Source organism: Duganella sp. CT11-25, from assembly GCF_047302815.1.
Classification (GTDB): domain Bacteria; phylum Pseudomonadota; class Gammaproteobacteria; order Burkholderiales; family Burkholderiaceae_D; genus Rugamonas.
Genome location: NZ_JBKBFD010000001.1, coordinates 7,238,591 through 7,294,983, shown reverse-complemented (window position 1 = coordinate 7,294,983; position 56,393 = coordinate 7,238,591). Strand labels below are relative to the sequence as shown.

General features: G+C 66.1%; 52 protein-coding genes and 1 tRNA gene (2 of these 53 running past the window's edge). 24 read left to right on the top strand and 29 right to left on the bottom strand.

Going from position 1 to position 56,393, the window contains the following annotated elements:
• Positions 1–356 carry the 5' portion of a M20/M25/M40 family metallo-hydrolase gene (locus ACEN9F_RS31970; protein ID WP_413426905.1) on the bottom strand. It extends 1,918 nt beyond the left edge of the window, so 356 of the gene's 2,274 nt are visible here — the first part of the coding sequence; the start codon lies at positions 354–356; the stop codon falls past the left edge of the window.
• Positions 357–1,064: 708 nt separating this feature from the next.
• Here ACEN9F_RS31970 and ACEN9F_RS31965 point away from each other — a divergent pair.
• Together ACEN9F_RS31965 and ACEN9F_RS31960 are read left to right on the top strand one after the other, a co-directional pair.
• Positions 1,065–1,871: a homoserine O-acetyltransferase/O-succinyltransferase family protein gene (locus ACEN9F_RS31965; RefSeq protein WP_413426903.1), complete on the top strand. Its 807-nt coding sequence runs from the start codon at positions 1,065–1,067 to the stop codon at positions 1,869–1,871.
• Positions 1,872–1,900: 29 nt separating this feature from the next.
• Positions 1,901–2,599: a 4'-phosphopantetheinyl transferase family protein gene (locus ACEN9F_RS31960; protein WP_413426901.1), complete on the top strand. Its 699-nt coding sequence runs from the start codon at positions 1,901–1,903 to the stop codon at positions 2,597–2,599.
• A 241-nt stretch (positions 2,600–2,840) separates the two neighbouring features.
• Here the strand turns inward: ACEN9F_RS31960 and ACEN9F_RS31955 are convergent.
• Positions 2,841–2,925 (bottom strand) — tRNA-Leu (locus tag ACEN9F_RS31955).
• Positions 2,926–3,032: 107 nt separating this feature from the next.
• Here ACEN9F_RS31955 and ACEN9F_RS31950 point away from each other — a divergent pair.
• Positions 3,033–4,670 carry a mechanosensitive ion channel family protein gene (locus ACEN9F_RS31950; RefSeq protein WP_413426899.1) on the top strand — a complete coding sequence of 546 codons (1,638 nt, stop codon included), beginning with the start codon at positions 3,033–3,035 and terminating at the stop codon, positions 4,668–4,670.
• Here ACEN9F_RS31950 and ACEN9F_RS31945 read toward each other — a convergent pair.
• Complete coding sequence (locus tag ACEN9F_RS31945) at positions 4,667–5,923, bottom strand: voltage-gated chloride channel family protein (RefSeq protein WP_413426897.1); 1,257 nt, start codon at positions 5,921–5,923, stop codon at positions 4,667–4,669. The two genes, ACEN9F_RS31950 and ACEN9F_RS31945, sit on opposite strands and share 4 nt — an antisense overlap.
• A 134-nt stretch (positions 5,924–6,057) precedes the next feature.
• Here ACEN9F_RS31945 and ACEN9F_RS31940 point away from each other — a divergent pair, with 134 nt between their 5' ends.
• Complete coding sequence (locus ACEN9F_RS31940) at positions 6,058–6,474, top strand: hypothetical protein (protein WP_413426895.1); 417 nt, start codon at positions 6,058–6,060, stop codon at positions 6,472–6,474.
• On the opposite strand, the gene ACEN9F_RS31935 is transcribed toward ACEN9F_RS31940, so the two are convergent.
• The 5 genes from ACEN9F_RS31935 to ACEN9F_RS31915 all read right to left on the bottom strand — a co-directional run bounded on the left by ACEN9F_RS31935 (position 6,471) and on the right by ACEN9F_RS31915 (position 11,441).
• Entirely contained in the window at positions 6,471–7,841 is a 1,371-nt protein-coding gene (locus ACEN9F_RS31935; protein ID WP_413426893.1) for a multicopper oxidase family protein, read from the bottom strand. The genes ACEN9F_RS31940 and ACEN9F_RS31935 overlap by 4 nt on opposite strands.
• The gene (locus ACEN9F_RS31930) at positions 7,838–9,217 is read right to left on the bottom strand and encodes a TolC family protein (RefSeq protein ID WP_413426891.1); all 1,380 of its coding nucleotides are present in this window, start codon (positions 9,215–9,217) and stop codon (positions 7,838–7,840) included. Before ACEN9F_RS31930 ends, ACEN9F_RS31935 begins: the two co-directional genes overlap by 4 nt.
• Before the next feature lie 67 nt (positions 9,218–9,284).
• On the bottom strand, positions 9,285–9,674 hold the full coding sequence (locus ACEN9F_RS31925) for a hypothetical protein (RefSeq protein ID WP_413426889.1): 390 nt from the start codon (positions 9,672–9,674) through the stop codon (positions 9,285–9,287).
• A 32-nt stretch (positions 9,675–9,706) separates the two neighbouring features.
• A complete protein-coding gene (locus tag ACEN9F_RS31920; RefSeq protein WP_413426887.1) occupies positions 9,707–9,946 on the bottom strand; it encodes a DUF6566 family protein in 240 nt (79 codons plus the stop codon).
• A gap of 64 nt (positions 9,947–10,010) precedes the next feature.
• On the bottom strand, positions 10,011–11,441 hold the full coding sequence (locus tag ACEN9F_RS31915) for a M20/M25/M40 family metallo-hydrolase (RefSeq protein WP_413426885.1): 1,431 nt from the start codon (positions 11,439–11,441) through the stop codon (positions 10,011–10,013).
• 136 nt (positions 11,442–11,577) lie between these two features.
• Here ACEN9F_RS31915 and ACEN9F_RS31910 point away from each other — a divergent pair, with 136 nt between their 5' ends.
• Together ACEN9F_RS31910 and ACEN9F_RS31905 are read left to right on the top strand one after the other, a co-directional pair.
• The gene (locus ACEN9F_RS31910) at positions 11,578–12,108 is read left to right on the top strand and encodes a GNAT family N-acetyltransferase (RefSeq protein WP_413426883.1); all 531 of its coding nucleotides are present in this window, start codon (positions 11,578–11,580) and stop codon (positions 12,106–12,108) included.
• A gap of 152 nt (positions 12,109–12,260) precedes the next feature.
• Entirely contained in the window at positions 12,261–12,689 is a 429-nt protein-coding gene (locus ACEN9F_RS31905; RefSeq protein ID WP_413426882.1) for a glycine zipper domain-containing protein, read from the top strand.
• Positions 12,690–12,737: 48 nt separating this feature from the next.
• On the opposite strand, the gene ACEN9F_RS31900 is transcribed toward ACEN9F_RS31905, so the two are convergent.
• Entirely contained in the window at positions 12,738–13,253 is a 516-nt protein-coding gene (locus ACEN9F_RS31900; RefSeq protein WP_413426880.1) for a hypothetical protein, read from the bottom strand.
• 319 nt (positions 13,254–13,572) lie between these two features.
• On the opposite strand from ACEN9F_RS31900, the gene ACEN9F_RS31895 reads away from it, so the two are divergent.
• The 7 genes from ACEN9F_RS31895 (at position 13,573) to ACEN9F_RS31865 (ending at position 23,675) form a co-directional block, all read left to right on the top strand.
• On the top strand, positions 13,573–14,610 hold the full coding sequence (locus ACEN9F_RS31895) for a serine/threonine-protein kinase (protein WP_413426878.1): 1,038 nt from the start codon (positions 13,573–13,575) through the stop codon (positions 14,608–14,610).
• An 11-nt stretch (positions 14,611–14,621) separates the two neighbouring features.
• Complete coding sequence (locus tag ACEN9F_RS31890; RefSeq protein ID WP_413426876.1) at positions 14,622–17,231, top strand: FtsW/RodA/SpoVE family cell cycle protein; 2,610 nt, start codon at positions 14,622–14,624, stop codon at positions 17,229–17,231.
• 3 nt (positions 17,232–17,234) lie between these two features.
• Positions 17,235–18,836, top strand: a complete 1,602-nt coding sequence (locus ACEN9F_RS31885; RefSeq protein WP_413426874.1) for a hypothetical protein — start codon at positions 17,235–17,237, stop codon at positions 18,834–18,836.
• 5 nt (positions 18,837–18,841) lie between these two features.
• Positions 18,842–19,309 carry an SH3 domain-containing protein gene (locus tag ACEN9F_RS31880; RefSeq protein ID WP_413426872.1) on the top strand — a complete coding sequence of 156 codons (468 nt, stop codon included), beginning with the start codon at positions 18,842–18,844 and terminating at the stop codon, positions 19,307–19,309.
• A 65-nt stretch (positions 19,310–19,374) separates the two neighbouring features.
• Positions 19,375–20,385 carry a PP2C family protein-serine/threonine phosphatase gene (locus ACEN9F_RS31875; protein WP_413426870.1) on the top strand — a complete coding sequence of 337 codons (1,011 nt, stop codon included), beginning with the start codon at positions 19,375–19,377 and terminating at the stop codon, positions 20,383–20,385.
• 153 nt (positions 20,386–20,538) lie between these two features.
• A complete protein-coding gene (locus tag ACEN9F_RS31870; protein WP_413426868.1) occupies positions 20,539–22,026 on the top strand; it encodes an FHA domain-containing protein in 1,488 nt (495 codons plus the stop codon).
• Positions 22,027–22,106: 80 nt separating this feature from the next.
• Positions 22,107–23,675 carry an adenylate/guanylate cyclase domain-containing protein gene (locus ACEN9F_RS31865; protein WP_413426866.1) on the top strand — a complete coding sequence of 523 codons (1,569 nt, stop codon included), beginning with the start codon at positions 22,107–22,109 and terminating at the stop codon, positions 23,673–23,675.
• On the opposite strand, the gene ACEN9F_RS31860 is transcribed toward ACEN9F_RS31865, so the two are convergent.
• From ACEN9F_RS31860 to ACEN9F_RS31850, 3 genes are all read right to left on the bottom strand, one after another.
• Complete coding sequence (locus ACEN9F_RS31860; RefSeq protein WP_413426864.1) at positions 23,672–24,550, bottom strand: pirin family protein; 879 nt, start codon at positions 24,548–24,550, stop codon at positions 23,672–23,674. The genes ACEN9F_RS31865 and ACEN9F_RS31860 overlap by 4 nt on opposite strands.
• A gap of 16 nt (positions 24,551–24,566) precedes the next feature.
• Complete coding sequence (locus ACEN9F_RS31855; protein WP_413426862.1) at positions 24,567–24,965, bottom strand: OsmC family protein; 399 nt, start codon at positions 24,963–24,965, stop codon at positions 24,567–24,569.
• A gap of 76 nt (positions 24,966–25,041) precedes the next feature.
• Positions 25,042–25,329 (bottom strand): DUF1330 domain-containing protein, encoded by a 288-nt coding sequence (locus ACEN9F_RS31850; RefSeq protein WP_413426860.1) that lies wholly within the window; start codon positions 25,327–25,329, stop codon positions 25,042–25,044.
• Positions 25,330–25,429: 100 nt separating this feature from the next.
• On the opposite strand from ACEN9F_RS31850, the gene ACEN9F_RS31845 reads away from it, so the two are divergent.
• Both ACEN9F_RS31845 and ACEN9F_RS31840 read left to right on the top strand, forming a co-directional pair.
• Entirely contained in the window at positions 25,430–26,308 is an 879-nt protein-coding gene (locus ACEN9F_RS31845; protein WP_413426858.1) for a LysR substrate-binding domain-containing protein, read from the top strand.
• Between the two features lie 6 nt (positions 26,309–26,314).
• On the top strand, positions 26,315–26,992 hold the full coding sequence (locus ACEN9F_RS31840; RefSeq protein WP_413426856.1) for a GNAT family N-acetyltransferase: 678 nt from the start codon (positions 26,315–26,317) through the stop codon (positions 26,990–26,992).
• Here ACEN9F_RS31840 and ACEN9F_RS31835 read toward each other — a convergent pair.
• The 8 genes from ACEN9F_RS31835 to ACEN9F_RS31800 all read right to left on the bottom strand — a co-directional run bounded on the left by ACEN9F_RS31835 (position 26,976) and on the right by ACEN9F_RS31800 (position 39,822).
• Positions 26,976–27,320 carry a zinc ribbon domain-containing protein YjdM gene (locus ACEN9F_RS31835; RefSeq protein ID WP_413426854.1) on the bottom strand — a complete coding sequence of 115 codons (345 nt, stop codon included), beginning with the start codon at positions 27,318–27,320 and terminating at the stop codon, positions 26,976–26,978. The genes ACEN9F_RS31840 and ACEN9F_RS31835 overlap by 17 nt on opposite strands.
• Positions 27,321–27,362: 42 nt before the next feature.
• Positions 27,363–29,663, bottom strand: coding sequence for an SUMF1/EgtB/PvdO family nonheme iron enzyme (locus tag ACEN9F_RS31830; RefSeq protein WP_413426852.1), 2,301 nt, complete (start codon positions 29,661–29,663; stop codon positions 27,363–27,365).
• A gap of 33 nt (positions 29,664–29,696) precedes the next feature.
• A complete protein-coding gene (locus ACEN9F_RS31825; RefSeq protein WP_413426850.1) occupies positions 29,697–31,868 on the bottom strand; it encodes a hypothetical protein in 2,172 nt (723 codons plus the stop codon).
• A 189-nt stretch (positions 31,869–32,057) separates the two neighbouring features.
• Positions 32,058–33,113, bottom strand: a complete 1,056-nt coding sequence (locus ACEN9F_RS31820; protein WP_413426848.1) for a hypothetical protein — start codon at positions 33,111–33,113, stop codon at positions 32,058–32,060.
• The gene (locus ACEN9F_RS31815; protein WP_413426846.1) at positions 33,110–34,411 is read right to left on the bottom strand and encodes a hypothetical protein; all 1,302 of its coding nucleotides are present in this window, start codon (positions 34,409–34,411) and stop codon (positions 33,110–33,112) included. Before ACEN9F_RS31815 ends, ACEN9F_RS31820 begins: the two co-directional genes overlap by 4 nt.
• Positions 34,412–34,414: 3 nt before the next feature.
• The gene (locus ACEN9F_RS31810) at positions 34,415–35,035 is read right to left on the bottom strand and encodes a hypothetical protein (protein WP_413426844.1); all 621 of its coding nucleotides are present in this window, start codon (positions 35,033–35,035) and stop codon (positions 34,415–34,417) included.
• Positions 35,036–35,046: 11 nt separating this feature from the next.
• On the bottom strand, positions 35,047–36,378 hold the full coding sequence (locus ACEN9F_RS31805; RefSeq protein ID WP_413426843.1) for a hypothetical protein: 1,332 nt from the start codon (positions 36,376–36,378) through the stop codon (positions 35,047–35,049).
• A 99-nt stretch (positions 36,379–36,477) separates the two neighbouring features.
• A complete protein-coding gene (locus ACEN9F_RS31800) occupies positions 36,478–39,822 on the bottom strand; it encodes a penicillin-binding transpeptidase domain-containing protein (protein ID WP_413426841.1) in 3,345 nt (1,114 codons plus the stop codon).
• Positions 39,823–40,024: 202 nt separating this feature from the next.
• Here ACEN9F_RS31800 and ACEN9F_RS31795 point away from each other — a divergent pair, with 202 nt between their 5' ends.
• The 3 genes from ACEN9F_RS31795 to ACEN9F_RS31785 all read left to right on the top strand — a co-directional run bounded on the left by ACEN9F_RS31795 (position 40,025) and on the right by ACEN9F_RS31785 (position 41,993).
• Positions 40,025–40,273: a hypothetical protein gene (locus ACEN9F_RS31795; protein WP_413426839.1), complete on the top strand. Its 249-nt coding sequence runs from the start codon at positions 40,025–40,027 to the stop codon at positions 40,271–40,273.
• Positions 40,274–40,527: 254 nt separating this feature from the next.
• Positions 40,528–41,289 (top strand): hypothetical protein, encoded by a 762-nt coding sequence (locus ACEN9F_RS31790; protein WP_413426837.1) that lies wholly within the window; start codon positions 40,528–40,530, stop codon positions 41,287–41,289.
• Between the two features lie 11 nt (positions 41,290–41,300).
• Positions 41,301–41,993, top strand: coding sequence for a reverse transcriptase-like protein (locus ACEN9F_RS31785; RefSeq protein ID WP_413426835.1), 693 nt, complete (start codon positions 41,301–41,303; stop codon positions 41,991–41,993).
• On the opposite strand, the gene ACEN9F_RS31780 is transcribed toward ACEN9F_RS31785, so the two are convergent.
• Positions 41,990–43,627, bottom strand: coding sequence for a methyl-accepting chemotaxis protein (locus ACEN9F_RS31780; RefSeq protein ID WP_413426833.1), 1,638 nt, complete (start codon positions 43,625–43,627; stop codon positions 41,990–41,992). The two genes, ACEN9F_RS31785 and ACEN9F_RS31780, sit on opposite strands and share 4 nt — an antisense overlap.
• Positions 43,628–43,700: 73 nt before the next feature.
• The gene (locus ACEN9F_RS31775; RefSeq protein ID WP_413426831.1) at positions 43,701–44,195 is read right to left on the bottom strand and encodes a chemotaxis protein CheW; all 495 of its coding nucleotides are present in this window, start codon (positions 44,193–44,195) and stop codon (positions 43,701–43,703) included.
• A 245-nt stretch (positions 44,196–44,440) separates the two neighbouring features.
• On the opposite strand from ACEN9F_RS31775, the gene ACEN9F_RS31770 reads away from it, so the two are divergent.
• The 6 genes from ACEN9F_RS31770 to ACEN9F_RS31745 all read left to right on the top strand — a co-directional run bounded on the left by ACEN9F_RS31770 (position 44,441) and on the right by ACEN9F_RS31745 (position 49,758).
• Complete coding sequence (locus tag ACEN9F_RS31770) at positions 44,441–45,100, top strand: HD domain-containing protein (protein ID WP_413426829.1); 660 nt, start codon at positions 44,441–44,443, stop codon at positions 45,098–45,100.
• 21 nt (positions 45,101–45,121) lie between these two features.
• Positions 45,122–46,384, top strand: coding sequence for an MFS transporter (locus tag ACEN9F_RS31765; protein ID WP_413426827.1), 1,263 nt, complete (start codon positions 45,122–45,124; stop codon positions 46,382–46,384).
• Entirely contained in the window at positions 46,381–47,190 is an 810-nt protein-coding gene (locus ACEN9F_RS31760; RefSeq protein WP_413426825.1) for a substrate-binding periplasmic protein, read from the top strand. Before ACEN9F_RS31765 ends, ACEN9F_RS31760 begins: the two co-directional genes overlap by 4 nt.
• Before the next feature lie 254 nt (positions 47,191–47,444).
• Positions 47,445–48,500 (top strand): tryptophan--tRNA ligase, encoded by a 1,056-nt coding sequence (gene trpS / locus ACEN9F_RS31755; RefSeq protein ID WP_413426823.1) that lies wholly within the window; start codon positions 47,445–47,447, stop codon positions 48,498–48,500.
• A gap of 17 nt (positions 48,501–48,517) precedes the next feature.
• Positions 48,518–48,787, top strand: coding sequence for a DUF1294 domain-containing protein (locus ACEN9F_RS31750; RefSeq protein WP_413426821.1), 270 nt, complete (start codon positions 48,518–48,520; stop codon positions 48,785–48,787).
• Positions 48,788–48,798: 11 nt separating this feature from the next.
• Positions 48,799–49,758 carry a DMT family transporter gene (locus ACEN9F_RS31745; protein ID WP_413426819.1) on the top strand — a complete coding sequence of 320 codons (960 nt, stop codon included), beginning with the start codon at positions 48,799–48,801 and terminating at the stop codon, positions 49,756–49,758.
• Here the strand turns inward: ACEN9F_RS31745 and ACEN9F_RS31740 are convergent.
• The 7 genes from ACEN9F_RS31740 to ACEN9F_RS31710 form a co-directional block, all read right to left on the bottom strand.
• Positions 49,755–50,393 carry an FMN-binding negative transcriptional regulator gene (locus ACEN9F_RS31740; RefSeq protein WP_413426817.1) on the bottom strand — a complete coding sequence of 213 codons (639 nt, stop codon included), beginning with the start codon at positions 50,391–50,393 and terminating at the stop codon, positions 49,755–49,757. The two genes, ACEN9F_RS31745 and ACEN9F_RS31740, sit on opposite strands and share 4 nt — an antisense overlap.
• Positions 50,394–50,482: 89 nt before the next feature.
• Positions 50,483–51,097, bottom strand: coding sequence for an LON peptidase substrate-binding domain-containing protein (locus ACEN9F_RS31735; RefSeq protein ID WP_413426815.1), 615 nt, complete (start codon positions 51,095–51,097; stop codon positions 50,483–50,485).
• Positions 51,098–51,137: 40 nt separating this feature from the next.
• Positions 51,138–52,235, bottom strand: a complete 1,098-nt coding sequence (locus tag ACEN9F_RS31730) for a metal-dependent hydrolase family protein (RefSeq protein ID WP_413426813.1) — start codon at positions 52,233–52,235, stop codon at positions 51,138–51,140.
• 260 nt (positions 52,236–52,495) lie between these two features.
• Positions 52,496–52,786, bottom strand: coding sequence for an H-NS family nucleoid-associated regulatory protein (locus tag ACEN9F_RS31725; RefSeq protein ID WP_413426811.1), 291 nt, complete (start codon positions 52,784–52,786; stop codon positions 52,496–52,498).
• A gap of 167 nt (positions 52,787–52,953) precedes the next feature.
• Complete coding sequence (locus ACEN9F_RS31720) at positions 52,954–54,096, bottom strand: PepSY-associated TM helix domain-containing protein (protein ID WP_413426809.1); 1,143 nt, start codon at positions 54,094–54,096, stop codon at positions 52,954–52,956.
• Positions 54,077–55,006, bottom strand: coding sequence for a LysR family transcriptional regulator (locus ACEN9F_RS31715; RefSeq protein WP_413426807.1), 930 nt, complete (start codon positions 55,004–55,006; stop codon positions 54,077–54,079). The genes ACEN9F_RS31720 and ACEN9F_RS31715 overlap by 20 nt, the downstream gene beginning before the upstream one ends.
• Positions 55,003–56,393, bottom strand: partial view of a GAF domain-containing protein gene (locus ACEN9F_RS31710; RefSeq protein ID WP_413426805.1) — the 3' portion only. 892 nt of this gene lie beyond the right edge of the window; only the last 1,391 of its 2,283 coding nucleotides appear in the window; its start codon lies beyond the right edge, outside the window — the gene reads right to left on this strand; the stop codon is at positions 55,003–55,005. The genes ACEN9F_RS31715 and ACEN9F_RS31710 overlap by 4 nt, the downstream gene beginning before the upstream one ends.

Genomic DNA, 56,393 nt, shown 5'->3' with positions numbered 1-56,393 from the left:
TGCGCCGAGTCGTAGTGGGCGACCACCATCACCGCCTTGCCGGCGTTCCGCCCCGGCAGCCGGGCGACGATGTTGGCGGCGTGGCCGGCGCTGTTCTTGTATTGCGAGACATAGACCCCCACGCCCTCTTGCACCTCGGCGTCGACACCGCGCGCCTTGAGGGCCTCCAGCAGGTAGGCGCGCACATCGGCGTTGGCCTTGGTTCCGGTTGGATGACTTTCCCGGGCGATCACGCGCAGGCTCTCCAGCGCGCGTCCAGCGGAGAATGCGCCGGGCGCGTCCTCCGCATGCTGCGACGCAGCAACAGAGGCCGACCGCAAGCCCAGCAGCGCCGCCCCCAGCAAGCCCAGCACCATACATACTTCAACCCAGAATTGTTTTTGAGCACGCAAAGTGAGCACGAAAGAAGTTCCCCGCAGAAATATACACAGACCCTTAACAAGGCCTTTTGAACCGCATGTGACGCGGTCCTGCTTTTAACAGCCAACGACACAATCTTTACCAAGCCGAGTACCCATATTTCCACTGGCGAAACCATGTTAAAGGCGCAAATATTAACTAGTCAAGAAAGATTTACTAAATACTAATAGCAAAATGCAAGTAACGCGGCATTAACTATACAAAATGAAGTTAATTACTTTTTTATTAATAGTAAGTTCAATCATTTGATTTTAAACAGTTTTTATTAAAATTTACCGAATGAAAATTGTTGATAAAAAGTCAGAGTTCAACCGCATGAAACATTGAAAAAAGTTTCATGTTGCAAATACCCAACGAGAGAATGTTTTTATTTTCACATTGCGCTAATATTAAGACAATATGGACATTGGCAACCCGCTTCCCGTGCCGCGGCGGCGCCCGCAGCAGCAGTTCGCCGCTCGGACGCCCATGACAAGCTCACGCTCCTCCACCCTTGCGACACCGGCCGGGAACAGCAATCCCACAAGGCACGTTGCATGGGGCGGAAGCGTCGGCCTCACCATTGATCCGTGGCTGCACGCCGCGCGAAGCGCATGACGCAGCGCAGCAAATAAGCTGCGCATAATATTTGCACTGGAGATGACATGCAGGACACCAAGCTACAAATCGGATTGCTGAACATCATGCCGAAGGCGCATGACTATGAGCCGCAACTGCGCGAAGCCTTGGCCGATGTCGGTGATCACTTCGTGTTCCAGCCGGTTCGCTTGGAGACCCATCAATATCTCAGCAGCGCGGGCAACATCGCCAATTACCGGACCTTTGACCAGGTCGCCGCCGCCGGGGTGGACATGCTGATCATTACCGGCGCTCCCGTTGAAAACCTGGACTTCCAGGACATCAACTACTGGCCGGAGCTATCGGCCATCATCGCCCGCTGCGTGGACGCGCAAGTGCCCCTGATGGGGATCTGTTTCGGCGGCCTGGCGCTGTTGCATAGCCTGGGGGTGGAAAAGGAGGTCTTCGCCGAAAAGCGGTTTGGCGTGGCCGAACTCACGCCGGGCGATCCGGGGCGCGCCCGCCGTTATCTGGATCGGCCGTGCCACATGGCGGTCGCCACATGGGCCCTGCCCCGCCGGAGCAGCCTGGCGCCGCTGCTCGGCGACCGCTTGCATAGCATCGCCGAACATGCGGAATATGGCCCGCTGGTGCTGGAGTCGCATGACAACGCGATGTACATCGTACTGGGCCATCCCGAATACCGGCTTCAATGCCTCTATGATGAATGGACGCGCGACAAGCTGCGCAACTTCAGCCACACCCGGCGCTTTACCGAAGCGTCGTTTGAACAGATGGCGAAATTACTGGGCGACCGCAGCACCCACCTGCTCTCGGCTTGGGTGCGGCATTGGCTCGCCAACCGCCCCGTCGTGCTGCAAACGGGGACTTGAGACAAGCGCGAGAAATCCCATGCGATCCGATGAATAACGAACGCACCCACCGCACCTGGCGACAACCGGCGGGAACGTCCCAATGCCTGATTCATGCCATCGACTTTCAAGCGTCGACGTTTTCAACCGCCCGTTTTGCGATGGAAAAAATAAACGCGCCGGTCCACATACGCCGCAGCGTGCTCAAACGACAATGCGAATACTTCCATGGCCGGCTCGCGGCCCGGCATGCCTTGCTTGCCATCGGGGTAGGCGAAACCAACATCGGCAGCGATGCGCTGCGCGCGCCCGTGTTTCCAGCGGCAGTGGTCGGCAGCATCTCTCACATCGATTCGCTCGCCATCGCGGCGGTCATGCCCTCCGGGCAGTGGAATGGACTGGGCCTGGATGTGGAACGGCGCATGGCGGCGCCGGATCTGGCCGATGCCGCGACGGTATTCCTGTGCGCCGAAGAGGAACGCGTTCTGCGTTCGGCCGCCCTGCCATATGAGATGGCGGCGACCATGGCTTTTTCAGCCAAGGAGAGTTTTTACAAAGCCGTAAGCCGCCATTGCGGGCGGGTTCTTGAATTTTCCGCATTGCGATTGCAGGCTATCGACGCATCCAATGCGAAGCTGCACTTTGTGGTGGCGGAACCGGTTTGTGCCGAGTGGCCGGAATACCGCCACTTGTCGGTTGATTATGCGCTTCTCGACGCCGCGACGGTATGCACGGTGTTTTTGTGGTGAATCGCCCCGGAAATGTAGATGGTCCCGACGCCGACGTCGCCGGCGGGCGCAAGCGCGTATGGCGAAGTATGCTGATAGTCCACAAATATTTACAAAGAAATTGTTGGAGGAGCCCCCAAATGGCAAGCATACGGGCCGTGTCCTTGCCGAGTTTAATTTAATGGCCAATGCACAAAAAACGCCATAAACCCCTGATTCACAAGGCTTTATGGCGTTTTATGATGTCGATCAAACAGGCGGGTGGTGCTCCGAGCCGGAATCGAACCGGCACGCCTTGCGGCGGGAGATTTTAAGTCTCCAGTGTCTACCAATTTCACCATCGGAGCCCACGCAGCCCGATATTATGCCACGAACGGCCCCCAACTGCCATACCGACAACTATTGAATCCGATAACATGGCATCATTGCTAACATCGATGCCTTGAGGATGCTTATGACCGCCCTGTGCCGCCTGCTGTGCGCCCTGCTGCTGACCACGCTGTGCGGCGCCGCTGCCGCAGCCGATCCGCCGGCCCTGCCCGCGCCAGCCGCGTCCACCGCCCCACCCCAGGCCAAGCTGGTCTTCGCCAACCGCACCATCTTTACCTTCCGCACCGCGATGTCGGGCTTCTCGCCGGACGACCGCGCCGAGGGCGCCCGCAAGCGCCTTGAGGCGGCCCTGTCGCGCAACGGCCCGCAGCAAGCGGGCATCCATCCGATCAACGAAGGCACACAGGTGATGCTCGACGGCGCGCTGCTGTTCCTGGTCTCGCCGGCCGACATCAACCCGCTGGCCGGCGACACCACCGACAGCGTCGCCACCGAGAGTGCGGCGCTGCTGAGCAAGGCGCTGGCGGAGCGCCGCGAACAGGCCAGCCCGCGCTACCTGCTGATCGCCGCCGCGTTGTGCATCGCCGCCACGCTGGCCTACGGCGTGATCCTGCGCTGCCTGTACCTGCTGCATCGCTGGGTCGGCACCCGTTCGGCGCAGGCGATCAGCCACCGTCTCGGCGAGGTCAAACTCAAGAACGTGCGCGTGCTCGACGCCGAACACTATGTGCGCTTCATGCGCCACTTGGTCAACCTGCTGATCTGGGGCCTGCGGCTGATCACCACCTATCTGTGGGTCGCTTTCGTGCTGGGCAAAATCCCCTACTCGCGCAGTTGGGGCGAGCGGCTGCAGGATTACCTGATCGACGTCGTCACCGGTGTCGCCCAGAGCATCGTCAACGCCCTGCCCGGCCTGGTGTTGGTGGCCGTCATCGCCGCCATCGCGCGGCTGGTGATGCTGACATTGGGCTCGGTCTTCAAGCGTGTCGAAAGCGGCGAGCTGCAAGTGGGATGGTTGGACCGCGACACCGCCGCGCCCACGCGCCGCATCGCCAATGTGGTGATCTGGCTGTTCGCGCTGGCGATGGCCTACCCTTACCTGCCCGGCGCGCAGACGGCGGCGTTCCAGGGTGTGTCGGTGCTGGTGGGCTTGATGGTGTCGATCGGCGCGTCGAGCATCGTCGGCCAGGGCGCCAGCGGCTTGATCTTGATGTACGCGCGCTCGCTGCGCAAGGGCGAGTACGTGCGCATCGGCGAATCGGAGGGCACGGTGGTGGAGCTGGGCATGTTCGAGACCCGCCTGCGCACCGGCCTCGGTGAAGAGATCACCATGCCCAACGCCTGGGTGCTGTCGAACACCACCAAGAATTATTCGCGCGCGTATCCGGGCACCGGCTATGTGCTCGACACCACCGTCACCATCGGCTACGACACGCCGTGGCGCCAGGTGCACGCGATGCTGGAGCTGGCGGCGGCGCGCACCGAGGATATCGCCAACATGCCCAAGCCGTATGTGATGCAGATCGGGCTGTCGGACTTTTATCCCGAATACCGCCTGGTGGCCTACTCCACTGTGGAGACGCCTCGCCGCCGCGCCGACGTCTTGAACCAGCTGCACCAGCAGATCATCGACGTGTTCAACGAATACGGCGTGGCGATCACCTCGCCGCACTTCACGCAGGAGCCGGCCACGTCGCATGTGATCCCGAAAGAGAATTGGCACGCGGCGCCGGCGGTCGCGCCGCACGACGAACTGGCTTAGGGCTTGCTGCGGTCGCGCCCGACGGGCGGCAGGCGGTGCTTGAGCAGGCCGACGCGCTGTGCGCGATAGATGCCGGCGTGGCCAGAGAACAGATACGCGACCACGCACGCCAGCGCGGCGTAGGGTCCGATCTGCGGGCCGAATAATTCGATCGCCATGATGGTCGATGCCAACGGTGTGTTGGCGGCGCCCGCGAACACGGCGACGAAGCCCAGTCCCGCCAGCATGGCGAACGGCAGATGCAGCAGCGGCGCCAGCGCGTTGCCCAAGGTCGCGCCGATGTAGAACAACGGTGTGACCTCGCCACCTTTGAAGCCGCTGCCCAGCGAGGCCACGGTGAAGGCGAACTTGCCGACGAAATCCCAGGGCGCCACGGGCTGCGCGAACGATTCGACGATGACCGGGATGCCGAGGCCGATGTAGCGCGTGCCCAGCCACCACACCGCCAGCGCGACCACCACGCCGCCGAGCATCGGGCGCAGCGGCGCATACGGGATATGGCGCTTCATGAGGCCCGACGCGGCATGCGTGGATTTGGCGAAGGCCATGCCCACCAGTCCGAACACGACGCCGGCGGCCAGCACGGCGGCCACGCTCCACAGGGTAATCGGCGCGATGGCGCTGATGGCGTAGTGGGTGTGATGCACGCCCCAGGCCATGCCCACCTGGTCGGCGGCGATGGCGGCGACCATGCAGGGGAAGATGGCGTCGTAGCGCAGGCGGCCGATGGCCAGCACTTCCAGGCCGAAGATGGCGCCGGCCAGCGGCGTGCCGAATACGGATGCGAAGCCGGCGCTGATGCCGGCCATCAGCAGGATGCGGCGGTCGGCGTGGCGCAGGCGGAAGATGTGGGTGAGCTGGTCGGCCAGCGTGCCGCCCATCTGCACCGCCGTGCCTTCGCGGCCGACCGAGGCACCGAACAAATGCGAGACCACGGTGCCGATCAAGACCAGCGGCGCCATGCGCAGCGGGACGACATTCTTGGGATCGTGGATTTCGTCGATCAGCAGGTTGTTGCCCGCTTCGACCGAGCTGCCCACTTTCAGATATACCCAGCCGACCGCGAAGCCGGCCAGCGGCAGCAGCCAGATGATCCAGCGGTGCGCCTCGCGCCAGCGGGTGGCGTAGTCCAGCGCGAACAGGAAGAAGGCGGACGCGGTGCCGCCCAGCGCCGCGATCAGGCAGGCGATGAAGGTCCATTTGCCGATATACGGCAGCATGGCGATGGGTTCGGGATAGCGGGCTGGTCTCATAGAGCTTTGCATCCTAGCAAATAAGCCCCCCAGCGGCAACCGATCTCCTGAGATGGATCAAATCGCCTCCAGATGGGTCTAAGACCTTATCAGCCCGGCATTGCCTCTGGCTGCGAGCAAGAGGACGATTCATCATGGAAGAACGTATATCGAAACTGGAAGCCGAGGCCGCCAGCACCACCGCCAGGCTGGCGGCAATGGAGATCAAAATGAATGATCGATTTCGACACCTGGAGGACCAACTGCCTGAACTCCGCCGTAGCAAGGTGGGTGTAGAGCTGCGAGAAGACATAAACCGCCGCTTTGATGAATTGCGGGAAGATCTGAACAGACGTTTTGATGGCGTAGGCCAGCGCTTTGATGGTGTGGGCCGACGCTTCGACGATGCACGAGAGCGCCATGAGCAGACAAACAAGCGCCTCGATCGGATCGAGATAGAAATGCGGGAGATGGTCCGCGAAACGCGTTCCTTCACCCGCTGGGGCGTCAGCGGCCAGATCGGCATCGCGCTTGCGATACTGGTCATGGCCGCCAAACCGTACTACGGCTAGTGCTGGTGGTGCATATCGCCGTCGCGCTTGACGTTCATGGCCTCATCCGGCTTGGCCGGCGGCGCGCCCGGGGCGCGCGGGGCCGGCGGCAGCGCGCCGGTCCACTCATGTGCCACCGTCCCTTTCGGATGCTGGTACCAGCCCGGGTCCTTGTAATCGTTGCGCGCCAGTCCCTCGCGCACTTTCACCGTGGTGAACATGCCGCCCATGTCGATGCCGCCGAACGGCCCGTCACCCGTCATCATCGGCAGCGTGTTTTCCGGCAGCGGCATCATCATATCGCCCATGGATCCGCCCTTGTCGCCCATGACCATATAACCCGGCACCAGGTTGTTGATCTTCTGCGCCACGCCCGCGTGATCGACGCCGATCATGGTCGGCACCTGGTGTCCCATCGCGTTCATCGTGTGATGCGACTTGTGGCAATGGAAGGCCCAGTCGCCCGGCTCGTCGGCCACGAACTCGATGGCGCGCATCTGGCCGACGGCGATATCTGTCGTGACCTCCGGCCAGCGCGCCGACGGCCGCACCCAGCCTCCATCGGTGCAGGTCACTTCGAACGTGTGGCCGTGCAGATGGATCGGATGATTGGTCATGGTCAGGTTGCCGGCGCGGATGCGCACCTTGTCGTTGCGCCGCACCACCATCGGATCGACGCCGGGGAAGGCGCGGCTGTTGAAGGTCCACAGGTTGAAGTCCGTCATCGTGTTGATCTTGGGCGTGTAGCTGCCCGGCTCGATGTCGTAGGCGTTCAGCAGGAAGACGAAGTCCCGGTCCACCGCATGCAGCGCCGGATCCTTGGGGTGCGTGATCCAGAAGCCCATCATGCCCATCGCCATCTGCGCCATCTCGTCCGCATGCGGGTGGTACATGAAGGTGCCCGCGTTCTTGGCGACGAACTCGTAGACGAAGGTCTTGCCCGGTTCGATGCCGGGCTGCGTCAGCCCGGTGACGCCGTCCATGCCGTTCGGCAGGCGCTGGCCGTGCCAGTGCACGCTGGTGTGCTCGGGCAGCTTGTTGGTGACGAAGATGCGCACGCGGTCGCCCTCCACCACTTCGATGGTGGGGCCGGGACTCTGGCCGTTGTAGCCCCACAGGTTGGCCGTCATGCCGGGCGCGATCTCGCGCACCACCGGTTCCGCCACCAGGTGGAACTCCTTGACGCCGTCCTTCATCCGCCACGGCAGCGTCCAGCCGTTGAGTGTGACGACGGGATTGTACGGCCGGCCGTTGGGCGGCGGCAGCGGCGGCTGGGTGGCGGCCGACGATTGCATCGGCGCTTCCGGCAGCGATGCCGCGCCGGCCTTGGTGACCATGCCGGCGCCGATCAGGGCCGCGCCGCTCAGGAAGGATCTGCGGGTGGTCATGGTTGTACTCCTTGGTTGGTTGGCAGGCGGCCGCCAAGCGCGACCTCCAGGTTGGCTTGCGCGGTCCAGTAGTCTTTCAGCGCGGCGATGTAGCCGCTGACGGCCGTGGCCTGTTCGCGCGCATCGGCCAGCAGTTCGAAGACGCTCATCAGCATGCCGTTGTAGCGCAGCAGGGTCTGATCCGATATCTGTTTGCGCAACGGCACGACATTGTCGCGGTAGTGGCGCGCCAGGTCGTAGGATGCGCGATAGTCGGCGTAGCTCGCGCGCGCCTCGCTGCGGGCGTTGACGGCGGCTTGCGCCAGCAGGTTCACCGACTGCATATAGGTCGCTTCGGCGCGCGCCACGCGCGTCGCGCCCCAGTCGAACAGCGGGATCTCCAGCGACAGCTCGTAGCCGCGCGCGCGGGTCCCGCCGTCGCTGTTGCGCACCGCGCCCAGGTCCAGCACATTGATGAAGCGCGTGGTCTTGCTCAGGCCCAGCGTGGACGCCGTGTGCTCGGTATCCAGCCGAGCGGCCTGGATGTCGAGCCGCTCGCTGACGGCGACCTGCTCGACATCGGCCAGCTCGCGCGGCGCGGCCGGCAGATCGGGCAGACGCTCGGGCAGGCGGTACGCGAGCTGCGCGCCGCTCAGTCCCATCAGGCGCGTCAGCTTCTCGCGTGCCGATACGGCGGCTTTCCGCGCGTGGACCGCGTCGGCGACGGTCTGCGCGTGATAGGCCTGCTCGCGCGCCATGTCCATCGCGCTCCAGTTGCCGGCCTTGCGCATGCGCTCGGCCAGCTCGGCGCTGGCTTGCGCCGACGCTTCCACCTGCTGCGCGTAGTCGGCGATCTGGGTCGAGGCCACGGCATCCACCCAGGCGCGGCGCGTGTCGGCGGCGACCTTCAAGGCGTCGTTCGACACCAGCAGCCTGGTTTGCTCGAAGCGGCGGCCTTCGATACGGCTGGCCATCGGCGCGGTGATCAGGCCAAGCAGGTTGAAGGTCAGTGTGCGCTCGATCGAGACTTCGCCGCCGCCGTGGCTGCGCTTGAAATCGAGCACGGGGTTTTGCAGGCGGCCCGCCTGCACCAGGTCCGCCTCGGCCACGCCCAGCGACCAGTAGCTGGCCTGCAGCCCCCGGTTGTTCAGCAGCGCGATATGCACCGCGTCGTCGGCAGCCAGCGGCTGCTCCAGTTTTTTGTCGATGACGGCGGCCAGCGCGCGCGCGTCGTCCTCGTTGCGCGGCAGGCGTCCGGCGACGCTGGCGCTCAAGCCGGTACGCTGTTCGCTGACGCCGGCGGCGGCGCCAAAGCCGCCATCGCCGGACAGCGACGCGCAGCCGCCAAGCAGCAGCGCCAAGCCGGCGCCCGCCGCGAGTTTATGCAGACAGATCATGTCTCACACCTCAAGTTACGTTGAATCGGAAAGGGATGCGCAGCCCGCGGACGGAGCTGTCGCGTGATCAGGCGTACTTGCCTTGAGGGGGACGTTCAGGGTGGGCCAGGTCGACCGCGGGAAGGAAATCAGAGTAGAACGGGATGGCGATGGACACCAGCGGCAGCGCCGGTTCGTTCATCGCCAGCGCCGGCACGGGCGCGGCGGCGGCGCAACAGGCCGTGCCGCCGCACTTGACGCCGTGGTGGCTGGCGTTGTGGCCGGACTTGCCGCCCTCGTGCGCCTGCGCCGCCATCATCGCCGCGTGATCGTGCGGGCCGGACGGCATGGCGGTCGGGCCTGACTGCGCCGCCGTCGCCGGAGCGAGGCACAGCAGCATCGCCGCCGAAGCGTATCCCTGGTAAGGGAGCGCCAGCAGCATCAGCCAAACGACGAGGGATCTGAGCAGGACAGTCATGCGGCTATGTTATCACAAGCCGTCCGCCGCGGTCAGGCCAGCCGCACCAGCGGATTGGCGATGATGTTGTCGATCTGGCGGATCGCCTCCTCGCAGGCGGCGGCGATCGCCTCGTCCTCGGTATCGCGCACGAACTGCATGGTCGCGCCCTCGAACACTTCCTGGCCGTCGGCGCCGGCCCGTTCGATATCGCAACTGGCGGTCCACTTGTGGTCGGTAGTCGGCAGCGCGGTCGGGACAATCTCCCAGCCCTTATAGTGAATCTTGTCCATTTCGCTCTCCTAGATTAGCAAACAGACTATCAGAAGTAGCGATCCGACCGCGCACGCCTGCCGGTCAATCCTGCTGGGGTACGCGGCCGATATGCTCTTCCATATTGGCCAGGTACCAGGTCAGCGACGTCATGACAGCGACGTGGCGTTTCAGTTCCAGCGGATTGACCTTGTCCAGCGTATCGGCCGGCGTGTGGTGATAATTGAAATAGCTGCTCGAATCGACCAGCGGCTCGAACACCGGCACGCCGGCGCGCTCCAGCGGGCCGGTGTCGGCGGCGCCGGCGATGTCGTGGCGCTCGAAGATGCCGGCGCCGATCGGCTGCAGCGCCGTTTGCAGCGGCGCGAAGTACTTGACCATCGGCTGCGTCACGCTGCCGATGAAGCCGAACGGACGGCCGCCGCCGCTGTCCGACTCGATCGCGGCGAAGTGCTTGTCCAGCTTGTCCTTGTTGGCGTCAAAGTAGGCCTTGCCGCCACGGGTACCGTTTTCCTCGTTCATCCAGGCGATCACGCGGATGGTGCGGCGCGGCTTCAGGTTCAGCTTCTTCAGCGTCTCGATCACGCCCATCGCGCCGACCACGCCGGTGCCGTCGTCGTTGGCGCCGGTGGCCAGGTCCCAGGAATCGAGGTGGCCGGAGACGATCACCACTTCATCGGCCTTGTCGCTGCCCGGCCAGTCGGCGATGACGTTGAAGCTGTCCGCCTCCGGCAGGTTCTGCGGCGTCAGGGTCAGGTGCATCTTGACCGGGCCGCGCGCCGACAGGCGGCTCATCAGCATAGCGTCTTCCGAGGTGACGGCGGCGGCGGGAATGCGCGCGCCGTCCACCACGCCGGTGGCGCCGGTGTGCGGGATGCGGAAGTTGGCGCCGCCGACCGAGCGCACCAGCGCCGCCGCCGCGCCCATGTCGGCCGCCAGCTTGGGACCGCCGAAGCGGAAGCCCGAACCGCGGCCATAGGCCGGGCCGGCATGGCCGCGATCGGCCATCTCCTGGTCGAAGGCGACGTCGAACAGCACGATGCTGCCCTTGACCTTGTCGCCCTGCGCCTTCAGTTCCTCGAAGCTGCGCACCACGATCACCGGCGCGGTCAGGCCGGCGGCGGGCGTGGCGCCCGAGCCGCCCAGCGCCGTCAGCACGATTTTCTGCGAAATGCCGGCCGGTCGGCCGCTGTAGTCGACCAGTTCCGCCGTCTCCGCGCCGCGCACCCAGTGCGGCACCTTGACCGGCTGCAGCGTGACCTTGGCGCCCAGCTTGCGCATGGCGTCGGCCACCTGCTCCACCGCCGCGGCGGCGCCGGCGGAACCGGACAGGCGCGGGCCCACCAGGTCGGTCAGGTCGGCCAGGCGCTCGTAGGCCCAGTCGTTCTTCATCGCGCTGTCTCGAATCTGGGCCAGCGTGGCGGGATCGTTGGCCGGCGCGGCGCTGGCGCCGGCGCTCAGCAAGGCGCCGGCCAGCAAGGTCAGGGACAGGGGATGTTTGAAGACGGATTTCATGCGATTCCTGTGAAAGAGAGAAGTGGGTAGCGACAGCGACTCAAACGATAACCCATCATGATGAACTTGTCATCCATGTTGATTTGTTATGGCGCTTGCTCTAACATGAAACTTCAACTGCCAGAAGAAAGCGCTTATGCTCAAGGGTCAACTCTGCACCGTGCGCCATCTGCTGACCGCGGACCTGAACACCTTCATCGCCCTGGTCAACGACCTGCCGTCGCGCGGCGATTATTTCTCGACCCATTTCAAGTCGCCGGAAACCATGCGCAAGGAGTTCATGCAGAACAGCTTCGTCACCGACGACAGCGAGCTGTTTGTGATCGAGGACAGCCTGCACCACATTATCGGCGTCATCACCCATTTCAAGTGCCGCACGCCGGTCTCGCGCGAAATCGGCTACCGCCTGTTCGACCCCAAGCTGGCCGGACGCGGATATGTAACCGAAGCTTGCAGGCTGCTGGTTGACTATTTGTTCAACGTCCACCAGTACCACCGGCTGGAGCTGCTGTCGGCGCCGGAGAACGTCGCCTCGGTGCGGGTCGCGCAAAAATGCGGCTTCCGGGCCGAAGGAACGCTGCGCCAGGCCTTCTTCATCAACGGCAAATACCAGGATGTCGAGGTGTTCAGCCTGCTGCGCCCGGAGTGGGAAGCGCAACGTCTCTAAATGTTACAAGCCATTACCGCAGCGGTCCCTTTGTAAGCATGTGTATAAGACATGGCGCTTTTCCCCCGGCGATTTATAGTGGAGTCACTGGCCAACGAATCATTCCGATCCGCGCCGCAGCAAGGGGAATTACCATGTTGAGCAAAAAATTTATGGGTGTAGCGTTACTGGCCGCAGCAGCAGTATCGTCGCCGGTCTTCGCAGGCGACCGTGATTTCAACACGGTCGCCGGTGCTGTGGTCGGCGCAGCCATCGGCAACAGCGCCGGCGGCCGTGACGGCGCCATCGTCGGCGGCCTGGTGGGCGCGGCGGTCGGCAACAGCATCGACACCGGCGACCGCTATCATCGCGGCGGCGGCCGCGGTTATGTAGAGACCCGCGTGTACTCGCAGCCTGCGCCGGTCTACTACGAGCCGGCCCCGGTGTACTACGCGCCGCCTCCACGCTACTACACCCCGCCTCCGCGCGTGGTGTACGTTGAGCCGGCCCGCCCGTACTATCGCGAATATCGCGGTGACCGCTGGGATCGTGGCCACGGCCACGGTTACGGCCATGACCGTCACGATCGCTGGGACCGTTAATTCGTAGATTCTCCAGAAAGCCCCGTTATCGGGGCTTTTTTTTGTTCCTCATGCATTCCCGGGAATGTGCTTCGTCGCACGGCGCTTGCTACCCTCTGCGTCGCCTCCGAACAAGCGCGCTATCGCAGCTTTCCGCGCTGACCGGCAAACATCGGCAAGCAGCCATTGATCACTGCCTGGAAGGCGCAGCCAGATGGCTTTCCATGCATTGCGGTTGCCGCCCCCCTGCAGGTTCGCAAAGCATGACGGCGACAAAGCGTGCTCGCCGTATTTGATTTCCGCGCCTTCCACCACGGCGAAATAGTGCTTTTGGCCGAAGCTCGCGCGCAGCCTGGTTCCTTCTGGCAGAAACAGCTCCTTCCATTGGTATCCCGCCTCGGATGGCGCCGCCGGCTGCTGCCGGGCTGCCGGAGTTGGTTTCATATACGCGCGGATCGCATCGCAGATGAACGGCTCCAGCGAGAGCGAGTCCGACCAGAAATGGCCCGTGAATTCACCGAGCGCTTCCAGCACATCGGAGGGCACGCGGATGGGAAACTGAAGGGGTGGTTGAGGAGTAGGCATGAGGGGCTCCCGAAAAACGGTTTTTTCTAAGCGCTGCTAACTCTTGCGAACACTTACTATAGCGCGCTATCGATTACTAAAATTGCCGTGCCGGACGCTAAATAACACTAAAGTTCAACGGCCTATCGTTAGAGGCAGTTAGTGGGCTTTAGTTCACGGAATAGTGACAACCCGGATGAAATAGCGACGACTATCGCGAGGTAGCATGGAATCGCATATTTTAGTAAAACCCCAAAAAAACACCTCCCTCGCGGGCAGTGAACATAGCGGCAAGAACCTTTTCCCCTCCCTCCGCTAGCACAGGCTGACGGGGGAAATCATGACGACAGCAGACGCAATCATCGCTTTGGAACTGGGCCACTACCGCCTGCGCGAGCAGATCGGCGGATCGGCCTACGGCATCATCTGGCGCGCCAGCGGACCGCACGGCACGCGCGACGTGGCCATCAAGCTCATCAACCAGGAGCAGATGGAGCGCGCGCTGCCGGCCCAGCGCGAACGCTGGACCCAAAGCGCCAATAACGAAATCGCCTTCCTGCAATCGCTGGAGCCGTGGGACGAGCGCCATATCGTGCGCCTGCTCGACAGCGGCTGGCACGAGGGCCTGCCGGTGCTGGCGCTGGAACTGATGGGCGCGGACCTGGGCAAGCACATGGCCGCGCTCAAGGGCCGCGACGAGGAAGTGCCGCTGCCGCAGGCGCTGGGCTGGATCGCCCAGATCAACCAGGCGCTGGCCAAGGTGCACCAATACGGTTGGCGTTACTTGGACCTGAAGCCGGCCAACGTGCTGCTCGACCAGCACCTGAACACCGTCAAACTGGCTGATTTCGGCACCAATCGCCATCTGGGCAGCCTTCAAGCACACTCGTATGCCGGCACCGCCAACTGGCAGGCGCCGGAACAGTTCTTCCCCGCCGACGGCGGCGGCTACGCCACCGGCGCCCGCAGCGACTACTTTTCGCTGGGCGCGATGCTCTATTTCCTCGTCACAGGCGGCCTGCCGCTGCGCTTTTGCAGCGACTGCGGCCAGGCCTACCGCGAACATCATGTGGCAGGCGCCGACCTGCTGCGCCGCACGCACGGCGGCGCCATTCCCGCCGCGCTGCATGCGGAAGAGGAAGCACGCTTCGCAGCGGCGATTCCCGCCGCCATGCGCGACGCCGCGCTGGAGCTGCTGCGCGCGCTGCTGCATATCGATCCCGCCAAGCGTCCGCGCCACGCGATCCAGATCAGCCGCATGCTCAATGCGATACAGGGCGTGAAGCCGGAGCGCGGCGTATTCAACGCCGCCGATCCAGTCCACGGCATGCGCCGCCCAACCGCCGCCAACGGCTGGCATACCATCCAGGGGGCATGATGCCGATCTCCATGACACGCACGCCATCGTCGAGCGCCCCGCAGCGCGACCTGCCCCGCACCTCGCCGGGCAGCCGGCGGCGCGCCAGCCGTCCGGCCGTCGGCGCTGCGGGCGCGCTGCTCGCCGGCGCCACGCTGTCGCTGGTCCGCGCCGCCGCGCGCAACATCGGCCTTGCCGTCACCCTCGCCTTGCTGGCCGCACTGTGCGGCTTGCAGGCGCTGGCCCTGCTGCGCGCTCCGGCCATGTGGCTGCCCTCCGCCGTCACCGTGCAACTCGCGGCCGGCGAGAGCATCACACTGGGGCAGCGCGAACTGGCCGCGCCGCAGGCCGACCGCAATCACTTATCGCTGCGCCGCGATGCGCAAGGCGCCTGGATGCTGCGTAATCTCAGCGCGGGCAAGCAGGTCGTGCTGCAGCGCGGCTCGACCGAGCAGCACATAGGCAGCGTGCCTTTGCAAGACCAGCAGCGCTTCCAGATCGATGGCGCATTGTTCGACCTGCGCTCCGCTGATGCACGCACCGCGACATTCACGCGCGACGGCCACGAATGGCGCTACGACGGCGCCGTGCTCTACCGCGACGGCCACGCGCAAGCCAACTGTCCGGAATCCCATCTGGCGGCCAAAGCACTGACGCTGTGGAACCGCGCGATGCCGCTGGCGCTGACGATTGCGCGTCCGCTGACCTTCGGCGGCAACCTGTATTGCGACAATCGCCTCGGCCTGGCGCAAGTGACGCCTGGCGCCGCGCAGCTGGCGCGCGTGGATCGCCGCTTGCAGCTTTCAGCCGGCAGTCCCGATGGCGACCGCGCCGCCGTACTGGTGGGAGCCGCCTCCGGCCAGACCGATTTACGCAAACAGGAAGCATCGCTGGCCGGCGTGACCGCGATCCAGGTCGGCCGCACGCGCTTCCAGGTTGCCGCCAACGGCGACCAGCTGACGCTCAATCCCGGCCGCCACGTCAAGCTGTTCAACGAACCTGAGCTGAAGCTGCCGGCGCAAGTCAGCTGGCAATGGCAGCAGCGCGACCTGTGGCAGGCCGGCCACGCCAACGCCATCTGGATGGGCATTGCGGCCTGCCTGGCGGGCATCGCCGTCTGCGCGGCATGCACGCTCGTCGGCCGCGGCGGCGCGACAAGCCGGCCGACTAGCCGGCATGCCGCGCAGGCGATGCGCTCGGCGACGATCCCGGCGCGGGCGACTGGTGCGGCACGCGCGGCGGCGCCCACCGCGACACCGTGGGCCGGCCGCATCGCCGGCGGCGGCGCGCTGTTCGCCACGGCCAGCCTGCTGGCGACCGGCGTCATCGCCCTGATCTCGCAGCGCGCCGGCTATCCTCCCAGCGCCGCCTGCTCGCTGCTGCTGGGCGCCAGCGCGCTGCTGCTGTGGCTCGCCCTGCCCGGCCGCCTGACATTGCTGACCTCCGCCGCCGTCGTCCTGCTGGCGGCAGGCCTGCTGAGCCAATTGGAGCTCGGCCTCGGCGCGCAGGAATCCTCCTGGCTGCGCTACTACCAGAAAAGCGCCGCCATGCTGGCCATCGGCGCGGGCCTTGGCGGCCTGCTGCGCCAGTGGGCGCAACGACAAGCCGCGCAAGGCGCGCCGCTCCGCCAGCGCAGCATCGAATGGATACTCGCCCTGTTCGCCGCAATCGCCCTGGCCGCGCTGGCCGCCCAGGTCCTGTGGGGCGATGAAACCGGCGTCTTCGACCTGCAGCCGGTCGAACTGGCCAAGCTGGCCCTGACCGCACTCACCGCCCACTGCCTCGCGCTGCGCTTCGGCTGGCTGAATGGGCCACAGCGCGGCCCGCAGCGCCTGGCCGAACACGGCGCGCGCTGGCTGCAGTTGATCGCCCCGGCCCTGCTGTTCCTCGCGCTGCTCGGCCTCGCGCTGGTGCAGGTCGACGACTTCTCGCCGCTGATCCTGCTGCTGATCTGGAGCACCGGCATGGCCTTCGCCTACGCCACCGCCGCCGGCAACCGGCTGCTGGCCGCCGCCCTGATCGCCTGCACGCTGCTGGCCGCAGGCGCCATCGTCTATCTGCGCATGGTCGGCACCGACGATCTGATACGCTGGGGCTTCTACGCCGACCGTTTCCTGGTCTGGCTCAATCCCGCCGAGCATCCGCACACCGGCCAGCAACTGCTGCTGGGCGCACGCGCCATCGGCGAAGGCGGCTGGCTTGGCGCCGACCACTGGCTCGGACTGCGCTCGCTGGGCCAGGCCGCCGGCGGCGTGATGCAGATCCCCGCCGTGCAGGACGACTTCGCCGCCTCCTTCTTCCTCAACCGCCACGGCCTGGCGGGCGGCCTGCTGCTGTGGCTTGCGCAGGCGGCCTTCCTGACCGGCATCGTGCTGGCCGCGCTGCGCGCCTACAAGGCCGGCGCCGCCGCGCGCGACTTCCGACACGCCTGGTCCGGCCGCTTCCGCTATTTCGCCCTGTGCGGCGGCGGCGCCTTCGTGCTCGGCCACTTCCTGCTGTCATGGGGCACCAACCTGGCGATCTTCCCCATCATGGGCCAGCCGATGAGTTTCCTGTCCGCCGGCGGCAGCCACTTGCTGTTTTTCCTTTGCCCCCTGCTAGCGTTTAGTGCGATCAGCGCGCCATCTTTAGAAGGAGAATGAACCATGCCGATCTATGTCCAACACGAGGTCCTGGGCCGCATCCAGGACGTGTTCAATGCCGAAGCGATCTGGCAGGCGCCCGGCCTGGCGCTGTTCTCGCGCCGCCCGCTGCTGCGCGACCTGCTGGAACGCAGCCCGCGCGAACACAAGGGCCGCGCCGCCACCCGCTGCTTCTCCCACGTGACGCTGATGCTGCCGCAGGAAGAAGTCGACGACGACTACCACCTCACGCGCGGCGCCCGCGCCCGCGACCTGGCGCAGACGCTGACCGCATTGCATCAAAAGGATTTCGGCGACCTGCTGGGCGGCGACCAGGTGCGCTACGACGTGATCGGCACGTCGTCGCTGGCGCCGGGCGAGATCGAGGTCAAGTTCGGCCACGCGGTCTACCTGCCGGCGCCGGATGAAAAAATCCTCTACAACGTCAGCGTCTCGCGCGACAGCGCGATCTGGCATCCGGTCTGCCCGATCTATCCGAACCAGCGCCTGGCGCTGATCGGCGGCGAAGGCGGCGAGGCCAGTTTCGCCGCCAGCGGCTGGCCGTTCGGGCCCGAAGGCGCGATCCTGGTCATCAACGACGGCCCCGATGCGCAGCCGGTGGTGCAGATGCGGCCCAAGGACGCCTTCGATTGCCGCTACGATCCGCGCAGCGGCTACTACACCATCAAATCGCTGCGCGAGGCGCCGGGAGGCAGCCCGCGCTTGCTGCTGAAGATCGCCCGTACCGCCGCCATGCCGGCCATGCGCCACATGGCGGCCAGCGTCGCACCGCCGTCGGCGCCGCCCGAGGCCGCTTCAAACACCAGGCCAGCCGGCACCCCGCACGCAGCATCGGCCAAGCCGGCCGTGTGGCAAAGCCGCGCCGGCGGCGCACCGATCGACCTGACCGCCGTGCCGGTGGCGGCCAGCCACAAACCCGCCAACCAGCTCGGCGAAAGCGACGCCACGTATGCGCCGGTTTCGCAGCAGCGCGTCAGCCTGGTGGCGCTGGCCCTGCCGCGCCTGAGCCGCTATCGCGACACCGGCGCCCAGGCGCTGGAGCTGCCGTTCGACCGCGCGCTGGCCTTGTCCGCCGATACCGATACCCTTCAGCCGGTCATCAGCTTCGTCGTCGATGCCGCCGATGAGCTGTATGCCTGCACCGCCGAGGGCCGCCAGCGCATCAAGGCCCCCGCCACCTTCACGCCGGTCGACTCGCGGGCGATCCGCCTGCTGCCGGCCGCGCCCGAGATGGCGGACCGCTACCGCGCCATGCTCTGCCTGGCGCACCCCATCGCGGCCGGCGTAGCCAGCGGCGCGCGCTTCACCTTCGGCCGCAATGCGCCGATGCTGGCCGCATTGCGCCTGCTCGATTCGCCGCGCTACCTCAAGCGCGCCAACGGCGCCAGCGCCGCCAGCGCGGACCGCATCGGCCTGTCGCGCAACGCTTTCAGCTTTGAAGCGACCGCCAAGGGCTATAAGATCGGCCGCCTGAGCGCCACGCAGGCGCTGTACCACCTGGATGAAAAAATGGACTTCGTCGCCTGCATCGCCGACGAATCCTACCTGCTGCCCAACGGCCACCACCTGGTCGCCGGCCACTACGTGCTGCGCTTCGACGCCTGAGCACCATGGAAACCGTCCAACTCTACCCCGCCCTCGCGTTCACGGCGGGGCTGGCGATCACCTTGTTCCTGGCCGCCTACCTGACGCCGCGCAGCTGGTGGCGCCGCCCGAACGCGCGCGCGCTGCTGATCATGGTGGTCGGCGCCTGGGGGCTGGGCAGCCTGATCCTGTACGCGGCCCACGGCGCGCACGCTGCCGCGGCCGTGCCCGCGCGGGCGGCAGCAGCCGAGCCGCCCGTCATCGCAGCCGAAGCCGCGCCGATCGCCGGCAAGCCATTCCAGGTCCATCGCGACCTGAACCTGCGCGTCACCGCCGGCGTCGACTCGCCGCGCCTGGTCACCGTGCCGGCCGGCGCCACCGTCACGCCCACCGGCATGCGCAGCGGCGACTGGTGGCAGATCAAGGCCAGCGTGGCCGGCCGCGACAACACCGGCTGGGTCAGCAGCCTGTGGCTGCGCCGGAGCGGCGAATGACGCAAACCCTGTCCATTTCGGCTAAGCTGTGGCCTTTCGCATCCCGCGCCCCGGCGCCCGCCACGATGACACGCATTACCGACATGCTGAACTTCGGCCCAGGCCTCGACGTCGCCGCCCGCAGCAGCGCCAGCATCAGCAAGCTGCAGGTGCCGGAGAACCAGGACAACCTGCTCATCATCGACGCCGACGGCCGCGCCGTGCTGCTGCGCGACCAGGCCGCGCAAACCACCGTGCTGCAAGGCTGGCCGCGAGGCCATGTGCGGCTGGCGGTCCTCGACGGCATGGGCGGGCACGGCCACGGACGCCAGGCCGCCGAAGCCGTCGCCGCCGGCCTGCTGCGCATTCCGGCGTGCGCCACGCTCGATGAGCTGGGCGTCCGCCTCGACCAGCTGCACAGCGAACTGCAAGCCCGCTTCAGCCAGCCCGGCGACGAGGACAGCTTCCGCCGTCCCGGCACCACGCTCACGCTGCTGGAAATCCCACACGGCCAGGAGCCGATGCTGTACCACGCGGGCGACTCGCGCCTGTACGAAATCACCGCGCAAGCCGCGCAGCCGCTGACGGTGGACCACGTGCCCGCCACCTCCTTCGCCATGCACGGCCTGCTCGGCGAGCAGGAATGGTGGCAGCAGGTGCACGGCGAGCACCGCGCGCAGATCTCGCAGGCCTACATCCTCGGCAACGCCTTCCTCAATCCACAGGTGCTGGAGAACCGCCTGCTGCCGCTGGACGCATCCAACCTGCCGCCGTTCCTGCACCACCTGGCCGACCGCCGCGCCCTGACGGTGCGCGCCGACGCCACCTACCTGCTGGCCACGGACGGCTTCTGGTCCTGCGCCCGCCCGCGGCTGTGGACGGCACGCTGGCCCGCGCTGCTGGCCCAGCCCGGCCATTCCGCCGGCGCCGCCCTCGACGCCTTGTTCAACGACTACGCCGACCATCCGCCGCCCGAGCTCCACATCGACAACCTGAGCGCGATCGTGCTGCGCTTCGTCCCCGCCAATCGCCCTCAACCGTCGGGAAATGTTGACGAAACAGCATTGCCGACAGCATCAATTCCGTCGCATTTTTGATACCCGCACGACGCGGCGCAAAAATACGCACTTTGCATGCGCCTTTCATTGCCAAAAAGAGTGGAAACCGCATAAACTGACGAGTATTCCATCGGTCGGTATGCCATGAAAAAATGCAGTAATGCCCAGCACCCGCATTGCACTTACTGGGTCATGGCTGGAGAACAAGCTTGCGAAGGCGGTCACGCCCAAGCAGAGCCGTCCAGCTTTGACCTGCTGAATGCACTGCGCAGTTCCCGTTCCGGCGCGTCCGGCACGATGCTGGATGCCGCCCCTGCCGACCCGGCGCTCCCCACGCCGGCCAGCTACGCCCGCCCCCTGCAGCGCGCCCAATCCGAACGTCCGCAGCTGCACATCAGCGGCTTCGACCCGCGCGCCGCCGGCGGCCGCCAGACCCTGAAGATGGAACTGCGCGGCATGCCGGAAGCCTGCGCGCCGCAACTGGCGCTGCAACTGCAATCGGACCTGATCCCCAACGGCGCCTCGCGCCAGCACTTCGTGCGCGCCACCAGCGGCGAATGGCGTCCGGTGTTCGTCGAGTTTTCCTCGCGCGGCAAAGAGCATGGCCAGTACCAGATCAGCATCGAGTTGCTGAGCAGCCATGCCGGCATGGCCTCGCGCAAATGGGTCTGCACCTTCGTCATCCTGGTGCCGCGGCTGGACGCGACGCTGACCGAAATCCACCGCATCTTCCTCAGCACCCACAAGAACGTGCGCGTGATGGCGGACGACGCCTCGATCGCCCGCGTCAGCGCGCAAGGCGGCGAGAGCCTGGATATCGACGTCACCGCCCGCAACGCCGGCATCGCCCACCTGGACCTGAACGCGCCGGCCGGCAAGGTGGACATGGGCTTCACCACCATCGCGTGGGACGAAGACCTGATCGAAATCGACATGCCGCTGGCCGCCGCCATGCACCCGCATCCAAGCCGCGCGGCCTCGCTGGTCAACGCCGCGCCGGAAGCGGGCGCGCAGCGCCAGATCCGCCTGTTCGCGATGGCCGAATGCGTGCTGGGGCGCTTTGAGCTGGTCGATCCCGAATCGGACGTGCTGCTCACCCATTACAGCGCCGACGGCCAGGAAACCAACGGCCTGACGCGCCGCCTGTCGGGACGCCACGCGGTGATACGACGCAGCGGCCAGGGCTTTGAAATTGAAGACGTGTCGCGCTACGGCATCCTGCTGGACGGCGTCTGGCCCGGCAAGCACAAGCCGACCGCGCTGCGCCTCGGCATGCGCATCGAGTTCAGCGCCAGCATCAAGGGCATCGTGGCGCTGTCGGTATCGGCCATCATGCCGCACGGCGTGATCCTGCACCGCGTCGACCAGGGCGCCAACGCCGAATGCTTCTACCTGCTGGCGCCGGAAACCCATCCCGGCTATCCGGTCAAGTCGTTCGCCGCCGCGCCGCACGCGGCCGCGCTGCCGCTGCTGCTGCACCGCGACGGCGGCTTCTGGCACCTCGACCAGCTGACCGGCAAGGAAACCGCGCTGGCGCCGACCGTCCCGCTGGATAAGCTGAGCCGCATCCCGCGCCACAACCGCTTCGCCAGCGATCCGTATCCCGAGCACTGGATCATCCGCACCGGCGCCACCGACCTGCACAGCACCGTGGCGGCGAACGCGCTGTTCACCGCCTGAATAAATCCACCGCCGCCTGCTGCACGCCGTCACAGCGCGTGCTACTATCCGCCCGCCGTTAAACCACATCGGGCCTCGCCGTGCGCGCTCCAAAAAACCTGAACACCCGCCGCTGGGAGCGCATCTCGCTCGCCGCCTTGATCCTGCTGCTGGCGGGCCTGCCGCTGGCGGTCTGGATGGACATGCAGAATATCGCCGCCGCGCGCCTGCGCAGCCAGGCCGGCGACCTCAATTCCATGATCTCCAGCATCCGCGGCTACTACGGCAGCGCCGTGGTCGGGCGCATCCTGGAAAACCACGGCAAGGACACCCAGGTCATCCACAACTACGAAACCGTGCCCGGCGCGGTGCCGATTCCGGCCACGCTGTCGCTGGAGCTGGGCCGCGTGATCTCGGACAAGCAGTCCAACGTCAGCTACCGTTTTGTGTCCGACTATCCGTTCCGCGGCCGCGCTCCGCACGTGCTGGACGCGTTCGAGAAGCATTCGCTGGCCTCGCTGCGCGCCAGCCCGGACCAGCCGCCCATCGTCCTGGCATCCAGCGCCGGCACCGCCACGCGGGTACGCCTGATCGCGCCGGTGCTGATGAGTGCATCTTGCGTCGCCTGCCACAACAGCCATCCGGACAGCATCAGGAAGGCTTGGAAGATCGGCGATGTGCGCGGCCTGCAGGAAGTCGAGATCCAGGACGAGGTGAGCACCAGCATCTGGTCCTTCAAGTACAGCCTCGCCTACTTCCTGCTGGCGGCGGCGACGGGACTGGGCTTCATCCTACTGCAGCGGCGCCAGAACGCGCTGATACGCGGCATGAACGAGGAACTGGCCGGCGCCAACGACTTTCTCGCTTCGGTGTCGATGAAGATCTCGCACTACCTGTCGCCGCAGATCTACAAGAGCATCTTCAGCGGCGAGATGGACGTGGCGCTGCACACGCAACGCAAGAAGCTGACCATCTTCTTCTCCGATATCAAGGATTTCACCGAGCTGACCGAATCGCTGCAACCGGAAGCGCTGACGGAGCTGATCAACGAATATTTCACGGCCATGTCGGCCATCGCGATTCGCCATGGCGGCACGATCGACAAATTCATCGGCGACGCCATCCTGGTGTTCTTCGGCGATCCCGAATCAAAGGGCGCGGCCGAGGATGCGCGCAACTGCCTGCGCATGGCGAACGACATGCAGCACGCACTGGCGCAGTTGAACGTCCGCTGGCGCAAGATGGGGGTGGAAGCGCCGTTTCGGGTGCGCATGGGCGTCAACACCGGTTTTTGCAATGTCGGGAATTTCGGCAGCATCGACCGCATGGACTACACGATACTGGGCGCGGAAGCCAACCTGGCGGCGCGCCTGCAATCGATCGCCCCGGCCGGCGGCATCGTGGTCAGCTACGAAACCTATGCGCTGGTGCGCGACATGGTGGCGGGACATGCGCTGGCGCCGGTCAGCATGAAAGGCATCGCGCGCGAAGTGGTGCCGTACGAGATCGACGGCCTGCTGGATGGCGACGGCAACACGCTGCAGGTGTTCAGCGAACACGGCGACGGCCTGGACCTGTACCTCGACCTGGGCCGCATCGATGCGCACGCCGCGCGCAACCTGCGCGGCGTGCTGCACCAAGCCATCAACGCCCTGGAAGAAAAAACCTAGGCGGGCTTTTTGACCGGCAGCGGTATCCACTCGGTTTCGCCGGGCACCTTGTCGAAACGCTGCGCCTCCCAATCCTCGCCCGCCTTGACGATGCGCTCCTTGCTCGACGAGACGAAGTTCCACGACATATAGCGGTGGCCGTCCAGCGCCTCGCCGCCGATCAGCACGAAATGCGCTTCCGACCCGGCCTTGACCAGCTGCGTGCCGCCGGTGTCGAGCAGCGCCATATTGTGCAGCGCCAGCGGCGCGCCGTCGATTTCCAGCTCGCCGCTGATCGGATAGATCGCCGCCTCGGCCGGCAGGTCGCTCAGCGACAGCTCGTGGCCGGCCTTCAGCTTCACGTCCAGGTACAGCGTCTGGCTGTAGGTCGCCACCGGCGAGGTCTTGCCGAACGCCGATCCGACCAGCACGCGCACGGTCGCGCCGTCCACGTCCAGCTCGGGGATGTCGGCGGCGGCGGTATGGCAGAAGCCCGGCGCGTCCTCCTCATGCGCCACCGGCAGCGCCGCCCACAGCTGCAGGCCGTGCGTGCGGTGCGGCACGCCGACCAGATCCTTGGGCGTGCGCTCGGAGTGCACGATGCCGCGGCCGGCCGTCATCCAGTTGATCGCGCCGGGTTCGATGCGCTGGAAGGTGCCGATGCTGTCGCGGTGATCCATCGCGCCTTCGAACAGATAGGTCACGGTGGCCAGGCCGATGTGCGGATGCGGGCGTACGTCGTGGTCGGCGTCGACCGGCACGTCGACCGGGCCGAAATGGTCGAAGAAGATAAACGGCCCGACCGCCTGCTTGACGGCGGACGGCAGGTAGCGGCGCACGACGAAGCCGCCGCCCAGGTCCTTTTCGTGGCCCTTCAACAGATTCGAGATGGTCATGATCGTCTCCCCGCCCTTACGCCAGCACGGTCGTGACTTCGGTGGTCACGGACGTCATCAGCTTGTGGATCGGGCACTTCTGCGCGGCCGACAGCAGCTCGGCGCGCTGGGTCTCGCTCAGGTTGCCGGTCAGGTGCAGCGTCGCGGCCAGGCGGTAGGTGCCCTGGCGCTCTTCGCTGGCGTCGCGTTCCATGCTCACTTCGACGTGTTCCAGCGGGATGTTCTTGCGCTTGGCGTACCACACCACGGTCAGCGCCTTGCAGGCGCTCAGGGCGGCGTCGTACAGGTCGTGCGGCGACGGGCCGGCATCGTTGCCGCCCTCTTCCACCGAACCGTCGGTCGAGATGATGTGGTTGCGCACATGGACGATATGGCGCATCGGCAGGGATTGGTCACGCAGGGCTTTGATAGTCATTCGGTGTTCCTTGTGAGCGTAGAGTTCAGAACCCACAATTTACACCGAATGGAGGATTTGCGCCTCTGCTAAACGTCTACACCCCGTCCACCAGCACCATCGAAAAGTCCGCGCCGCCCTGGCGCAGTTCCCTGAGCGGGGCGTGCGCCGGATCGTCGTACCAGGCCTGGGCGTGCGCGACCGACGGAAATTCGATGACCACCATCGCTCCCGGCAGGGCGGGCGCGCCCTCCATCGCCTGCGGCGGCGACTTCGCCACCAGCTTGCCGCCGTGCTTGGCCGTCAGGGCCGGCATGTGGGCGCCGTATTCCTTTTGCCACTCCGTGCTGCGCAGGGTGGCCGAACCGATTGCATATGCTGCCATGATGTTCTCCCGATGTGTGTATGAGGCTTCATTATCATCAGAAGCCCCTGAAGCATAAATGGGATAGAATTTCGCTCATCCCTAACTAAAACTTCCGAATATGAGCGACAAGCTACGCAGCATGCAGGTGTTCGTGGCGGCCGCCACGGCGGGCAGCTTTGCCGCCGCCACACAGGAGCTTGGCATGTCCGCCGTCATGGTGGGCAAGCATGTGCAGGCGCTGGAGCGGCAACTGGGGGCGCGGTTGATCGAACGCAGCACGCGCCGCCAGGCGCTGACGGAGATCGGCGCGGCCTACCTGGAACGCTGCCGCGACGTGCTGGCCGGTGTCGACGCGGCGGACCGCGTGGCCGAAAACCTGCGCGCCGAGCCGCAGGGCAGTCTGCGCATCTCCGCGCCCGCCACCTACGGCGAGCAAAGGCTGGCGCCCATCATCGGCGCGTATGCCGCGTTGTACCCGCAGGTGCATATCGATCTGGTGCTCAGCAACCGCGTGGTCGACATGGCCGAGGAAGGCATCGATGTCGCGATCCGCTCCGGCCCCATCGCCGATACGGGCTTGATCGCGCGGCCCTTGCGGCCGGGACGCGTGCTGGCCGCCGCCAGCCCCGACTATCTGAAACGGTGCGGCACGCCCAGGCACCCGTCCGACCTGGCGATGCACAACTGCCTGGTGTTTGCGGGAGCCAGTGCGACGTGGCGCTTCGCGCGCGACGGCGAGGAGGTGCCGGTGCAGGCGCGCGGCACGCTGGTCAGCAACACCGGCGCATCGCTGGTCGCCGCCGCCATCGCCGGCATGGGCGTGGCGGTGCAGGCGGACCTGCTGATGGAGCCTGCGCTGGCGTCGGGAAAATTGAAACGGCTGCTGCCGAAATGGGAACTGCCGTCGCGCCCCTTGCACATCCTGCGCCGGCCCGAATCGCGCCCCAGCGCCAAGGTCCGCAGCTTCGTCGACTTCGTGCTGGACCGGCTGGGATGATTTAAAATGAAATATCAGGACAGGATGATGGAAAAACCCAGCACTTCTCACTACGTTGACGCCGATCTTCTGACAGGATGGTTGTCGGCGCGTTCCATTGCGCGTGGCTTGCCGCCACCGGTGCCCGAGCACGGCGGCCTGCGCGTCGATACGGGCCTGCCGGACGAACGCCGCCGCTACGTTTTTGCCGGTCCGGCGCAAGGTATCCGGGATTTGGCCGAGTCGATCGATGCGCCGCACATTTTCATCAAGATGTGCGGCCCGGGTCAGCAATTGCTGTCGCTCGTTCCGCACCGATGGCAACTGCAGCCAGGCGCTTATTTGATGACCATCGATGGCTGGCGCAGCCCGGTGCCGTCTTTGCCGGCGGGCTACCGGCTGCAGGTTCTGATCGAATCCCAGACGACCATTGCGCGCATCTTCACGGAAGACGGCTCGCTGGTCGCCAGCGGCCATGCGGTGGAATACGGCGGCGTGTTTGTCTTTGACCGCATCGCCACCGAGCCCGCCCACCAGCATCAGGGCCTGGGCGCGGCCGTGATGGCGGCGCTGGGCGGGACCCAGCAATCGAAGGCCGCGCAGCGTGTGCTGGTGGCGACCGAAGCGGGACGATCGCTCTATTCAACGCTCGGCTGGAAAGTGCGGTCGCACTACTCCACAGTGACGATCAAACCACCTTCTTGACGAATTCCGTCTTCAAGCTCATGGCGCCGAAGCCGTCGATCTTGCAGTCGATATCGTGGTCGCTGTCGACCAGGCGGATGTTCTTGACCTTGGTGCCTACTTTGACGGTACCGCCGCCGCCCTTCAGCTTCAGGTCCTTGATGACGGTGACGGTGTCGCCGTCCTGCAGGATATTGCCGACCGAGTCCTTGTAGACGCGCGCGCCTTCTTCGGCAGCGTCGCCCGCGCCCGGCGTCCATTCATGCGCGCATTCAGGACATACCAGCTGGGCTCCGTCTTCATACGTGAATTCGGAATGGCATTTCGGGCATGGTGGCAGAGCGCTCATCGTTTGGATCCAGAGAGTAAAAAAGAAGGCCAGCAGTATACTCTATACGAGCTTGCGCGCGACCCGGAAGCCGACGATGTCGTTGGCCAGCACGGCGGAAAAACCGTTGCGCACCGACGAGCGCAGATAACGCGGATTGTACAGCCACGAGCCGCCGCGCAGGATGCGCCGCACCGGATCGCCGCCCTCTTCCCACGCGCTGCCGTCGGCCGGCGCGCCGGCGTAGTTATCGTGCACCACGTCCTGCGTCCACTCCCACACGTTGCCGTGCATGTCGAACAGCCCCCATGGATTGGGCTGGAAGGCGCTGACCTTGTTGGTGCCCTGAAGGTAGGCGCCGCGCGGGCTGCCGTTGTAGGTGTAGTGGCCGTCGTAGTTGGCCTGCTCGGTGGTGATGGTGTCGCCGAAGCTGAAGGCGCTCTTGGTGCCGGCGCGGCAGGCGTACTCCCATTCCGCTTCGCTCGGCAGCCGGTAGACCTGGCCGGTCTTTTCGGACAGCCAACGCAGGTAAAGCTGCACGTCCATCCAGCTGACGCCGATCACCGGATGCTCGTCGTCCTGCGCGAAGCCGGGCGCGCGCCAATCCGTGTCGGACTGCGACTCCCAGCCGGTAGCGCGCACGAACTGCCGCCACTGGCCGACCGTCACCGGGAAGCGGCCCATCGCAAACGAATGCTCGATGCCGACCCAGTGCTGCGGGTTCTCGCGCTCCAGCCAGTTTTTCTGCGCGCCGGCCTTGATCGCCAGCGCCTGCTCATGTTCGGGAGAACCCATCTGGAAGCGGCCGGTCGGGATCAGCACCAGATCGGGACCGGTTCCAGTACCGTCCACAAAGCGGTCGCGCAGGATGCCGCTGGGGTCCGCCACCGGACTGCCGGCGCTCGGCATCAGCGCCGCCAGTTCGGCCGCATTGCGCTCGGCCTGCTGCTTACGGTGGCGCTCCTGCTCCATGCGGTACGCGGCCTCCGCCTTCAATTGCGCCGCTTTTCGCTGCTGCTCCTCGCGTTCTTCGCGGGCCTTCTGCGCATCGGCGTCGCGCCGGGCCTGCAGCTGCTCGCGCAAGGCCTGCTTGCGCACCAGCGCCGCCGCTTCCGCGTCGGCGCGCTGCTTGGCTTCGAGCGCGCGGCGCTGCTGGTCGAGCCGGACTTTTTCCGCCGCCGCGGCCTGCGCCTCGGCCTGGCGGCGCGCGGCCAGTTCGACAGCCTGCGCCTGGCGCTTCATCTCCGCCATGCGCGCCTGTTCCGCCTGCGCGGCCTGCTCCTTCTGGCGCTGCTGCTCGCGCGCCTGCTTTTCCCGCTCAGCCTGTGCGGCTTGCACGGCCAGCTCTTCTTCGTTCGGCCCGGCGGCGCGGCGCAGTTCCGCCAGCAGCTGGTTCACCGACTCGGGACGGCGCTCCTGCGCATAGGCGAAGCCGTTGCTCAGCACCTTCCACTGGCGCTCGTTCAAGCCTTGCGGCGGCGATGGATGGAAATCGGCGGGCCGCATATCGTCGAACGGCATGCGGCCTTCCAGCAGCTGATAGATCATGACGGCGACCGCGTACACGTCCAGCTTGGGCGCGGGCTGCCGTTGATGCGTTCCCGCCTCCGGCGCGCGGTAGCCGGCGGTGCCGGCGTTCGGCGTCTGCAAACCGAGGCTGCTGCCGGCGCTGCGCGCGCGCGAGGCGATGCCGAAATCGAGCAGCTTGATTTCGCCGCGCGCGGTCAGGAAGACGTTGCCCGGCTTGATGTCGCGGTGTACCAGCTTGTGCTTGTCCCACGCGTATTGCAGCGCGTCGCCGACCGGCGACAGCAGCCGGTACACGGCCTCCAGCGGCAGCGGGCCTTGCGCGGCGAGGTAGGCGTCCAGGTCCTGGCCCTCCAGGTATTCCATGATGATGAAATAGCTGGACGTTGCCGGATCCTGCGCCCACTCGTAGACGCGGACGATGTTTTCATGCGCCAGCTTGCGCGCTTGCGTGGCCTCCTCGATCAGCAGCTTGGCGTGGGTCGCGCTTTGGGTCAGCTGCGGCGGCAGGATCTTCAGCGCCACCAGGTCGCTGTGGCCCAGCTCCGCGTGCGTGGCCAGGTCGGTGGCCTGCCAAACCTGGCCCATGCCGCCCATGCCGATCAGGCGATCCAGCCGATAGCGGCGATTCTGCGGGCCGATCTCCTGGCCCGACATCAGGCCCAGCTCCGTACCCTGCCGCACCGGCGGCGCGACCGGCGTGGCGCTGCCTCCCGGCGGCGCGTACTCCGCGTCCAGGATGGCGTTCTTGCGACGGTCGAACTCTTGAAGGCTCAACAGACCGTCATCATGTAAGGCCCGCAGTTCACGGATCTTGTCTCTTGCTGTTTGCATCATTAAGCGAAGTGTAACCGTTCCGGCTGAAAGTCGTTAAGCTAAAGGCGCGCCGCATTCGGCGCAGAACTTGTCCTCGGGGTGGCCGGCCCGCGCCGGATGGCCGTTCGGACAACGCCGCACCGCCGCCGGCGCGGCCGTGTGGTGGTGATGCACCGGCGCGCCGGCCTGCGCCACGCCGACACCCAACTGGCTCTGCGTGGTCAGCGCGCTGGCGCTGGCGCTGTTCTGGATGTTCAGCAGATCAAGCTGGTGACGGCGGTCCTTGTCCAGCTCCGTATCGCGGTGCCCGCGCTCTTCCAGCACGCGCTCATGCGCCAGGCGCGCCGCTTCGGCCGGCGTCACACCGTGCTCCGCCGCGATGACGTGCGCCAGCGCCTGGATCTGATCGGCCGTCATGCCGCCCTGGATTTGCAGCTTCATGATCTGCGTCACCGCTTCCACGTTCGACGGCGCGGCGACGGCGGCGATGGCCATGTCGCTCAGACGGCCTATCGTCTCCATGCGCTTGATCTCGTGGTCCTGCTGCGATTGCTGGCTGGAGAAGGCCGCCGCCCGCTCGTGCTCGAACTTCTTCAATTCACGCTGCCACGCGGCTTCCTGCTCCTGCTGCTTGAGTATCTGGCGCTGCTCGTCGACGGCCAGTTGGTCCAGCATGGCCTGCTTGGCGTTGGCCTGGTTCTGGCGCGCGTGGATGCCATCGGCCTCGATGGTCCGCAGCAGCTTTTCGTACTGCGCGATGGAATCGGCCTGCGCGCCGGTGCGCTTGAGATCCTCGACCTTCTGGTTGATCTCGGCCACCTGCACGGCGTTGGACGCATCCTTGACGGCATCGCCGCGCAGCAGTTCACGCTGGCGCGCCAATTGCAACTGGTCTTCCCATTCCTGCACGCGCTCGGCCTCGCGGCGCTGCGCGGCGCCGGCCAGCGACATGCCCTGGATGCGGGTCGCGTGCGCTTGCGCCTCGATCTGCAGCTCCCGCGCCTTCTCGTCTTTCTCCTGCTGGCGCAAGGCGGCCAGCTCGTTGCGGCGGTGCGATTCGTCCTCGATCAGCAGGGCTTGCGCGATCTGGCTTTCAATCGATTGCTGTTTCAGCTGATGCGACAAACGCTGCTGCGCCAACTGGCGCTGCTCGGCGGCGGTCTGCTGCAACACCTCCAGGTCGGTGCGCATCTTGATCTGGGCCAGCTGGCGCACGTGGTCCCAATCGGCCTGCTCGCCCTGGCGGTGGGCCTTGTTCCTGGCCAGCTCGTGTTCCAACTCGGCCAGCACGGTGCCGGCGCCCTTATCCACCGCAACCTTGCGGGTCTTGGAGTCCATGATACGGCTATACAGCTCCACCTCGCGCGCGCGCAAGGCCTGCACGCGCTCGGATTCCTTCAGCGTCAGCTCGGCCTTCTGGACGCTGGCGTCCTGGCGCAGCTCGGCGCGGCGGAAGTCGGCGCGCATCTTCTGCTCTTCGCGCCAGATAGCCTGCCATTCTTCCTCGTCGTAGATCTGGTCCAGCTGCTTGACGTGCTCCAGCTGCACATGGCGTTCATCGGCGACCAGCCACAGCGTGCCGATGCGCTCGCGGTTGTGATCGAATTTATCGTGCCGCAGCGCGGCGGTTTCCACCCGCTCCACCGCCAGGCCGTATGCGGACAGGCGCAGTTTCAGCGCGGCCTGCAGGCGCTCGTCCAGCTGCAAACGCAGGTCGGCGTTGTGCGCCATCTCGCGCATCGAACGGCTGCCGACGAATTCGGCGGCGAGCTGGCGCACCGACGGTTCCAGCAAATCATGCAGGTGCAAGGTGCTGACCACGCCCGGCACCGTCATGAAGTGCTGCGCGAACGCAGGCACGTTCTCAATGCGGATGGAAACGGTGAAGCGGGCCGATATTTTCAGGTGCTCGGCCGTGTGCAGGTCGCCGAACGAGAACTCGACCGGCAGCGGCGCGCTGCGGGTGATCAGGATCTCGGCATTCTGGTTGCGCAGCAAGTGGTTCAAGCGGGTGAAGAAGCCTTCGATCTCGTATTCCCCTTGCGGCACCTCGGTGGCTTTGTCGGCCTGCAGGATGTAGGCGCGCGAGGTCGCCGGCACGCGCAGCGTCTTGGTGAAGATGCCGGACAAGGCGCTGACGCCGAAATACACGGCCAGCTCGTCGTCGCCGGGTATCCAGCGGTTATCGCGCAGCACCGGCTCATTGCGCGGTGCGCCCAGGGTCAAACCGCAGTGCTTGCAGTAACCCGACTGGTCATCGTTTTTGTGCTCGCACCGCGGGCATTTAACGCCGCCAAAACCAAACATTTGGAACATGCCAGACTCCTTCTTCGATTCATCTTGCGAGCCGCCCTGCGATCAGCCGATTTTAGCAGGGCGAGCCCGATTCATTCTTGCGCACGATTCAACGCCGGTTCAAATCATGCCGATCCGGTCGATGCAGGCCATGCTGGCGCCTTTCTGGCGCACTTCAGCCGCGAAGCCGGGGGGCAGCTCGTCCTGCCAGTCCTTGGGCAGCAACACCCTGTCGCCGGCGCCAACTTGCCTTAATATCAATTTCAACTTGGGTTCGCGGCCATCTACGGTATCGACGCGGCCAGCGTGCCAGGCGGTCGAACAGCCGGTGGCGATGATGCGTCCGCGCGGCACGAACTCCCTGCCGCGCGCGAGGCGGTCGGCCATGACCAGCGCCAGTTGGTAAGAGCCGCCCTGGAAGCGCGGCTGGCCGAAGCGCACCACGCTGCGCCAGCGGCCCAGTCCCTTGCCGTCGAAATGGCGAGCGCCGGCCAGTGTTTGCCGCACTTCCTGCTGGACGGTCAGGTCCAGGCCGGGCGCGGCGATGGTGTCTTCCTCGGTCGTCGCGGCGGCGGTGTGCGTGGCGTTGGCCGATTCGTCGACCGCCGGCATTTCGCTGTCGATCGGGAACACGCTGACTTCCACCCAGCCCAGCGCGTCGTTGACACCGCCGCTGTGCAGCGGGAACCAGGTGCGCACGGTGGAGACGGAGGCCGACGGGTCGGCATGGCCGCTCAGCGCGCCGAGGTGGGTGATCAGCAGCGCCACCGAGGTTGGCGGATCGGTGTTGACTTCGCCGTCGACACTGCCGAGGTGCCAGGCGTCCGAGCGGCCTTGCGCGTAAAGCGGCTTGGCCGGGACGGTGTGCAGGCCGCGTACCATGCGGTCGGCCAGGACGGCGGCCAGTTCCCATTCGCGGTCTTCGATGGCCGGAGTGATGTCCATGCTGAGGACGACCTGGTCGCGGCTGTCGAGACGGGCTTCGGTGTGGCGCGCGAGGCGCACTACTTCCTGCATGCGCTCCGCGACCGCGGGCGCGCCGGGCACGGTGCATTTGACGTCGGCGCGGTTGGCGCGTGGACGGCGGCTGGCGGTGATGGTCAGGATGCGGCCATCGGCCAGCATGCAGCGGCATTCGGCGTTGGTCGGCACGGCGGTGATCGAGAGCGTGGTCATAGCGATGGTTCCGTGCGGGGGATGTGTGGGCTGCGGCGCAAGGACAGGCCGGTTTCGAGGTTGGCGCAGATGCGGTCCGCTTCGTCCAGCAGCTGGGGCCATTGCTGCGGGCTGGCCAGTTGAAGGCGGGCCAGCAGGGACCAGGCTTCGTCGAGCGCGGACTGCGCGATCAGGGTTTGCGCGGTGCGGCGGGCCTGAGCATCAGGCGCCAGCGGCTGGCCGGGAGCGGCCCATGCCAGCGCGGGCATGGTGTTGACGTTCAGGATGGCCATGCCGAGGCGCAGCAATAGCGCCTGGTGCTGCTGGAAGATCGGCAGGCCGGCAGGCAGGACCAGCAGCCGCAGCGCGCTGCTCAGGGCCGGCAGTTCGAGGAACAGGCGGCGCAGGGCCCGTGCGTCTTGCTGCGCAGGCGATTGCATGGCGTATGGCTGCGGCGCGATGATGGACGGAGGCAGCGATGGGCCGGCGTGCGATGCCGTGGCGTGCGATGCGGCGATGCCCGCCGGGGCGGCGTGCGAGGCAGCGGCGCGCGAGGCGGCGGTGTCCGATGCCGCGCCGCGCGACTCGGGGCTCCGCTGCGACCGCGTCGGCTCCCCGGCTTCGGGCGGTGGAGCGGAAAGCGTGTGGATCGCGGTGGCCGGCACGGTCGTGGCGGCGCTGATGGCCGGCGGCTCATGCGCGCGAGTGGCTGTGGCGGCGGCCAGGCGCTCGGCTTCGGCGGCGCGTTGGGCGCGGGTTTTCAGTACGTCGGCATAGTCGATTTGCTCGCCCAGATCGACCGGCACGCAATCGTCGACCGTCACGCCGTAGCGCGTGTACATCAATTGATTCAAGCCGGCGCGGAAGGCGTGCCACTCTTCCAGCGAGGTGCACGGCGGCAGGTCCAGCGCACCCTGCGCCAGCTCGGCTTGCAGCGCGGCTTCGACCGACACGCCAAACCCCGCCAGCTCCAGCCGCCCCGCCGTCTCGCTGTACAAATACAAATCAAACCGCTGTTGCGTCACGCGCGGATTGGCGGCATCGATCACGAAGCGCAGCCGCAGCCCCCACTCAGGCGCGGCGGCGAACGGCACCAGGTCAACCGTGTACGGCCCCGGATGAAAACAAAACACCGATTCGCCCTGCTCGCACGACACCCTCCCCGCAGCGGCGCGGCGCGCAAGCCCGACCGCGTTGAAGACGACAACCGTACTGTGAGCCGGCGCGGCATCCCCCTCATCGAGCCGAAGCGCGATCAGGCTGATTCCCAGGCCACCGGTATCGGTGGCCTGTTTGCGGCGCCGGGTGAACAAGCCCATGATCTAGGGCGCCACCGGCTCGACGGCAAATCCAGCGCCATACAGCTGGAAGTGCGGCGCCGGCGCAGTGGCGAAAGGCCAGGTGCGCTCGCATTCGCCGTCCGCATCGAGGCGGCCTTGCAGGACGATCGCCCCGCCGCCGTCGATCACGCGCAGCAGCGGCTGTTCGTTCAACAGGCGCGCGGCAAACGGCGCATCCGCCGACAGGCTCAGGATGACCTGCCAGCCGCCGTCCTGCGGCAGGAAGTGCAAGGTCCAGCAATTGTCGTCGGTGACCAGCGACTCCAGCGCGGTCGCCGTGGCCGCCGCGCGCAGCATGCCGGTGCTACCGGACCATACGGGGTCATTGGCCGCCGTATGCGCGCGGGACTGCCCCGCCGCTTGGCGCTCCAGCGACAACTGGCGGAAACGGCGCAGTGTCAGCGGCGACGCCGACAAGGCCTGACGCTCATTCGGCGTCAGCGCCCGCGTGCCGTCCAGCGCCGATCGCAGCGTGGCGTCGGCCAGCACCAGATGGTCGCCGGGCACGGCACGGCCCAGCAGCGCGCGCTCGCGCAGGCGCGCATCCAGCGCAGTCAGGGAATTTGGCGCATTGGCGTCTTGCTCATCTTGTGCTGATTTCAATTCGTTCTCCTTCATTGCGCCGCTGCGGCGTTGGCCGCGTACAGCTTGGCGATTGCTTCATTGCGGCGCTTGCGCAGCGTCGGCATCGAAATCTCGTCCAGCGCCGCCAACTGCTGCAAGGTCGGCAGCTCGCCGGTGGCCGGATCCAGCCAGGCGTCCGGGTAGGTATCGTCGGACGCACCCAGCAGCTTGTGGTACACCGCCAGCCGGATCGGCAGCGATTCGTCCCGCAGCATGCGCAAGGTCCAGCTGCCGGTTTCCTGCGCTGAACGGGCCAATTCCATATAGCGGAGGGGCAGGGAAAGCGCGTCCGCGCGCTGCTGCTCCGCCGCCAGTTCCCCGGCATCGAATGCTGGATCGCCCGCATCGTCCGGCGCGCCGGCGGCAATCTCGTCGCCGTCGTCGAACTCGTCAGGCGCCGCAGCGGCCAGGATGCGGTCGTCGTCCTGCGCGCCGCCCTGCGCTTCCAATGCCTCGGAGTCGCCAACCACGCGCCAGTAATCTTCCAGCCACAGCGCCGCCTCGCCGGCCTCGCCCTGCCAGTCGTCGGCACGGTCCATATTGGCGGACAACTCCTCATAATCGCCGATTTCGGCCAGCATCGCCGCAATCTTGTCCGGATTATTTTTCAGGCTGGCGAAGCGCTTGGACTTGGTATGCAGCGGCCCCGGCGAGCCGCCGAACTGCTCCAGCGTCTCGCTCCAGCGAATGATCCACTCGGCCTTGCAGCCGGCGACGGACTTCATCTGCCGCACCTCGATCGGGCTGCCGGCCAGCGGGCGGTCCAGGATCGCGCCGACCTGCGCGGCGTGCTGCTCCCATGCGGCGAACAGGCCGGCGACCTCGCGATAGGCCGTGTCCAGCATGCGATAAGTGTAGATTTTGTTGGGCGAGCAGTCGCGCCCCGTGGCGACGATGTAGTTGTCGGCATCGACCTTGTCGCGCAGGCTGGCGTACATATCGTTGACCTTCTTGCGCATCACGCCTTCGGCCGCGACCTCCAGCCAGAAGGCGCCGTTGCGCGCATGCTCGCTGGCGACGGCCACCGCGAAGGCTTGCCAGAACGCCGGCTGGGCCTGAAGCTCGAACAACAGGCCCAGTGCAAGCTCATACACGCTCTCGCCGTAGCTGTTGCCCTCCGCTTCGGCGCGCGCCGACCGCATGTTCGCGCGCAGGGCCGCGGCTACCGCATCGGTATAGCTGTCGAGCAGCGCCGCGTGCTGCGCGGGGTCGAGCACCTGGTGCATCTCAACCTGCCGGAAAGCCTGCAGCGAGCAGAGTCCCAGCAGCTTGCGCACTTGTTCCCAGCCGTGCTCCTGATACCGGGTTCCTGGCAAGCGCATAAAGTCCTGTAAGTGATGAAAAAAGATAAAAAACGCACTATGGCGAATGCTACAAAATCATGCCATAAAACCGGCCATTTCATTATCCCGTTTACAAGCCTATTTCCCCTTCTGTTCCCGCTTCTGCTCCCCCTGTTGCGCCGCCAGCGTGGACAGCACCGCCGCCACGACCGGCGCCGCGTGCTCGCCGCCGGTACCCGCCGAGTGGCTGACGAAGGCCGCCATCGCCAGCCGGTGCGTCTGGCCGGGCAGGCTGCCCGCCTCCAGCCAGCCGGTGAACCAGACGGTGGCCGTGTCCTCGCCGCTGGGCGCGGTGCCGGTCTTGCCGTACAAGCCGGGACGCACGCTGGCCAGCGCCGCACCGCCGAACGCGCCGGCGCCGGTGCCGACATCGACCACGCCCTTCATGCCGGCCTTGATACGGTCCAGGCGGATGCCGATCGGCTTCATGGCCGGCACGGCGCTGTCGTTGTGGCCCAGCGCAAGCAGCATGCGCGGCGTGACGACCCCGCCCTGCCCGACCGCCGCCGAGGCCAACGCCATTTGCAGCGGCGTCACCTGCATGCGCAGGCCGATGGCCATCTGGCGCAGTTCATGGCGGGTGTGGATGGGGTCCATATGGGCCGGCGTGGCTTGCAGCGCGTCCCAGGTGCGCCAGTTGAAATCGGCCGGCAACAGGCCGCCATCCAGGCGCAGCGACCGCTCGAAGCCGAGACGGTGCGCGGCGGCGGCGATCGGCCGCACGGAATCCAGCGCATCGGCATCCAGCGCCTGCAGGTCCGGCGCGCCGCCGTCGGGGCGGCCGAACAGGCTATGGTCGCTCAACTCGCTGGACCAGGCGAACCAGGTATTCAGGCTGTAGGTCAGCGCCTGCGCCAGTCCGAGACGGCCTTCCTGCGCGCGCCGGTCCAGGCTTTGCTCGCGGTAGTTGGTGATGTGGGCCAGGCGCGGATTCATCGGGTAGCTGGCGGCGTCGGTCTGGAAGCCGAAGCCGCGCTGCTGCGCCAGGCGGTTGATGGCGGGCAGCGGCATGCCGCCCAACAGCGCATCGATCTGCGGATCGGTCTGCGCCGCCAGCTCCAGGCCCAACGCGCTGACCACCTTGAACGTCGAGCCGGGGCTTTGATGGGCGCCGCCGTCATGCTGCAAGGCCGGCAGCCGCAGCGGGCTGCGCGCGGGGCTGGTGCGGTCGAAGTCGCGCACCTCGGCCCAGTTGGCGCTGCCGACGCCTCCCGCGCCGGCACCGGCCGCCGCCAGGATGTCGCCGGTCTCGGCGTCGAGGATCACCAGACCGGCGTGACGGCCTTCCGGCGCCGCCTGGCCGCCGCTGCATTTGCCACCATCCCAGCGGCCATGCCGCATGCCGACGCACTCCAGCACGCGCTGGCCCAACGCCTGCAGCGGCAGGTCCAGCGTCAGCCTGGCGTTGACCGCTTCGCCGGATGCGGGCAAGCGCCCCAGCATGCCGGCGATGCTGTTGGCGTGTTCGGGACTAACGCCCAGCAGCGGCGCCAGTCCGGCATCGATGGCCGCTTCGCTGGGCGCGCCGTCGGACCACAGGATGGTGCCGTTGCGGTCCGCCAGTTGCACCGGCGCCGGCGTGGTGGCGCGCGGCAGGCTGGCTGCGGCGTCCATGAGCGCCAGCGGCTGCCAGGTCAGGCGCCCGTCGGCCACGCGCAGGTGGCGGTATTTCTGGTCTTCCGGCGCGCTGAAGTCCAGCGGCTGCACGTCGAGCTGCACGCTGCCGGCACCAGCCTCCAGCGTCAGCGTGAGTTGCTGGACGTCGGCACCGCCGGCGCAGGCGCGGCCGGTGCAGGCCGGCGCGAACTGCGCGGTCGCGCCGGTGACGCCGCTGCCGACACGGCCGGCCACCATCATTTGAATCACTTCGCCGCCGGCCGCCGCGCGCGGCAAGGCCAGCGTCAGGTGCACGACCGGGCGGCCGCTCTTGTCTTCGCCCGCCTGCGGCCAACGCGCCACGCGCGTCCAAGGCTGCCAGCCCTGCGGCAGCGACGCGAACAGGCGCGACGCGGCGACCGGCATCTGGCTGGTGGTGGCGACCATCACCGGCGCGGTTCCGGCGGCGGACGAGGCGCCACCGCCCGTGGTGGCGCTCCAGTCCAGCTGCAGCCCGGCGGACGCCTTGACGCGCCAGGCCAGCAGGCGGCGCTCGCTGTTATAGATGTCGATCTGCTGGCGGACGTAGGCGCCGTCGGCCTGGTAGTACAAGCGCTTGAACAGTTTTTGCGTGGCCGCGCCGGGCTTGACCTGCTTCCAGCTGTCCAACTCCGCCACACGTGCCGACGCGGCGGCGGCCTGCCATTGCGGCAGGTCGCGCGGCGCCAGTTCGATCGCGCCGGCGGCGTTCAGGCGCACCAGGCTCTGGGCCTGCAGTTCATGGAACAAGGACTGGTCTTCCAGCGCGCCCGGCGCGGCGGCCGGCACCTGGTATTGGCCCGGTGCCAGATAGGCGCCCACCGCGCGGCCGCGCGCGGGGAATGCGGTGACCAGCGCGGCGGCCGGGCCGGCCGCAGGGTCGTCCGCCACCCCGCCCGCCGCCGGCGCGGCTTGCCGATACATCTGCACCAGCAGCTCGCCGCCTTGCGGGCACATGACGTTGGCGCGGCGTTCGATGCGCAGCGCCGAAGTGGCGCCCCACAGCAGCCAGCCCTGCTGGCGCAGCGCGACCTGGCCGCTGGCGCCCTGCTCGATCTGGCCGAAGCTGGCGTCGCTCAGCCAGCGCACGTCGGCCTGCTTGCTATGCCAGCTCAGTTGCAGCGGCTCGCTGACAGGATCGTAAAAATCGGCGCGGGCCGTGCCTTCGATCTGCACTTCCGGCATCGCTTCGGCACCCGCGCCGGCGCTGCGGTCGGCCACCAGCAGGACGTTGCGTAGCGCGATCTGGACGTTGGACTCATGGTTGCGCGCGACCCAGCGCTTGACGTCGTCGAAGCGGTAGCCGAGACGCAGCGGCAGCAAGCGGGTATCGGAGGGGCTGCGCATCTGGCTGCACAGGTCGACCCGCACCGGCGGCGAGGCTTGCATGCCTGAAGCGATCAATAAAGCGCCGCCGACATGCAGGCTGGCGCTGACGCCTGGCTGCACCGGCACGGTGAAGGCGATGCCCGGCAGGACGGACTGGTAGGCGTTGGCGGCGCGGACGTTGGCGGCGGCCTGCGGCGTGCTGGCGGTGGCGGCGGCCAGGTGGCGGGCATGGCCCGCGATCAGCGCGCCGCCGCCCAGCGCCACGGCGAGGCCGGCGACGGCGATCCAGACGGTGCGGCGGGAGGCGGGGCCGGAACGGCCGCCCGCGGCGTCACGGCCAGGGGGCACCAGCGTCATCGCCGGCCGGCCGCGAGCGCCGGCGCGCAGGTTGGCCTGGCGGCGGCGGGCGCGGCGGCGGTCGGCCCAAGCTTGCAGAATATTGCTGAAAAATCGCGGCATATGCCCCTCGCGCTGGTGGTCGGTGTCTGCCGGTACTTAGCAGAGGGGCAAGGAAAAACAGCGCGTTATCGCCGTCTTATCGCGCCGATATGCATTTCGGGCGCCCAAAAACGCGGCTCGTCGCAATCCGGTGGCGGCTTGACGGGGCTTTGCATAAAGTGAGCACATCGAAACACACTTTTAACCACCGAAAGGAAGCAAAATGAACGTCCTGAAAAACTTCGAAGCCCTGTTTGTCCTGACCCTGGGCCTGGCCTGCGCCGCCAACTACGCGCTAGATAACACCGCCGTAGAAGCTTCAACGTCAACGCCGGTCGCAGCGGCAGCCGCAGCGCCAAACATGCAAGTCGTGGTCGTCAGCGCCAAACGCCTGAGCGCCGAACAGAAAAAACAATCGCTGATCGACGAACGCAGCGCGATGGCCGCCAACACCGCCGCGAGCAAAATTTGAGCGCCCGTATTCCCTTCGCCTGTACGCACAGCAGCCCTGCCGCGTAACAGGCGAAGCCCCGTTCCACAATCACACCTCCGCCCTACCCCGCCTTCCTCCCCTCCGCCTACCGGTCTGTACGCCAGCGTACAATTCGCCACACAGCTTTGTGTCATATGTAAAAAGTTGCATCATTCAACGCAAGCCGTTTTAGCGCTTGATATAGTTCGTCCAAGCGTTGCAACAAGACGCGGACAAACACGGAGGACACCATCATGATCAAACGCTCGCACACTATTTACGCCGCCGCCATGCTCGCGCTGAGCGCAGCAGCTTTTGCCCCAGCCATCGCGACCGCACAAGTCGGCGTCAGCGTCGTGATCGGCAACGCCCCGCCGCCACCGCGCTTCGAAAGCATGCCGGCGCCGCGCCGCGGCTACGTCTGGGCACCGGGCTATTGGAACTGGGACGGCCATCGCCACGTCTGGGCATCGGGACGCTGGGAAGCTGAGCGCGCCGGCGGCCAGTATCGCCGCGCTGAATGGATCCGCGACAACGACGGCTGGCGCCTCGACCAGGGCGGCTGGGTAATGGTGGACAACGGCCCGACCCGCGTCGACTACATCACCGTCGCGCCGCCGCCACCGCGCTATGAGCGCGTCCCCGGCCCTCGCGCCGGCTACATCTGGTCGCCCGGCTATTGGGAATGGCGCGGCAACCGCCATCAATGGATAGGCGGTAACTGGATCGTCTCGCGTCCCGGCTACATCTATAACCAGCCGCGCTGGGTGCAGCATGACGGCCACTGGCAGCGCGAGGAAGCGCGCTGGGAGCGCGGCCCGAACGGCGACCGGGATCATGACGGTGTGCCCAACCGCTACGACCGTCACGACAACCGTGGCGACTATCGGGGCGACCACCGAGGACGCGGCGACCAGGACCACGACGGCGTGCCTAACCGCTACGACCGTGACCGCGACGGCGACGGCGTACCGAACCGCGTCGACCGCCGCCCGGACAATCCGCGCCGCGATTGAACGGCGCGCCGATGAGCGAAACAACGTTTGACGTATTGGCCACGGCCGCCTACAAAGGCGAGCGCGTGGCCGCTCGCCGTTTGGCGTCGCGCATGCGGATGGCGGAAGCGGAAGCGCTGCGCCAGGTGCTGACGCTGGCGGCGGGTGCGCAAGGCCTGGCGTCGCTGCTGGCCGAGCGCGAGCAACTGCGCTTGCGCGACGACGCGCGGCGCCTGGCAAAAAGCGAAGAGAAGTTGCAGCAGCTGGCCCTGCGCAAAGCCAGGACCGGCATGCAGTCCGACGCCGGCGCATGGCGCGGCTGGTTCGATGGTTCGGCCCATCCGAATCCTGGCCTGATAGGCATAGGCGCGCTGCTGTGCGGGCCGGCCGGAGAACGGATCGAGATCAGCCGCCGCGCGGGCCACGGCAACAGCGGCGAGGCGGAATACCTGGCGCTGGCGGCGCTGCTGGAGGCGGCTGGACAAATGGGCGCGACCGGCCTGGTGGCGTACGGCGACAGCCAGGTGGTGATCAACGATGTGAACCTGAGCGCGCAGGCGATTGCTGCCGGACGCGGCGCCAAAGGACTGGAAGCGCGTCGCGCCCAGGTGGTGGCATTGATGTCGACGCTGGGCCAGGTCAGCCTGCGCTGGGTGCCGCGTCACCGCAACGGCGACGCGGACCGCCTGTCGCAGCAGGCGATCGACAACTCGATAGCGGATTAAGCGCGACGCGCGAGTTTCAGTGCCGGGCGGGATGGGGCCACGGCGCGCGCCGGAGCGCTGCGCGAGAACGCCTTCACGCTATCGTTCACCTTGAACACGCTGACGACCTGCGCCAGCGCCGCCGCCTGCTGCTGCATCGATTCCGCAGCGGCCGCCGCCTCCTCGACCAGCGCGGCGTTCTGCTGCGTCACCGCATCCATCGAACCGATAGCCTGATACACCTCGTTGATGCCGGCGCTTTGCTCGGTGCTGGCGGCGGTGATCTCGGTGATCATGTCGCTGACGCGGTGCACGCTGCTGACGATTTCGTCCATCGTGACGCCGGCGTCGGCCACCAGCTTGCTGCCCTGGTTGACCTTCTCCACCGAATCGCCGATCAGCTGCTTGATCTCTTTCGCCGCCGACGCCGAACGCTGCGCCAGGTTGCGCACTTCCGACGCCACGACCGCGAAGCCGCGGCCCTGCTCACCGGCGCGCGCCGCCTCAACGGCGGCGTTCAGCGCCAGGATGTTGGTCTGGAAGGCGATGCCGTCGATGACCGAGATAATGTCGACGATCTTGCGCGACGATTGATTGATCGAATCCATGGTGCCGACCACCTGCGCCACCACTTCCCCGCCCTTGACCGCCACCTGCGCGGCCGACGACGCCAGCTGGTTGGCCTGGCGCGCGTTGTCGGCGTTGTGCTTGACGGTCGAGGTCAGCTCTTCCATCGACGATGCGGTTTCCTCCAGCGCGCCGGCTTGCTGCTCGGTGCGGCGCGACAGGTCCTGGTTGCCCGCCGCGATTTCGCTCGACGAGGTGGTGATATGGTCGGTGCCGCTGCGCACCTCGGTCACGATGCCCAGCAGGCTGGCGTTCATGTCCTTCAGCGCCGACAGCAGCTGGCCGGTTTCGTCCTTGGCGCTGTCGTCGATATGGCCGGTCAGGTCGCCGCTGGCGACGCGGCGCGCCGCGCTGACGGCTTGACGCAGCGGGCCGGTGATCCCGGTGGTCAGCATCCACGCGCACACCACGCCGAAGGCCAGCACCAGCGCGGCCAGCAGGTACAGCAGATTGCGGCTGCTGGCGGCGATGGCGTCGATATTGGCGGCGGTGGCGTCGATGCGCGAACGCTGTAGGTTGAGCAGGTCCATCATCAGCGCCTGGTAGCTGGCGGTGCCCGGACGGAAGACGGTTTCAAAGATCTTGTCGGCCTGTTCCAGTTCGCCGGCGGCCTTCAGCTTGGCGACCTGGTCGCGCGACGACAGGTAAACCTTGCGCTGCTCGCCGATGCGCGTGAACAGCGCCTTTTCCACGGTGTCGTCGGGCGCGATCAGTTCCTCGACCTTTTTCTGCAACTGGGAAGAGATGGCGGAGGAAGCCTTGGATTCCTCGGCGAAGAAGGCGCCCAGCGCCGGATCACTGCTGCGGGCGATGGCGGTGGTGCGGCGGATGCCGCTATCGACCTTGCCATACCAGTCGGAGATCATGCGCTCCTTGGCCAGCGGCACCTGCATCATGTCGCGCGTGGCCGTGGCCACGCCCTGCAGGCGCCAGACGCTGATCCCGGTGATCAGCATGGCGAACGCCAGGATGATGGTGAAGCCCAAAGCCAGGCGCTTGCCGATACTGATATTCGCCAACATATTCATTCTTGTGCCTCTAAGATCAAAAATAAAACTACGGGAGCAGCATCGGGTCATGCCCGGCTTGAGCGGGCAGTGATTACGCCGCCAGTGCGGTGTTTTCGATCAGGCCCATGTCCGCGCTGGACATCAGCTTGTCGATATCGACCAGGATCAGCATGCGCTCGTCGAGCGTGCCCAGGCCGACGATGTGGTCGGTGTTCAGGGCCGAGCCGATTTCCGGTGCCGGCTTGATTTGTTCAGGCAGCAGCGTGGTCACGTCCGAGACGCGGTCCACCACCATGCCGACCACGCGGTGGCCGATGTTCAGGATGATGACGACGGTGAACTGGTCGTACGACGGCGTGCCCAGGTTGAATTTGATGCGCATGTCGACGATCGGCACGATGATGCCGCGCAGGTTGACCACGCCCTTGACGAATTCCGGCGCGTTGGCGATCCGGGTCGGGGTTTCGTAGCTGCGGATTTCGCTGACTTTTTGAATGTCAATGCCGTACTCTTCCTGGCCCAGAGTGAAGGCCAAATACTCGCCGGTGGGGTTCGTTGCGTGCAGTTCGCTAACATTGCTAGACATGGGATTTTCCTTCATTGCTAAAGTGACTGGCCGCAATGTTACCTCAAGTCAAGACATATCGCACCAAATAAATGCGTTATGGCAACAAATAGACTTATTGCAATTATCAGCTTGTTTTTAAAGCCATTGTCATTGCACAATAGGCAGCACTACCGTAGCGCAAGTAGGACCCAAGTTCCCCTGCACAAGCATTGCGACAGGCTGTATTATCTAAAACAGATCGTCAGAAACATCACGGGAGAACGATGAATAGCTTGCTCAGCAGCTGGCACCCGCGTCTGGTCGCCTTGGCCAGCGCCGCCCAAGGGCACGATGGCGCGCACGACACCAACCATTTGCACCGCGTGTGGCGTAACGCCACCCTGCTGCTGGATGACTATCCGGAGGCCGACGCCCTGGTCGTGCTGGCCGGTTGCTACCTGCACGACCTGGTCAACCTGCCCAAGAACGATCCCGAGCGCCACCTGGCGTCGCGCAAGGCGGCCTTGCTGGCCAGCCGCCAGCTGGCCGAGCTCGATTTCCCGCAGAACAAGCTGGCCGCCGTCGCCCACGCCGTCGAGAGCCACAGTTTTTCCGCCGGCATCCGCCCCGAAACCATCGAAGCCAAGATCGTGCAGGACGCCGACCGCCTCGACGCGCTGGGCGCGGTCGGGCTGGCGCGGCTGTTCTACACCGCCGGCCGCATGGGCACCGCGCTGGCGCACGAAGACGACCCGATGGCGCTGCACCGCGACCTCGACGAAAAAGCCTATGCGCTCGACCATATCGATACCAAGCTGGCCACCCTGCCCGGCAAGATGCAGACCGCCGCCGGCCGCCGCCTGGCCCAGACCCGGCTCAATGAATTGACCGCCTTCCGCGACCATTTCATCGCCGAATGGGCCGCCAGCCCGGCCGCGCCGTGATCCACCCTTATTTGAGTTCTCATGAGTACACCTGATTCCGCTGTCCCGGCCGCACCCGCCACACCTGTCGCACCCGGCAACCTGAACTTTGTCCTGATCTGCGTCTTCATCGATATGCTGGGCATCGGCCTAATCGTGCCGGTGCTGCCGGCGCTGGTCGGCGAATTCACCGGCTCGCGCGAAAACCAGGCCTACTGGTACGGCATCATGAGCGCCGTGTTCGGCCTGATGCAGTTCGTCTTCATGCCCATGCTGGGCGCCGTCAGCGACCGCATCGGCCGCCGCCCGGTGCTGCTGTATTCGATGGCCGGCATGTGCATCAACTTCCTGACCACGGCCTGGGCGCCCAACCTGGCCTGCCTGTTCATCGGCCGCGTGATCGGCGGCATGTCGTCGGCCAGCATGTCGGTGGCGTCGGCCTATGCGTCCGACATCTCGACGCCGGACAACCGCGCCAAGAGCTTCGGCAAGGTCGGCGCGGCCTTCGGCCTGGGCTTCATCTGCGGGCCGATGCTGGGCGGGCTGCTGGGCGGGGTCGACCTGCACCTGCCGTTCTATGTGGCCGGCGCGCTGTCGGCCGCCAATTTCATCTACGGCTATTTCTGGGTGCCGGAATCGCTGCCGGCGGCCGGCCGCAAGCCGTTCAGCATCGCCAAGATCAACCCGTTCACCGCGCTGATCAAGCTGGGGCGCCGCACCGACATCCGCGGCCTGATCGTCACCTTCGCGCTGGTCACCTGCGCGCAGATGATGCTGCAGACCACCTGGGTGCTGTACACCACCTTCCGCTTCAACTGGACGACCGGACAGAACGGCGCCGCGCTGTTCTGCGTCGGCATGACGGCGGCGGTGGTGCAGGCCGGCCTGCTGGGCCTGCTGATCAAGCGCTTCGGCGAGGTGCGTTTGTCCCAGCTGGGGCTGGTCTCGGGCTGCATCACCTACCTGCTGTACGGCCTGGCCACGCATGGCTGGATGATGTATGTGCTGATCCTTTGCAATATGCTGTCGTTCACCATCGGGCCCGCGCTGCAGGGCATCATCTCCAAGTCCACGCCGCCCAACGAACAGGGCGAGCTGATGGGGTCGCTGCAATCGATCAGCAGCATCGGCGTGATTTTCATGCCGCTGCTGGGCTCGGCCATCCTGGCCGAAGTCAGCCACCTGCCGGCCAACGACTGGCGCATCGGCAGCACCTTCTTTGTCTGCGCGGCGATGCAGGCGGCGGCCATCCTAGTGGCGCGGCGCTATTTCAGCAGCCATCACCTGACGGCGGTGAAGCCATGAAGCGCCGCCATCTTCTGGTCCTGCTGGCCGCCCTGGGCGCGGCGGCCGGCGCCGGCGCCACCGGCCAGTGCTCGCGCGATATCGCGGTGCCGGTGTCGGCCAACGGCGCCAGCGTCATCGTCGAGGGCGAGCATGTCAAGGGCATCTACCCGGACGTGATGCGCAGCCTGACCGCCAAGACCGGCTGCAACTTCGTCTTCACGGTGGTGCCGCGCGCGCGCCAGGTGGCCATGTTCAAGGCCGGCCAGGCCGATATCCTGGTGCCGGCGTCGCGCACGCCGGCGCGCGACCAGCTCGGCACGTTCGTGCCGATGATCGGCCACCGGGCCATGCTGATTTCCGTGGCCGGCAGCCGGGCGCCGATCGCCAGCGCCCAGGAACTGCTGGAGCGGCGAGAACTGCGCGTGGCGGTGGTGCGCGGCTTCGACTATGGCGAGCCGTACACGGCGCTGATCAATGAGCTGGGCAAGCAGGGGCGCTTGTTTGTCGAGGTCGATATCATTGCCGTGGCGCGGCTGCTGCACGCCGGCTCGGCCGACGTCACCATCATGGGGCCGACGCTGCTGGCCGGCGCGATCCGCCGCGATCCGCGCGTCAACAACCTGCAGGACAAGCTGCGCACGGAGGCTATCCCCGAGCTGCCATGGCACTACAGTGGCGCCTACATTTCGCACGCGCTCAAGCCGGAAGACCAGGCCGCGCTGCGCGAAATGCTGGAAAAGGCCGGCAAATCGAACCAGGTCATGGAAGGCTACCTGCGCTACTTCCGGCCGGACGTGCTGAGCGACAGCGTGCGCCCGCGCTGACCGCGCCTGAACTTTGTTCCCAATTAGTTGTCGCTTTCCCTGAACCCGCTCAAAACCTTGACAGACCGGCCTCGAACTGCAACCATACGCGCATGAATTTTGCCCCGACACCTCACGCCTGCCTGAATTGGCGCCGCTCCTAGCACGCGGCCACTGTCTACCCATAGTGATGTGATATTTTTATCAACGCCGCCCTCGTCTGGTGGCGTTTTCACATCGTCGCGCCGGACCGGGGCAACGTAAAGGAACCCCTGATGAGCTTGCCCGAACAGTCCGAAGTCGAAGTCAAAGCCGTAACCACCGCCCCCACCAAAGGCTCCGTCATCCTGACCGGCGACCGCCCGACCGGCCCGCTGCACCTCGGCCACTTCGTCGGCAGCCTGCGCAACCGCGTGGCTTACCAGCATGATTTCAAGCAGTTCATCATGCTGGCCGACGCCCAGGCGCTGACCGACAATATGGACGACACCAACAAGGTCCACCGCAACGTGGTCGAGGTGGCGCTGGACTACCTGGCCGTCGGCATCGATCCGGCCAAGTCGACCATCCTGATCCAGTCGCAGATCCCGGAACTGGCCGAGCTGACCTTCTACTACCTGAACCTGGTCACCGTGGCCCGCCTGGAGCGCAACCCGACCGTCAAGACCGAGATCGCGCTGCGCGGCTTCGAGCGCGACATCCCGGCCGGCTTCCTGACCTACCCCGCCTCGCAGGCGGCCGACATCTCGGCCTTCAAGGCCGCCATCGTGCCGGTCGGCGAAGACCAGATCCCGATGATCGAGCAGACCAACGAAATCGTGCGCCGCTTCAACCGCCTGGTCAACCAGGACATACTGGTCGAGTGCAAGGCGCTGGTGCCGGAAATCGGCCGCCTGCCGGGCACAGACGGCAAGGCCAAGATGAGCAAGTCGCTGGGCAACACCATCAACCTGGGTGCGACCGCCGCCGAAATCACCGCCGCCGTCAAGAAGGTCTACACCGATCCGCTGCACCTGCGCGTCGAAGATCCCGGCCACCTGGAAGGCAATGTCGCCTTCATCTACCTGGACGCCTTCGATCCTGAAAAGGACAAGCTGGAAGAGATGAAAGCCCACTACGTGCGCGGCGGCCTGGGCGACTCCATCGTCAAGAAGCGCCTGGAACTGGTGCTGCAGGAAATGCTGGCGCCGATCCGCGCCCGCCGCGAAGAGCTGGCGCAGGACAAGGGCTACATCATGCAGATGCTGAAGGAAGGCACGACGCGCGCGCGCGAAGTGGCGGCCAAGACCGCCGATGAAGTCAAGGCCGCGCTCGGCCTGAGCTACTTCTGATCGCGCGGCAGACGTTGTTGCTGTGGTGGCTGGCGTCGCTCTACGGCGTCGCCAGCGTACTCTGCTTTATCGCCTACGCGGTCGACAAGTCGGCCGCCATCCATCAGCGCCGGCGCATGTCCGAGCGCAGCCTGCTGCTGCTCGGACTGGCGTGCGGCTGGCCCGGCGGCTTGCTGGCGCAGCGCTGGCTGCGCCACAAGACGGTCAAGACCTCGTTTCAAATCGCCTACTGGTGCAGCGTGGCCGCCAACCTGGCCGCCGCCTGGTGGCTCAGCACTCTCTACTGAGGATTTCAAGCATGTGGCACGGCGTCTTATGCGGTTTGCTGGCGGGAGCGATGTGGGGCATGGTGTTCATCGTGCCGGCCTTCCTGACCGCGTTCACGCCGCTGGAAATGGCCTGCGGGCGCTACATCTGCTACGGCCTGATCGCCGCCGGCCTGATGCTGCCGCGCCTGCCCGCCCTGCTGCGCCGCCTGGACCGCGACGACGTGATCGCCATGATCAAGCACGCGCTGTCCGGCAACATTGTCTACTACATGCTGCTCGCGCTAGGCGTGCAGCTGGCCGGCGTCTCGGCCACCTCGCTGATCATCGGCGTGCTGCCGATCACGGTCACGCTGATGGGGCACAAGGACCACGGCTCGGTGCCGCTCAGGCAGTTGACGCTGCCCTTGCTGCTGGTGGCCGCCGGCATCGTCTGCATCAATATCGACGTCTTCACGCATGACGCGGGCAACGGCATGCCGCTGGCGCAAAAGCTGATCGGCGTGGCCTGCGCGGCCGGCGCGCTGGCGTGCTGGACCTGGTACTCGGTCGACAACGCGCGCTACCTCAAGCGCAATCCCCACTTCAGCAGCGGCGAGTGGTCGGCCCTGTACGGCGTGTCGAGCGGGCTGATCGCGCTGGCGATCGCGCTGGGCGCGCTGGCCGTATTCCATGCCGACGTCACCGGCGCCGGCGCCGTGGCCAGCGGGCGCGACTGGACTGTGTTCTGGATCGTCAACGCCGTACTGGCACTGGGCGCGTCGGTGATCGGCAACCACCTGTGGAACGTGGCCAGCCGCAAGGTGCCGCTGACCTTGTCCGGCCAGCTGATCCTGTTCGAGACGCTGTTCGCGCTGCTGTACGGCTTTATCTACCGGCACCAGCTGCCGCGCGGGCTGGAGATCGCCGCGATGCTGCTGCTGGTCGCGGGCGTGATGTGGTCGGTGCGCGTGCATGCGCTGGACGACGCCCACGAGGCGCACGGCGGCTAGCCGCCGGCGATGTGCCCCGCCACTAGCTCGGCCATCGCCGGCGCCGATTGCGACTGCAATCCCTCGACCACGCCGCGCTGGTCCTCGGCACCGCGGTTCTGGCTCACCTTCCATTTCCCCACCAGGCTGTCGATCGGGATCTCGATGCCGATGATGCCTTTCATGGTCGCGGCCAGGAAGTCGGCCGGCGCGTCGGCCGGCCGCCACGGCTGCGGCAGCCGGCCTTCCTGCGACGCGGTCAGGTCGTCCAGCTGGCGGCGCAGCCAGGCCGCGTCGTCGACCACGCGCGCCGTGCCGCGCGCCTGCACCATCGCGTAGTTCCAGGTCGGCACCACCTTGTGCGTGGTGCGCTTGGTTTCGTACCAGCTCGGGCTGATGTAGGCTTCCGGTCCCTGGAACACGACCAGGCAGGCCGGCGACGTCTCCAGCTTGCGCCACAGCGGATTGGCGCGGGCCACGTGGGCGCGCAGCAGGCCGAGGCCGCTCGCGCCCTCGTCCGCGTACAGCATGAAGGGAATCAGGTCGGCGGTGACGCCGTCGGCGCCGGCGATGATCAGCGTCGCCAACGGGTGGGCGCGCATCAGGCCGTGGCGGACGTCGAGGCGGTCTTCGGCAAAGGCGGTAGGCAAATACATGTCGGCGTTCCGTGCGTTGAGCTTATGCCGAGTGTAGCAGCAGCCGCGCGGCGCTCACAGAGCCAGCCGCGCACGCGGCGATGGAGCCACTAGTCCAGCAGGCCGTTCTCGCTCAGCACGTCCTGGATCAGCTCCAGCCGCAGCACGGGATTTTCCTGCAGCAGCAGGCGCTGCTTCTCTTCCAGGTCCAGCCGCAGCAGCTCGCACCAGCGGTTGGCGACCCAGCCCGCCTCGTCGAGCCGGTAAGGCGGCGCCAGCGGCATGTTGGCGGTGGAGATCTGCTTCTTCTGCAGTGAACGGATCAGCGAGCCCAGCGCATTGGCCACGTCCTGCTGCTCGGTCGGGACCGGCACCACCATGTCCTCGGCCACCTGGTCCACTTCCGCCATCCACAGGCCGTGCTTGAGCTGCTCGGCCGAGCGCACCTGGAAGCGCGTGGTGCCGATGCAGGAGATCTGCAGCAGCCCCGGCAGCGGCGCGGTCCAGTCGATGATGCGCGCCATGGTACCGGCGCCGGACAGCGTCTCCTGCTTGTCCGGCACGCGTATTTCGCTGCCGTCCAGCAGGGACACCACGCCGAATTCCTCCCCCCGCGCAATGCAGCGCTTGACGAGGTCGAGATAGCGCACTTCAAACACTTGCAACGGCAAGTGGCCGTCGGGGAACAATATCGTGTTCAGTGGGAAGAGAGGAATCGATGCCATTCCGCCATGATCGCATGAAATGGCAGAGGCCGCCTCAGGATTATGGCCGGCGGTAGACCACGCCGCCCTTCATCACCAAGCCGACCTTGCGCAGCGCCGCGATATCCTGGGTCGGGTCGCCCTGCACCGCCACCACGTCGGCCAGGTAGCCCTCGCGGATCCGGCCCAGCGACGCCGCCTGGTCCAGCACCGCCGCGTTGACCACGGTGGCCGCGCGCAAGGCTTCCAGCGGCGTCATGCCTAGCTTGACCATCCACTCCAGCTCGCGGGCGTTGTCGCCGTGCGCGAACACGCCGACGTCGCTGCCGTTGCCGATGACGACGCCCAGCTTGCGCGCCAGCTGGAAAGCGCGCGCGGCGGCCTGCATGGACGGTGTCGGCGCACCGCCGCGCTGGTATTTCTGGAAGTACTCGCTGGTCGCCTCGGGCGCCGTCAGCGTCGGGAAATAGGCGACCTTGCGTTCGGCCATCAGGCGGAAGGTGGCCTCGCTGCCGCCGTAGCCGTGCTCGATGGTATCGACTCCGGCCAGCGTGGCGCGGCGCATGCCCTCGTCGGTGCTGGCGTGGGCCGATACCTTGCGGCCCGATTCATGCGCGGCCCGCACCAGCGCGTCCAGTTCAACCTGGGTAAAAGTGGCGTGGGCGCCGCCGTCGGCGCCGGTACGATAGTCGGCATAGACCTTGATCCAGTCGGCGCCGCGCGCGCCCTGCTCGCGCACCGCCTTGACCACCTCGTCGACGCCGCTGGCTTCCTGCGCGCCCTTGGGCAGGTCGACGTCGGCGCGATAGCCGCGCGGCGACGGACCATAGCTGCCGGTCGCCACGATCGCGCGGGTGGCGATAAATAAGCGCGGCCCGGGAATGACGCCGTCGGCAATCGCCTTTTTAATCGCGACATCGGCATACAGCGCGCCTTCGGTGCCAAGGTCGCGCAAGGTGGTAAATCCGGCCTGTAAAGTCGCCGCCGCGTGGCGGCCGGCCAGCAAAGTCCGGTATTCCACCGATTCCTTTAAGACCTGGTCGTCCCACGACGTTTCGTTATATGGATGCAGCAACACATGGGAATGCAGGTCCATTAAACCCGGTATCAGGGTGGCGCCGGGCAGGCAGATACGCTCGGCGCCGGCCGGAATATTCATTTTATCGGCGGGTCCGACCGCCGCGATCCTGCCGTCCGCGATAAGCACCGACCAATTCGCGTGCGGCTGGCCGTCGCCTGTCCAGACCCGCTCGGGGCTTAACAAAGTATCAGCAGCCTGAACGGCGGGAGAGAATATGGAGATTAAAGCGGAGAATAAGACTACGGCACGGCGTCGCATCATGGATAGCGTCCGAAAAAATAAAAGCCGGCACCCGGTTTATAGAACATAAACCCGAGTCTGCCGGCTTTGAAGAAGAATTACTTAATCAGATAATCGTTCTTGTCCTTACCTTCGAGCCATTTCGGTGCGCGGCCGCGGCCGGTCCAGGTCTGGCCGGTCGCGTCGTCGCGGTACTTGGTCGGCACTGGTGCGCGGGTTTTAACGGTCTTTACCTTGGCGACACCGCCCAGATCGGCAACGGTCAGGCCGTGTTCACGCATGATCGCGGTGACTTTTTCCTTGGCCTGCGCGATTTCATTCTTGCGGGCGCTTTCAGCCAGGTTTTCCAGTTCGGCGATCTTTGCTTTGTATTCCTGGTAAGTCGTCATCTTATTTCCTTCTTTATCGATGGGTTAGATTTAAAAACCACAAGTGACAATGTGTGAGAATTGATAGGCGCAATTTACCATAATTTTGCGGCATTACTCCAGATATCTACTAAGAAATTCCAATATAGCGATAAAAACGAATATTTTCCACAACTGTTTGTACCGAATCAGGCGGATTGGCGGCGCCGGCGGATTACCCAGGTGCTCAAGCCCGTAATAAAGAATAGGGCCGGCAACAGACCGGCGGTTACCATTACCCAGCGTCCTATGACGGAACCGAATTGGCCGGAATGCAGCGGATATAAAGCCGCAAGGAAGCGGTCGCCGCGCGGGCCGGACAAGGGATTAACTATTTCAATAATGTCGCCGCTGCGCATATCAATCAGCAAGCGTAAAGTACCGGTGCGCTGCCAGTCATCGGCGCGCCGCAGGCGGATTTGATATATGCCGCGATCAGGCAAGCGATTCATCGCCAGCAATATGGCGCCATCGCTCAAATGTTGCTCCGCGATGGAGCGCGCATCGTTCCACGAAATGCCGGCCTCGCCCTTGTCCAGCGCCGGCCGGGCAATGCTGCGGTGCTCGACGCTGACTTCGGCCACCTGCCCGACCACGGCGCGCGCCAGTTCCGGCAAGCCGTTGTAAAAACCGGTCACAGCCACGACGACCATCAGCATGATCGCCAGCAGCCCGGCCGAGCGGTGCAGGTCGAAATGGCTGCGGTAGGCATTCTGGTTCCATCTCACGCGCAGCGCCCGCTTCCACCCTTGCGCCGGCGTCGGCCACGCCAGCAGCAGGCCGGCCAGCAGCATCGCCAGCCAGGCCAGCGCCAGCCAGCCCAGGGCGGCGCGGCCGGGCTTGCCCTGCAACAGGTTGGCGTGCCAGCGCTGCAGCGTCGGCATCAGATGCGGCGCGTCGAAGGCAAACTGCTCGCGGTCGCGGCTGCCCAGCAACGCGCCGCTGCACGAATCCAGCATCGCCTCGCTGGCGGTGGCGCCTGGCGCCTTGAAATACAGCGAATAGCCGGCGCCCGCGTGGCTGGGCAGGTAGACCGAACTGACCTTGGCCTTGGGCCAGTAAGTTTGCAGGCTGGCCACGGCGCCGCCGATATCGAGCGGCGCCGCGCATGGTACGCGGTTGTGGAACAGCGCGGGATTCAGGGCCTCGTCGAGTTCGTGGTTGTAGACCAGCAGGCTGCCGCTCAGGCCGGCCAGCACGATCAACAGACCCAGCGTCAGGCCCAGCCAGCGGTGCAGCCACACCGCCGCCGGCCGCAAGGCCCGGCGCACGCTACGGGGCGCATGGGTCATCGCACAGCGGGCGTAGCTGTACGCCCTCCTTCACCACCTTGCGGATCAGGTTGGCCAGGCGGCAGGTGGCCGGGCCGGCCACGTCGGGACTGGCGACGATCAGCGACAGCGACAGCTTCTGGCGCTGCCCCACCCGCAACGGCAGCGGCTTGAGCAAGCCGTCCGCCAGCTGCGCCTGCATCTTGTGTTCGGCCAGCCAGCCGAAGCCCAGGCCGCTGCAGATCATTTCCATCCGGGTATGCGGACTGGTGACCGTCCAGCGCTGATTGCTGGACAACCAGCCGTGGTCGCGCGGACTCAGCGTGCCGGAGTCGCGCACGACGATGTGCAGGTTGCGGTTCAGGTCGTCCATTTCCAGTTCGCGGCCCAGCGTATGCAGTGGATGGCACGGATGGGCCACGGCGACAAACTCGATGTCCATCAGCGCGTCGCCCAGAAAACCCGGCGGAATGCGGCTGACGATGGCGATGTCGGCGCGCTTTTCCACCAGCGCATCCTCGGAGCCGGACAGCACGGTCTCCTCCAGGTTGACGCGGGTATGCTTGGCCCAAGGCTCGAAATCGCGCAGCACCTGCACCAGCAGTTCGACCGGGAACAGGCTGTCGACCGCGATGCTGACCTGCGGCTCCCACCCCTCGGCCAGGCTGCCGGCCAGCTGCTCCAGCTGGAAAGCATCGCCCAACAGTTCACGCGCCCGGTTCAGCAGCGCTTCGCCGTTGGGCGTCAGCCGCGCGCGGCGGCCGTCGATCTCCAGCAACTCCACGCCCAGCTGCTCCTGCAGCTTGGCCACCATGTAGCTGACCGACGACTGGCTGCGATGCAAGGCCTCGGCCGCCTGCGCATAGCCGCCGCATTCGACAATGGCTTGCAGGACTTGCCACTGCTCCAGCGTGCTCCTCGGTATCTTCACTTCGATTCCATGATAAAAGTGCCGTCCCAATCCGGCGGCGGCGGATTGTCCGCCATATGGCCGCAGCGTTCGATGTACAGCTCGGCGACCTTGTCGTGCGGGTTCAGCGCCAGCACTTCCTGGAATAGCCCGGCGGCAGCGGCCCAGTTGCGCTTGCGATAGCTTTGCAGGCCGTTGCGGAACAAGCCCATCGCCTCGACCAGCGACGGATAGCTGTCCTCGCTGTGGAAGTCCAGCACTTCGTAGATCGAGACCGGCTTGGTCTTGCCCTTCACCACCACGATGTCGACCTCGCGCATGCGGTAGGTGCCGCGCAGCGCGCGATAGGTGAACTCGCTGATGAGGATGCGGGCGCCGTATTGCTTGCAGGCCGATTCCAGCCGCGCCGCCAGGTTCACGCCGTCGCCGATGATGGTGTAGTCCATGCGCTTCTTGGAACCGATGTTGCCGGATACGACCAGGTCGGTATTGAGGCCGATGCCGATTTCCACCGGCGGCTTGCCCTCGCTCGCCCGCACCTGGTTCCACGCGCGCAGCTCGGTCATCATGGCGATGGCGGTGCGCACCGCGCGGTCGGCATCGTCTTCGTGGCCGACCGGGATGCCGAAGGCGGCCATGATGGCGTCGCCGATGAATTTATCCAGCATGCCCTCTTCGCGCTGGATGCAGTCGACCATCATCGTGAAGTATTCGTTGAGCAGGGTCACCGTGCCTTGCGCGCCGAGCTGCTCGGTGATGGTGGTGAAGCTGCGGATGTCCGAGAACAGCACCGTGGCCGGCACGTTTTTACCGCCCAGCATTTCCGCGCCGTTGGCCACCATCTGGTCGGCGATGCCGGGATCCATGTAGCGCGACATGGTCGAGCGCAGCCGCTTTTCGCTGGAGATATCTTCGATCATCAGCATCCAGCCGATTCGCTTCTGCTCCATCGACAGCAGCGGCTGCACGCTGAAATTCACCGAGCGGGTTTCGTCGTCCAGCACCAGTTCGGCATCCATCAGGTGCTCGGCGGACTGGTTTTCCTCGACGTGGCGCAGCTTGTCCATCACCCAGGTGTTGTCCGCGCCAAAGAACTCCGCCGCCTGCCGGCCGACGATGCGGGCCGCGTCGGTGCGCAGGATGCGCAAGCCGGCGGCGTTGCAGGTGACGATCTTTTCCTGGCTGTCCAGCGTGATGACGCCGTTCGACATCGACTCCAGCATGGCCTCGTTGTAGTTCTTGATCTGCTGGACGTCGGCAAACAGCTTGGCGTTTTCCAGCGCGATCGAGATTTGCGCGGTGAAGGCGCGCAACCGCGATTCGTCTTCCATGCTGAACGGGCCGCCGCGCTTGTTCAGCACCTGCGTCACGCCGATGATCTTGCCGGCCTTGTTGACGATGGGCACGC

Coding starts and splice junctions, on each gene's coding strand:
- ACEN9F_RS31965 (WP_413426903.1), top strand. CDS start 1,065: ATGCAGGACACCAAGCTACAAATCGGATTGCTGAACATCATGCCGAAG.
- ACEN9F_RS31960 (WP_413426901.1), top strand. CDS start 1,901: ATGAATAACGAACGCACCCACCGCACCTGGCGACAACCGGCGGGAACG.
- ACEN9F_RS31950 (WP_413426899.1), top strand. CDS start 3,033: ATGACCGCCCTGTGCCGCCTGCTGTGCGCCCTGCTGCTGACCACGCTG.
- ACEN9F_RS31945 (WP_413426897.1), bottom strand. CDS start 5,923: ATGAGACCAGCCCGCTATCCCGAACCCATCGCCATGCTGCCGTATATC.
- ACEN9F_RS31940 (WP_413426895.1), top strand. CDS start 6,058: ATGGAAGAACGTATATCGAAACTGGAAGCCGAGGCCGCCAGCACCACC.
- ACEN9F_RS31935 (WP_413426893.1), bottom strand. CDS start 7,841: ATGACCACCCGCAGATCCTTCCTGAGCGGCGCGGCCCTGATCGGCGCC.
- ACEN9F_RS31930 (WP_413426891.1), bottom strand. CDS start 9,217: ATGATCTGTCTGCATAAACTCGCGGCGGGCGCCGGCTTGGCGCTGCTG.
- ACEN9F_RS31925 (WP_413426889.1), bottom strand. CDS start 9,674: ATGACTGTCCTGCTCAGATCCCTCGTCGTTTGGCTGATGCTGCTGGCG.
- ACEN9F_RS31920 (WP_413426887.1), bottom strand. CDS start 9,946: ATGGACAAGATTCACTATAAGGGCTGGGAGATTGTCCCGACCGCGCTG.
- ACEN9F_RS31915 (WP_413426885.1), bottom strand. CDS start 11,441: ATGAAATCCGTCTTCAAACATCCCCTGTCCCTGACCTTGCTGGCCGGC.
- ACEN9F_RS31910 (WP_413426883.1), top strand. CDS start 11,578: ATGCTCAAGGGTCAACTCTGCACCGTGCGCCATCTGCTGACCGCGGAC.
- ACEN9F_RS31905 (WP_413426882.1), top strand. CDS start 12,261: ATGGGTGTAGCGTTACTGGCCGCAGCAGCAGTATCGTCGCCGGTCTTC.
- ACEN9F_RS31900 (WP_413426880.1), bottom strand. CDS start 13,253: ATGCCTACTCCTCAACCACCCCTTCAGTTTCCCATCCGCGTGCCCTCC.
- ACEN9F_RS31895 (WP_413426878.1), top strand. CDS start 13,573: ATGACGACAGCAGACGCAATCATCGCTTTGGAACTGGGCCACTACCGC.
- ACEN9F_RS31890 (WP_413426876.1), top strand. CDS start 14,622: ATGACACGCACGCCATCGTCGAGCGCCCCGCAGCGCGACCTGCCCCGC.
- ACEN9F_RS31885 (WP_413426874.1), top strand. CDS start 17,235: ATGCCGATCTATGTCCAACACGAGGTCCTGGGCCGCATCCAGGACGTG.
- ACEN9F_RS31880 (WP_413426872.1), top strand. CDS start 18,842: ATGGAAACCGTCCAACTCTACCCCGCCCTCGCGTTCACGGCGGGGCTG.
- ACEN9F_RS31875 (WP_413426870.1), top strand. CDS start 19,375: ATGACACGCATTACCGACATGCTGAACTTCGGCCCAGGCCTCGACGTC.
- ACEN9F_RS31870 (WP_413426868.1), top strand. CDS start 20,539: ATGGCTGGAGAACAAGCTTGCGAAGGCGGTCACGCCCAAGCAGAGCCG.
- ACEN9F_RS31860 (WP_413426864.1), bottom strand. CDS start 24,550: ATGACCATCTCGAATCTGTTGAAGGGCCACGAAAAGGACCTGGGCGGC.
- ACEN9F_RS31855 (WP_413426862.1), bottom strand. CDS start 24,965: ATGACTATCAAAGCCCTGCGTGACCAATCCCTGCCGATGCGCCATATC.
- ACEN9F_RS31850 (WP_413426860.1), bottom strand. CDS start 25,329: ATGGCAGCATATGCAATCGGTTCGGCCACCCTGCGCAGCACGGAGTGG.
- ACEN9F_RS31845 (WP_413426858.1), top strand. CDS start 25,430: ATGAGCGACAAGCTACGCAGCATGCAGGTGTTCGTGGCGGCCGCCACG.
- ACEN9F_RS31840 (WP_413426856.1), top strand. CDS start 26,315: ATGAAATATCAGGACAGGATGATGGAAAAACCCAGCACTTCTCACTAC.
- ACEN9F_RS31835 (WP_413426854.1), bottom strand. CDS start 27,320: ATGAGCGCTCTGCCACCATGCCCGAAATGCCATTCCGAATTCACGTAT.
- ACEN9F_RS31830 (WP_413426852.1), bottom strand. CDS start 29,663: ATGATGCAAACAGCAAGAGACAAGATCCGTGAACTGCGGGCCTTACAT.
- ACEN9F_RS31820 (WP_413426848.1), bottom strand. CDS start 33,113: ATGACCACGCTCTCGATCACCGCCGTGCCGACCAACGCCGAATGCCGC.
- ACEN9F_RS31815 (WP_413426846.1), bottom strand. CDS start 34,411: ATGGGCTTGTTCACCCGGCGCCGCAAACAGGCCACCGATACCGGTGGC.
- ACEN9F_RS31805 (WP_413426843.1), bottom strand. CDS start 36,378: ATGCGCTTGCCAGGAACCCGGTATCAGGAGCACGGCTGGGAACAAGTG.
- ACEN9F_RS31800 (WP_413426841.1), bottom strand. CDS start 39,822: ATGCCGCGATTTTTCAGCAATATTCTGCAAGCTTGGGCCGACCGCCGC.
- ACEN9F_RS31795 (WP_413426839.1), top strand. CDS start 40,025: ATGAACGTCCTGAAAAACTTCGAAGCCCTGTTTGTCCTGACCCTGGGC.
- ACEN9F_RS31790 (WP_413426837.1), top strand. CDS start 40,528: ATGATCAAACGCTCGCACACTATTTACGCCGCCGCCATGCTCGCGCTG.
- ACEN9F_RS31785 (WP_413426835.1), top strand. CDS start 41,301: ATGAGCGAAACAACGTTTGACGTATTGGCCACGGCCGCCTACAAAGGC.
- ACEN9F_RS31780 (WP_413426833.1), bottom strand. CDS start 43,627: ATGAATATGTTGGCGAATATCAGTATCGGCAAGCGCCTGGCTTTGGGC.
- ACEN9F_RS31775 (WP_413426831.1), bottom strand. CDS start 44,195: ATGTCTAGCAATGTTAGCGAACTGCACGCAACGAACCCCACCGGCGAG.
- ACEN9F_RS31770 (WP_413426829.1), top strand. CDS start 44,441: ATGAATAGCTTGCTCAGCAGCTGGCACCCGCGTCTGGTCGCCTTGGCC.
- ACEN9F_RS31765 (WP_413426827.1), top strand. CDS start 45,122: ATGAGTACACCTGATTCCGCTGTCCCGGCCGCACCCGCCACACCTGTC.
- ACEN9F_RS31760 (WP_413426825.1), top strand. CDS start 46,381: ATGAAGCGCCGCCATCTTCTGGTCCTGCTGGCCGCCCTGGGCGCGGCG.
- trpS (WP_413426823.1), top strand. CDS start 47,445: ATGAGCTTGCCCGAACAGTCCGAAGTCGAAGTCAAAGCCGTAACCACC.
- ACEN9F_RS31745 (WP_413426819.1), top strand. CDS start 48,799: ATGTGGCACGGCGTCTTATGCGGTTTGCTGGCGGGAGCGATGTGGGGC.
- ACEN9F_RS31740 (WP_413426817.1), bottom strand. CDS start 50,393: ATGTATTTGCCTACCGCCTTTGCCGAAGACCGCCTCGACGTCCGCCAC.
- ACEN9F_RS31735 (WP_413426815.1), bottom strand. CDS start 51,097: ATGGCATCGATTCCTCTCTTCCCACTGAACACGATATTGTTCCCCGAC.
- ACEN9F_RS31730 (WP_413426813.1), bottom strand. CDS start 52,235: ATGAATATTCCGGCCGGCGCCGAGCGTATCTGCCTGCCCGGCGCCACC.
- ACEN9F_RS31725 (WP_413426811.1), bottom strand. CDS start 52,786: ATGACGACTTACCAGGAATACAAAGCAAAGATCGCCGAACTGGAAAAC.
- ACEN9F_RS31720 (WP_413426809.1), bottom strand. CDS start 54,096: ATGACCCATGCGCCCCGTAGCGTGCGCCGGGCCTTGCGGCCGGCGGCG.